The organism is Methylobacterium sp. E-005, assembly GCF_022829725.1.
Taxonomy (GTDB): Bacteria; Pseudomonadota; Alphaproteobacteria; order Rhizobiales; family Beijerinckiaceae; genus Methylobacterium.
In genome coordinates, this window is sequence record NZ_JAKSYG010000240.1 from 109,932 (window position 1) to 166,506 (window position 56,575).

The 56,575-nt window shown below is 69.3% G+C and carries 48 protein-coding genes, 1 pseudogene and 1 riboswitch (2 of these 50 only partly in view); of the genes and pseudogenes, 20 read left to right on the forward strand and 29 right to left on the reverse strand.

What is annotated here, in order from left to right:
* The 3 genes from MKK88_RS30110 to MKK88_RS30120 all read right to left on the reverse strand — a co-directional run.
* A protein-coding gene (locus tag MKK88_RS30110; RefSeq protein WP_279602618.1) for a methyl-accepting chemotaxis protein crosses the window boundary here: on the reverse strand, nucleotides 1-1,661 show its 5' portion. It extends 49 nt beyond the left edge of the window; 1,661 of the gene's 1,710 nt are visible here — the first part of the coding sequence; its start codon is at nucleotides 1,659-1,661; its stop codon lies beyond the left edge, outside the window.
* A 597-nt stretch (nucleotides 1,662-2,258) separates the two neighbouring features.
* Nucleotides 2,259-2,642, reverse strand: a complete 384-nt coding sequence (locus tag MKK88_RS30115; protein WP_244006707.1) for a HigA family addiction module antitoxin — start codon at nucleotides 2,640-2,642, stop codon at nucleotides 2,259-2,261.
* A gap of 473 nt (nucleotides 2,643-3,115) precedes the next feature.
* Entirely contained in the window at nucleotides 3,116-3,454 is a 339-nt protein-coding gene (locus MKK88_RS30120; RefSeq protein WP_244006714.1) for a HigA family addiction module antitoxin, read from the reverse strand.
* Nucleotides 3,455-3,987: 533 nt separating this feature from the next.
* A riboswitch (cobalamin riboswitch) is annotated at nucleotides 3,988-4,185 on the forward strand.
* Nucleotides 4,186-4,457: 272 nt separating this feature from the next.
* On the opposite strand from MKK88_RS30120, the gene MKK88_RS30125 reads away from it, so the two are divergent.
* Nucleotides 4,458-6,641 carry a TonB-dependent receptor gene (locus MKK88_RS30125; RefSeq protein ID WP_244006716.1) on the forward strand — a complete coding sequence of 728 codons (2,184 nt, stop codon included), beginning with the start codon at nucleotides 4,458-4,460 and terminating at the stop codon, nucleotides 6,639-6,641.
* Nucleotides 6,635-8,095, forward strand: a complete 1,461-nt coding sequence (locus tag MKK88_RS30130; RefSeq protein ID WP_244006718.1) for a PepSY domain-containing protein — start codon at nucleotides 6,635-6,637, stop codon at nucleotides 8,093-8,095. The genes MKK88_RS30125 and MKK88_RS30130 overlap by 7 nt, the downstream gene beginning before the upstream one ends.
* 639 nt (nucleotides 8,096-8,734) lie before the next feature.
* Here MKK88_RS30130 and MKK88_RS30135 read toward each other — a convergent pair.
* Nucleotides 8,735-10,399, reverse strand: coding sequence for a porin (locus MKK88_RS30135; RefSeq protein WP_244007001.1), 1,665 nt, complete (start codon nucleotides 10,397-10,399; stop codon nucleotides 8,735-8,737).
* A gap of 462 nt (nucleotides 10,400-10,861) precedes the next feature.
* Here MKK88_RS30135 and MKK88_RS30140 point away from each other — a divergent pair, with 462 nt between their 5' ends.
* Nucleotides 10,862-11,602 carry a hypothetical protein gene (locus MKK88_RS30140; protein ID WP_244006720.1) on the forward strand — a complete coding sequence of 247 codons (741 nt, stop codon included), beginning with the start codon at nucleotides 10,862-10,864 and terminating at the stop codon, nucleotides 11,600-11,602.
* Nucleotides 11,603-11,943: 341 nt separating this feature from the next.
* On the opposite strand, the gene MKK88_RS30145 is transcribed toward MKK88_RS30140, so the two are convergent.
* The 5 genes from MKK88_RS30145 to MKK88_RS30165 form a co-directional block, all read right to left on the reverse strand.
* On the reverse strand, nucleotides 11,944-14,088 hold the full coding sequence (locus MKK88_RS30145) for a TonB-dependent receptor (RefSeq protein WP_409566730.1): 2,145 nt from the start codon (nucleotides 14,086-14,088) through the stop codon (nucleotides 11,944-11,946).
* 135 nt (nucleotides 14,089-14,223) lie between these two features.
* Entirely contained in the window at nucleotides 14,224-14,421 is a 198-nt protein-coding gene (locus MKK88_RS30150) for a hypothetical protein (RefSeq protein ID WP_244006723.1), read from the reverse strand.
* Between the two features lie 43 nt (nucleotides 14,422-14,464).
* A complete protein-coding gene (locus tag MKK88_RS30155; protein WP_244006730.1) occupies nucleotides 14,465-15,097 on the reverse strand; it encodes a MarR family winged helix-turn-helix transcriptional regulator in 633 nt (210 codons plus the stop codon).
* Between the two features lie 82 nt (nucleotides 15,098-15,179).
* Nucleotides 15,180-15,569 (reverse strand): response regulator, encoded by a 390-nt coding sequence (locus tag MKK88_RS30160; protein ID WP_244006732.1) that lies wholly within the window; start codon nucleotides 15,567-15,569, stop codon nucleotides 15,180-15,182.
* Nucleotides 15,570-15,699: 130 nt separating this feature from the next.
* Entirely contained in the window at nucleotides 15,700-16,965 is a 1,266-nt protein-coding gene (locus tag MKK88_RS30165; RefSeq protein WP_244006737.1) for an adenosylmethionine--8-amino-7-oxononanoate transaminase, read from the reverse strand.
* An 87-nt stretch (nucleotides 16,966-17,052) separates the two neighbouring features.
* Here MKK88_RS30165 and MKK88_RS30170 point away from each other — a divergent pair, with 87 nt between their 5' ends.
* The 3 genes from MKK88_RS30170 (at nucleotide 17,053) to MKK88_RS30180 (ending at nucleotide 19,669) form a co-directional block, all read left to right on the forward strand.
* On the forward strand, nucleotides 17,053-18,171 hold the full coding sequence (locus MKK88_RS30170) for an aminotransferase class I/II-fold pyridoxal phosphate-dependent enzyme (RefSeq protein ID WP_244006739.1): 1,119 nt from the start codon (nucleotides 17,053-17,055) through the stop codon (nucleotides 18,169-18,171).
* Nucleotides 18,172-18,291: 120 nt separating this feature from the next.
* Entirely contained in the window at nucleotides 18,292-18,801 is a 510-nt protein-coding gene (locus MKK88_RS30175; protein WP_244006741.1) for an OsmC family protein, read from the forward strand.
* Between the two features lie 13 nt (nucleotides 18,802-18,814).
* Nucleotides 18,815-19,669, forward strand: a complete 855-nt coding sequence (locus tag MKK88_RS30180; RefSeq protein WP_244006748.1) for a class I SAM-dependent methyltransferase — start codon at nucleotides 18,815-18,817, stop codon at nucleotides 19,667-19,669.
* Between the two features lie 111 nt (nucleotides 19,670-19,780).
* On the opposite strand, the gene MKK88_RS30185 is transcribed toward MKK88_RS30180, so the two are convergent.
* A complete protein-coding gene (locus MKK88_RS30185) occupies nucleotides 19,781-21,379 on the reverse strand; it encodes a gamma-glutamyltransferase family protein (protein WP_244006750.1) in 1,599 nt (532 codons plus the stop codon).
* Nucleotides 21,380-21,500: 121 nt separating this feature from the next.
* On the opposite strand from MKK88_RS30185, the gene MKK88_RS30190 reads away from it, so the two are divergent.
* Together MKK88_RS30190 and MKK88_RS30195 are read left to right on the forward strand one after the other, a co-directional pair.
* Nucleotides 21,501-22,952 (forward strand): carbohydrate porin, encoded by a 1,452-nt coding sequence (locus MKK88_RS30190; RefSeq protein ID WP_409566731.1) that lies wholly within the window; start codon nucleotides 21,501-21,503, stop codon nucleotides 22,950-22,952.
* 57 nt (nucleotides 22,953-23,009) lie between these two features.
* Nucleotides 23,010-24,545 carry a cation:proton antiporter gene (locus MKK88_RS30195; RefSeq protein ID WP_244006752.1) on the forward strand — a complete coding sequence of 512 codons (1,536 nt, stop codon included), beginning with the start codon at nucleotides 23,010-23,012 and terminating at the stop codon, nucleotides 24,543-24,545.
* A 10-nt stretch (nucleotides 24,546-24,555) separates the two neighbouring features.
* Here the strand turns inward: MKK88_RS30195 and gshB are convergent, their stop codons facing one another.
* Nucleotides 24,556-25,512 carry a glutathione synthase gene (gene gshB / locus MKK88_RS30200; RefSeq protein ID WP_244006754.1) on the reverse strand — a complete coding sequence of 319 codons (957 nt, stop codon included), beginning with the start codon at nucleotides 25,510-25,512 and terminating at the stop codon, nucleotides 24,556-24,558.
* Between the two features lie 46 nt (nucleotides 25,513-25,558).
* Entirely contained in the window at nucleotides 25,559-25,846 is a 288-nt protein-coding gene (locus MKK88_RS30205; protein WP_244006756.1) for a hypothetical protein, read from the reverse strand.
* Between the two features lie 442 nt (nucleotides 25,847-26,288).
* On the opposite strand from MKK88_RS30205, the gene MKK88_RS30210 reads away from it, so the two are divergent.
* From MKK88_RS30210 to MKK88_RS30225, 4 genes are all read left to right on the forward strand, one after another.
* Nucleotides 26,289-26,495, forward strand: coding sequence for a hypothetical protein (locus tag MKK88_RS30210; RefSeq protein WP_244006763.1), 207 nt, complete (start codon nucleotides 26,289-26,291; stop codon nucleotides 26,493-26,495).
* Between the two features lie 13 nt (nucleotides 26,496-26,508).
* On the forward strand, nucleotides 26,509-27,348 hold the full coding sequence (locus MKK88_RS30215; protein ID WP_244006765.1) for a hypothetical protein: 840 nt from the start codon (nucleotides 26,509-26,511) through the stop codon (nucleotides 27,346-27,348).
* A 247-nt stretch (nucleotides 27,349-27,595) separates the two neighbouring features.
* On the forward strand, nucleotides 27,596-28,459 hold the full coding sequence (gene motA / locus MKK88_RS30220; protein ID WP_244006771.1) for a flagellar motor stator protein MotA: 864 nt from the start codon (nucleotides 27,596-27,598) through the stop codon (nucleotides 28,457-28,459).
* A 22-nt stretch (nucleotides 28,460-28,481) separates the two neighbouring features.
* Nucleotides 28,482-29,348: a flagellar motor protein MotB gene (locus tag MKK88_RS30225; RefSeq protein ID WP_244006777.1), complete on the forward strand. Its 867-nt coding sequence runs from the start codon at nucleotides 28,482-28,484 to the stop codon at nucleotides 29,346-29,348.
* 316 nt (nucleotides 29,349-29,664) lie between these two features.
* Here the strand turns inward: MKK88_RS30225 and MKK88_RS30230 are convergent, their stop codons facing one another.
* From MKK88_RS30230 to MKK88_RS30240, 3 genes are read right to left on the reverse strand one after another with little or no spacing between them, the layout of a single operon-like run.
* Nucleotides 29,665-30,294 carry a hypothetical protein gene (locus MKK88_RS30230; RefSeq protein ID WP_244006779.1) on the reverse strand — a complete coding sequence of 210 codons (630 nt, stop codon included), beginning with the start codon at nucleotides 30,292-30,294 and terminating at the stop codon, nucleotides 29,665-29,667.
* Complete coding sequence (locus tag MKK88_RS30235; protein ID WP_244006785.1) at nucleotides 30,282-30,965, reverse strand: DUF1214 domain-containing protein; 684 nt, start codon at nucleotides 30,963-30,965, stop codon at nucleotides 30,282-30,284. The genes MKK88_RS30230 and MKK88_RS30235 overlap by 13 nt, the downstream gene beginning before the upstream one ends.
* Before the next feature lie 4 nt (nucleotides 30,966-30,969).
* Nucleotides 30,970-33,267 (reverse strand): transglycosylase domain-containing protein, encoded by a 2,298-nt coding sequence (locus MKK88_RS30240; RefSeq protein WP_244006787.1) that lies wholly within the window; start codon nucleotides 33,265-33,267, stop codon nucleotides 30,970-30,972.
* A gap of 278 nt (nucleotides 33,268-33,545) precedes the next feature.
* Between MKK88_RS30240 and MKK88_RS30245 the strand changes: the two genes are divergently transcribed.
* A complete protein-coding gene (locus MKK88_RS30245; protein WP_244006789.1) occupies nucleotides 33,546-34,037 on the forward strand; it encodes a YcgN family cysteine cluster protein in 492 nt (163 codons plus the stop codon).
* 153 nt (nucleotides 34,038-34,190) lie between these two features.
* On the opposite strand, the gene MKK88_RS30250 is transcribed toward MKK88_RS30245, so the two are convergent.
* The 6 genes from MKK88_RS30250 to MKK88_RS30275 form a co-directional block, all read right to left on the reverse strand.
* On the reverse strand, nucleotides 34,191-34,889 hold the full coding sequence (locus tag MKK88_RS30250; protein WP_244006790.1) for an NrsF family protein: 699 nt from the start codon (nucleotides 34,887-34,889) through the stop codon (nucleotides 34,191-34,193).
* On the reverse strand, nucleotides 34,889-35,446 hold the full coding sequence (locus MKK88_RS30255) for an RNA polymerase sigma factor (RefSeq protein WP_409566734.1): 558 nt from the start codon (nucleotides 35,444-35,446) through the stop codon (nucleotides 34,889-34,891). The genes MKK88_RS30250 and MKK88_RS30255 overlap by 1 nt, the downstream gene beginning before the upstream one ends.
* Nucleotides 35,447-35,556: 110 nt before the next feature.
* Nucleotides 35,557-36,273: a DUF1223 domain-containing protein gene (locus MKK88_RS30260; RefSeq protein ID WP_244006794.1), complete on the reverse strand. Its 717-nt coding sequence runs from the start codon at nucleotides 36,271-36,273 to the stop codon at nucleotides 35,557-35,559.
* A 68-nt stretch (nucleotides 36,274-36,341) separates the two neighbouring features.
* Nucleotides 36,342-37,136, reverse strand: a complete 795-nt coding sequence (locus MKK88_RS30265; protein ID WP_244006797.1) for a creatininase family protein — start codon at nucleotides 37,134-37,136, stop codon at nucleotides 36,342-36,344.
* A 102-nt stretch (nucleotides 37,137-37,238) separates the two neighbouring features.
* The gene (locus MKK88_RS30270; RefSeq protein ID WP_244006799.1) at nucleotides 37,239-37,772 is read right to left on the reverse strand and encodes a protein phosphatase CheZ; all 534 of its coding nucleotides are present in this window, start codon (nucleotides 37,770-37,772) and stop codon (nucleotides 37,239-37,241) included.
* Nucleotides 37,773-37,883: 111 nt separating this feature from the next.
* Nucleotides 37,884-38,267 carry a response regulator gene (locus tag MKK88_RS30275; RefSeq protein ID WP_091719055.1) on the reverse strand — a complete coding sequence of 128 codons (384 nt, stop codon included), beginning with the start codon at nucleotides 38,265-38,267 and terminating at the stop codon, nucleotides 37,884-37,886.
* A gap of 287 nt (nucleotides 38,268-38,554) precedes the next feature.
* Between MKK88_RS30275 and MKK88_RS30280 the strand changes: the two genes are divergently transcribed.
* Together MKK88_RS30280 and MKK88_RS30285 are read left to right on the forward strand one after the other, a co-directional pair.
* The gene (locus MKK88_RS30280) at nucleotides 38,555-39,541 is read left to right on the forward strand and encodes a bifunctional riboflavin kinase/FAD synthetase (RefSeq protein ID WP_244006800.1); all 987 of its coding nucleotides are present in this window, start codon (nucleotides 38,555-38,557) and stop codon (nucleotides 39,539-39,541) included.
* Nucleotides 39,542-39,605: 64 nt separating this feature from the next.
* Nucleotides 39,606-39,824, forward strand: a complete 219-nt coding sequence (locus tag MKK88_RS30285) for a DUF2093 domain-containing protein (protein ID WP_244006806.1) — start codon at nucleotides 39,606-39,608, stop codon at nucleotides 39,822-39,824.
* A 3-nt stretch (nucleotides 39,825-39,827) separates the two neighbouring features.
* Here MKK88_RS30285 and lpxK read toward each other — a convergent pair whose 3' ends face one another.
* From lpxK to MKK88_RS30300, 3 genes are read right to left on the reverse strand one after another with little or no spacing between them, the layout of a single operon-like run.
* Complete coding sequence (lpxK, locus tag MKK88_RS30290; protein WP_244006816.1) at nucleotides 39,828-40,811, reverse strand: tetraacyldisaccharide 4'-kinase; 984 nt, start codon at nucleotides 40,809-40,811, stop codon at nucleotides 39,828-39,830.
* On the reverse strand, nucleotides 40,811-42,142 hold the full coding sequence (locus tag MKK88_RS30295) for a 3-deoxy-D-manno-octulosonic acid transferase (RefSeq protein WP_244006823.1): 1,332 nt from the start codon (nucleotides 42,140-42,142) through the stop codon (nucleotides 40,811-40,813). The genes lpxK and MKK88_RS30295 overlap by 1 nt, the downstream gene beginning before the upstream one ends.
* Nucleotides 42,139-42,924: a lysophospholipid acyltransferase family protein gene (locus MKK88_RS30300; protein ID WP_244006825.1), complete on the reverse strand. Its 786-nt coding sequence runs from the start codon at nucleotides 42,922-42,924 to the stop codon at nucleotides 42,139-42,141. The genes MKK88_RS30295 and MKK88_RS30300 overlap by 4 nt, the downstream gene beginning before the upstream one ends.
* Before the next feature lie 290 nt (nucleotides 42,925-43,214).
* On the opposite strand from MKK88_RS30300, the pseudogene MKK88_RS30305 reads away from it, so the two are divergent.
* Nucleotides 43,215-43,709, forward strand: a pseudogene (locus MKK88_RS30305) (VIT family protein); the annotation flags it as partial.
* 87 nt (nucleotides 43,710-43,796) lie between these two features.
* Nucleotides 43,797-44,705, forward strand: a complete 909-nt coding sequence (locus MKK88_RS30310) for a metallophosphoesterase family protein (protein ID WP_244006827.1) — start codon at nucleotides 43,797-43,799, stop codon at nucleotides 44,703-44,705.
* 5 nt (nucleotides 44,706-44,710) lie between these two features.
* Here MKK88_RS30310 and MKK88_RS30315 read toward each other — a convergent pair whose 3' ends face one another.
* Nucleotides 44,711-44,857 (reverse strand): hypothetical protein, encoded by a 147-nt coding sequence (locus tag MKK88_RS30315; protein WP_244006829.1) that lies wholly within the window; start codon nucleotides 44,855-44,857, stop codon nucleotides 44,711-44,713.
* A gap of 309 nt (nucleotides 44,858-45,166) precedes the next feature.
* Here MKK88_RS30315 and MKK88_RS30320 point away from each other — a divergent pair, with 309 nt between their 5' ends.
* Nucleotides 45,167-46,558 (forward strand): amidase family protein, encoded by a 1,392-nt coding sequence (locus MKK88_RS30320; protein WP_244006831.1) that lies wholly within the window; start codon nucleotides 45,167-45,169, stop codon nucleotides 46,556-46,558.
* Between the two features lie 142 nt (nucleotides 46,559-46,700).
* Here the strand turns inward: MKK88_RS30320 and MKK88_RS30325 are convergent, their stop codons facing one another.
* The 4 genes from MKK88_RS30325 to MKK88_RS30340 are packed head-to-tail and all read right to left on the reverse strand — an operon-like array spanning nucleotide 46,701 to nucleotide 53,477.
* Entirely contained in the window at nucleotides 46,701-47,834 is a 1,134-nt protein-coding gene (locus MKK88_RS30325) for a M20/M25/M40 family metallo-hydrolase (RefSeq protein WP_244006833.1), read from the reverse strand.
* Nucleotides 47,831-49,303 carry a M81 family metallopeptidase gene (locus MKK88_RS30330; protein WP_244006835.1) on the reverse strand — a complete coding sequence of 491 codons (1,473 nt, stop codon included), beginning with the start codon at nucleotides 49,301-49,303 and terminating at the stop codon, nucleotides 47,831-47,833. Before MKK88_RS30330 ends, MKK88_RS30325 begins: the two co-directional genes overlap by 4 nt.
* 32 nt (nucleotides 49,304-49,335) lie before the next feature.
* Nucleotides 49,336-51,936 carry a penicillin acylase family protein gene (locus MKK88_RS30335; RefSeq protein ID WP_244006837.1) on the reverse strand — a complete coding sequence of 867 codons (2,601 nt, stop codon included), beginning with the start codon at nucleotides 51,934-51,936 and terminating at the stop codon, nucleotides 49,336-49,338.
* Nucleotides 51,933-53,477, reverse strand: coding sequence for an acetolactate synthase large subunit (locus tag MKK88_RS30340; protein WP_244007005.1), 1,545 nt, complete (start codon nucleotides 53,475-53,477; stop codon nucleotides 51,933-51,935). Before MKK88_RS30340 ends, MKK88_RS30335 begins: the two co-directional genes overlap by 4 nt.
* A gap of 212 nt (nucleotides 53,478-53,689) precedes the next feature.
* Here MKK88_RS30340 and MKK88_RS30345 point away from each other — a divergent pair, with 212 nt between their 5' ends.
* Together MKK88_RS30345 and MKK88_RS30350 are read left to right on the forward strand one after the other, a co-directional pair.
* Nucleotides 53,690-55,303, forward strand: coding sequence for an ABC transporter substrate-binding protein (locus MKK88_RS30345; protein ID WP_244006839.1), 1,614 nt, complete (start codon nucleotides 53,690-53,692; stop codon nucleotides 55,301-55,303).
* Nucleotides 55,304-55,307: 4 nt separating this feature from the next.
* Nucleotides 55,308-56,575, forward strand: partial view of an amidase gene (locus tag MKK88_RS30350; protein WP_244006845.1) — the 5' portion only. 124 nt of this gene lie beyond the right edge of the window; 1,268 of the gene's 1,392 nt are visible here — the first part of the coding sequence; it begins with the start codon at nucleotides 55,308-55,310; the stop codon falls past the right edge of the window.

Genomic DNA, 56,575 nt, shown 5'->3' on the forward strand with positions numbered 1-56,575 from the left:
TGCTCGGCCTGGCCCGACAGCGCGTTGGCCGCGTCCAGAACCTGCGCGGCGGCGGAGCCGGCCTGCTGCGCCCGGCTGGCGACGCCGGTGATCGTCGCCGTGACCTCCCCGGTCCCGGTCGCCGCCTGGGTGATGTTGAGAGCGATCTCCCGTGTCGCCGTATTCTGCTCCTCGACCGCCGCCGCGATCGACGCTGCCGCGGCGCTCATGTCCTGGATCCGGGTCGTGATCCCCGTGATGGCCGCGACGACCTCGGACGTGAACCCCTGGATCGTCGCCACGTGACGCGCGATATCGTCGGTCGCCGCAGCGGTCTGGCCAGCGAGCGCCTTGACCTCGGACGCGACGACGGCGAAGCCGCGCCCGGCCTCCCCGGCCCGGGCCGCCTCGATCGTGGCGTTCAGGGCCAGGAGGTTGGTCTGCTTGGCCAGCGTCGCGATGATGCCGACGACGTCGCCGATCTGCGACGCCGCACCGCTGAGGGCCTGCACCAGCGTGGCGGTCTGTGCGGCTTCCCCGGCGACGCTGCCGGCCATCGCGGACGAGACCTCGGCCTGACGGCCGACATCGCGGACCGATGTCTCGAGGTCTCCGGCCGCCGCGGCCACCATCTTGACGTTGGCCGTAGCCTGCTCGGCCGCACTCGCCACGGCGGTCGACTGCCCCGCCGTCTCGCTGGCGATCCCCGTCATCGCTTCGGCCGTCTTGCGCAGCTGCGCGGACGCCGCCGAGAGCGCGGTCACGATCCCGCCGACCGCCGTCTCGAAGCGGTTAGCCAGCTCGACCATGGCCTGACGGCTCTGTTCCTCGGCCTGCCGACGGGCTTCGGTCGCCTCGCGTTCCAGGATCCTGGCCCGCTGCATGTTGTCCTGGAAGACCCGTACGGCCGCCGCCATGGCTCCGATCTCGTCGACGCGGCCGAGACCCGGGACAGTCACGTCGAGCTCGTTAGCCGACAGGCGCCGCATCACGCCAGTCATCGTCATGATCGGCGTCGCCACCCTGCGGACGACGAAGATACTGACCACCAGGGTCAGGATCGCCGCGACGCCGAGCGCGATGGTCACCGAGAGGGTCGACGTCCGGCCCACCGCGTCAGCCGCCGCGCTCCGCTCGGCCACCCGCGCCTGCCGGTGCGCGAGCACCGCACGCACCGCCGTCCGGAACGCGTCCGCGTCCTTGCCGAAAGCCCCGAACCCGACCGCGTCGGCGAGGGCGTGCTCACCGGCCCGATCGAGGGCCGAGACTTGGCTCTCGATCGCGAGGAAGTGCTGCCACGCCTCCCGAAGGCGGTGCGCGAGTGCCTGTTCCTCCGGGCCGGACACCGTCGGTGCGTAGCGGCTCCAGGCGGCTGAGAAGACTTCCTGCGCCTTCTGAAGCTGATCCGCGTAGGTTCGAGCCTCCGCTGCCCCGCGGGCGCTGTGGGCGAGAACACCCAAGGCGCGGAGTTCCTGGCTCACTTCGTTCATGAGGCCCAGATTCGCCGCCGCGTCGATTTCACCCACGACTGACTGCGCCGAGTTATTGATCAGTCGAACGCGCGTGATCGCAAAAAGTCCGATGACCATTGCGAGCAAGAATAAGATAACGAACGATCCAACGATGATTTTTCTCAAACTGAAGAACGATCTCCATCGTGAAGAACTAAAGTTCGACCCCATGAAAAAACCTGCATACGCTGATGACCTTGCCGATCTGCTTAACCAGTCGTCCTGCGTGCATCAACTAAAATTCCAGTCGATGACGAGATGATCATATTAAAATCCAAGTCGGATAGAGCGACGAACAGGATGCCGCATGAGACGCCAATTTTCCCAAATGACTATTGATGTCTAGCACTAGAAGAAACTTGAAGAATGTTGATTTGTCGATGTCGGCATCATCGGCCCATTTCAGGGCACCGTGTTCGGCGGCGCCGGCATTCGTGCCGGCGCGCCCGGCGGTGCGGAAGGCGCCGGCTTGGGATCGTCTCGCGTGAAGCCACGTCCGCCAGGGTGTGGTGTCGTCATCACCGCGCAGGAATCCGCCCGCCCTCACGGGCGGGCGCGGGCGGGCGGGCGCCGGGCCCTGACTGTCGTGGGATAATGGAACCGGGAATAGGATAATCTCGCGTCGCGAGCCTGCGGCGGCAAAGCGGAGGTCCGGCCGCAGGCAGTGGCACGCGGCCGACCACGACTTCGGGGCCAAGAACGGACCGGGTGTTCAGACGATGCGGCCAGCCTCCCGGACAATCTGCACCAATCGCCGGGGGGCTGGGGTCACGCCACGGCAGAGCTCCGCCTGACGATCGTCCGAAGGGACGTATCGGCCCCCGCATGCATAAATCCGGGATCGGCAGCCCTCGCCCTGGCGACAAGCTCGGTCCGGAGCGGTTGCAAGTGCTTGCGCGCTTCGGCGATGTCGAACTGGGTTTGCAGGCCCATCAGTGTTTCCATCTCGATGCCAAACACCGTCTCGATCCGGAACGCCAATTCGGCAGTCAGGGGAACCTTCTCGTTCAGAAAATCAAACAGGGCCTGACGCGGCACGTCCAGCAGGCTGGCAGCATCCATGACGGTCAGGTTACGGGGCTCGATGACATTGCGAAGAACGTAGCCACCCGGGTGGCCAGGATTTTGCAGTCGATAGGTCATAGCCAGCATACCTTTCTCGATAGATCTTCGCAGCCCGTCCGTCTTTGGGTCGGAAACGGAGATCAAAGCCCAGAAAGCTTCTGTCATTCCCTGTGAATGAAGCAGATGATGCTACTACGCTGAACTTTGCGCACGGTTCCACGAGTCGGGATCCGTCCATGAATGTCTGCCTGGCTGCGCAGCCTGATGATCGAACGTACTGCTCTTAGCGGATCAAACGAACCGCTTCAGTTTCAGTTCTACGAAACGCGTTTCTTCAAAACGCTTGTTATCGTCACGGCGCGATCATCTTACAGACCGCATCCCAGTGCGACACCCGCCTTTGCGGGGCTGCCCCTGGCGCAAGCCCCGCCCGCCATGGGACCGTCAGACGCGCGCCGGTTGCGACGAAACCCGGGTGCCGTTCCCTCTCCGATACGATCGGGAACGGCACCAAGGCGCCCACGACGGACATGGTGGCGTAGTGTCCCGTCCGGCGCCCCTCAGGCGGCGGACCGGCCCGCAACTCTCCTCGGCTGGGACCTCTGCTTGCTGACCAGTTGCATCTGGACCGCACGATCACGCTGGCGCAGGACAGCCAAATCGAAGCGCGTCTGCATTTCCATGAGCGCTTCTGCGTTGAACCCGAACGCTTTCTCGATCTGGAACGCGATCTCGACCGTCAAGCTGGCTCGCTCAGCCATGAAGTCAGACAAGCCCTGGCGGGTCACGCCCAATGCGGCGGCGGCCCCCATGATGGTCAGATTACGCGGCTCGAAAATCTTGCGCCGCACAAATCCGCCCGGGTGAAAGGGCTTCGCGAGTGAGTATCCGGTGTCCATTGTGCATTCCCCTCATACTTCTGCGTTATTTCTACGTCATCGTCATGTACTTATTTTCTAAAGACGCGGGCCGAGCGCACCTTGCATCAAACGCTTTACTTACTCTTGGAAAACAAACGCCCCACGACATTCGCGCTCGCGCGATCAGATCGCGCGATGAGTGATGTGATCGCCTATCCGATATTGGGATATAATCTTTTAAGATCCGATCTTTCCCGAAGATCTATTTCAAAAACACTGTATTCACCGACTCTGATCTCCAGAGGCGTGTGAAATAACAAAGGGACCATCGAGCGTCAAGCAATTAGGAGATGCCGCTGGCAGAAATTCTGCAGCCTTCCGCTGTATTCAATCAAACCGCAAAACCAAATCTCAAGGCCTAACCTTGAAAGACTTTGACGACAGAAGGAAATTCAATTGGGCGACAGCCACATTGCGGCGACGCTGATCCCGTATCCGCCCTTGAAACCGATTGGAACGGCGCTGTGACGCCCTCACGGTTATCCACAGGCTTGACGCGAAGGGGCGATGCAACCAAGCTCGACAGCGACGGTTCCCCTCGGGGATCAAAAGGGAACGCAGGGAGGGGTTCGCCCCGAAGCCGCGGCTGCCCCCGCAACTGTGAGCGGAGAGCCCTTCACCACCACGTCACTGGGTCGAGAGATTCGGGAAGACGGTGTCAGGGCGGCGACCCGCGAGCCAGGAGACCTGCCGTCAGCCGTGGTCACACGCGAAACGCGTCGGGCGGGGTGTCCTGACGGGTGTCGAGACGCCCGTGCGTGAGCGCGGTCGACGCGGCCTCGTTCGCGGTGACGTGCCACAGCAAGCGCGCCCGCGACGCCTGTCCCGATGTCCGTCCACGCCACCACCACTCTCGTTTCCGCGCGTCCGGAGCACCTGCGCGCAGGTAGCAGGGCGTCCAGGAGCAACGAGAGAGTGACATGTTATTACATTGCGTGTATGGCTTCGGGAGGCCGCGGGTCGCGCCAGGATCCCGTGCTCCATGTTCTGTCCGACGCGTCGCCCCCGCTTCAGCGGGCCAGTTCCGCTCTGCGGCATCCTCATCGCGCTCCTGGCAAGCCCGTCCGCCGCGCAGGAGACCATCGCCCTGGATCAGCTCTCGGTTGAGGGGGACGGCGGGGATGCGAACCGTGCCAGCCCGACCGGGCTCAACCTGCGCACCCGGGACCGGACGGCGAGCCGCCTGGGCCTGACGCCGCTGGAGACCCCGGCCAGCCTCGACATCGTGTCGGGTGAGACCGCGCGGCTGCGCGGCCAGGACACGATCGCCGAGGCCGTGACGCAGGACGCCACCGGCATCACCACGATCGCGGCGCCCGGCAACGGCAACGGCGCGTTCACGTCCCGGGGCTTCGCCGGCCCGAACTCGATCCAGCAGCTCTACGACGGCACGCGCTTCTATGTCGGCGCCAACACCGTGACCTTCCCGTTCGACACGTGGAACGTCGAGCGGATCGAGGTGCTGCGCGGGCCGTCCTCGGTGCTCTACGGCGACGGCGCGATCGGCGGCGTCATCAACGTGGTGCCCAAGAAGCCAGTCTTCGTGCCGATCAACGCCGCCCGCGCGGTGGTGGGCACCGACGGCGTGGCGCGGCTCGCCTTCGATTCCGGCGGCGGGCTCGGGCAGGCCGAGTTCGGCGATACCTTCGCGTACCGCCTCAACGTCAGCGGCAACCGCGCCGACGGCTGGATCCGGCCGGAGGGCGATTTCCGCAATCTCGCAGTCTCCGCTGCCCTGCTGTTCCGGCCGAGCGCAGACCTCGCATTCACGCTGAGCCACGACCTCGGCTACCAGGAGCCTGCGCGCTACTGGGGCACGCCCCTGGTCGAGGGACGGATCCCGGACCTCATCCGGTTCAACAACTACAATGTCCGAGATGCGAAGATCACCTGGGCCGACAACTGGACCCAGCTCAAGACCGAGTGGACGCCCTCGGCCGACATCACGGTCCGCAACACCGCCTATCGGCTCACCAGCCGGCGCCACTGGCTCGATGTCGAGCAATACTCCGTCAACCGCAGCACCGGGCTGGTGGACCGGGGCGACTATCTGGAGATCTATCACAGCCAGGAACAGGTCGGGGACCGGCTCGACGCGACTGTCCGGGGCAGCCTGTTCGGGCTGCCGAACCAGTTCGTGGCCGGCTTCGATGTGAACCACATCGACTTCCGGCACACCAACAACTTCTACTTCGACCAGACGACCAGCGTGCCGCTCGCTGGCTACGATCCGGGTTTCTTCCCGCAGAACGGCCGCGCACGCCCGGCCTACGCTACGCAAACGAGCCAAGCCTCGATCTTCGCCGAGGACCGGGTGATCCTCTCGGATGGCCTCTCGTTCCTCACGGGCGTGCGCCTCGACGTGCCGACCCTGAACCGGGAGGACCTGCAGACCGGCTCGCGTTTCGCGAAGACCTACCACGCGCTCGGATACCGGTTCGGCCTCGTCTACAACCCGACGCCGGACAGCGCGCTCTACGCCCAGTACAGTTTCGCCACCGATCCGGTGAACAGCCTGATCACGCTGTCGCAATCGCTGGCGGGCTTCAGGCTCGCTACCGGCGATCAGGTCGAGCTGGGCGCCAAGGGACTGGCCTTCGACGGCGCGCTGGAATGGACGATTACCGGCTACCAGATCGTCAAGGACAACCTGATCTCGGCGGTGCCGGGCCGGCCGACACTCAGCACGCAGGTTGGAAGCCAGTCGTCGTCGGGCTTCGAACTGGCGCTTGGCTGGCGCTTCGCCCCGGGCTGGCGGCTCGACGGCAATCTGGCCCTCCTGCACGCGCAATATGACCGGTTCGACCAGACCGTGAACGGCGCCACCGTCTCGTATGCCGGCAACCAGCCGATCGATGTGCCCGAGCGCGTCGCCAACCTCTGGCTGACCTGGGATGTCGCGCGCGACTGGACCGCGCGGGTGGGGCTCCAGAACGTGGGCCAAGTCTACAGCGACTTCGGCAACACGGCGCGGCGCCCGGCCTACAACCTCGTCAACCTCGTGCTCGATCGTCAGGTCACGGCGGATTCGCGCCTGTCCATGCGGGTCTACAACCTGTTCGACAGGGTCTACGCGATCAGCGGCAATACGGTGAACGGGATCGGCACCAACTGGCTGCTCGGGCGCCCGCGCTCGATCGAGGTCGCCTACACGGTGACGTGGTGAGCCTGCCGCGGCGCCTCGGCAAGGCGGGGCGACGCTGGCTCATCCTGTTCCACCGCTGGTCCGGCATCGCCGCGGGGCTGTTCTTCGCCCTGTGGATTTTGTCCGGGCTGGTGATGCTCTACGTGCCGTTCCCGACGCTCACCGAGGCCGAGCGTCTGGCGCGGCTCGCGCCGATCGCCTGGGACGACGTCGCCGTTGCGCCGGAGGATGCGCTTCGCACCGGCGGGCTCCGGGGCGTGCCGGCCGCCTTCGGGCTGGACATGCAGGGTGGCGAGCCCGTCTACCGGATCACCGGCCACGACGGCGCCCGGGCGACGGTCTCGGCACGGACCGGCGCGCGGCTTGGTCCGCTGACGCCCGCGGACGCGCTGCGTCTCGCGGGCGAAGGGGCCCCCGACGCACGGGTCGAGTCGGTCGCGCGGGACCAATGGACCGTCACGGCCCGCTATGATCCGCTGCGACCTTTCCTGAAGGTGGCCCTCGGCGACGTTTCCGGAACCGAACTCTACGTGTCGCAGGTCACCGGCGAGATCGCCCTCGACACGACCCGCTCCGAGCGGGCCTGGAACTGGGTCGGCGCGGTGGCGCACTGGATCTACCTCACCCCGCTGCGCGCCCGGCCGGAGCTCTGGCGGGCGGTACTCCTGTGGCTCTCCGGCTTGGCGGCCCTCGGCGCGCTCAGCGGGGGCACGATCGGAATCTGGCGCCTGCGCGTTCGGCGGCGCTACGCGGGCGGGACCGTGACGCCCTATCGTGGACTTACGCGCTGGCATCACCTGCTCGGCCTCGCGGGCGGCCTCGGGCTGAGCTCGTTCATCGTCAGCGGCTGGATCTCCATGAACCCGAACAGCTGGTTCACCTCCGTCAGCCCGCCCGCGGAGTTGCGCGCCGCCTATGCCGGAACCCCGCCCACCCTCGGGCTCGACCCGCAACGCCTGCGCGATTTCGCCGGACCGGAGACCCGCGCCCTACGCTTCGCCGCCATCGGTGGACGCTGGTGGATCGTCGCCGAGGCGCCGGGCGGCCCGCGGACGATCGGGACGGACGGCGCGACTGTCCTCGACGCGCGCCTCATCGCGGCGGCCGCGGCAGGCGGTTTCGCGGGCGGCCCCCTCCGATCGATCCGCCTGCTGACAGCCTACGATGCCTACTGGTATCCCCACGGGGCCGACCCACGGCCGCTTCCGGTGATGCGCCTGCGCTTCGGCGACGCGGCGGCCACATGGCTCCATATCGATCCCCGGGATGGCACACTCCTCCAGCGCCTGGACCGCTCGGGCCGGATCAATCGCTGGCTGTTCGATGCGGCGCACCGACTGGACCTGCCGGGGCTCACCGGCAACCGGTCTCTGCACGATGCGGCCCAGTGGATCCTGAACCTGCTGGCGGCCGGCATCGCGCTCACCGGTATCGCGGCAGGCTGGCGACGCCTGCGCCGGACCCTGTCCGCCTAAGGCGGGTTTCGCGTTTTGTCTCCAGCATCTGAGGCCGGCGAGGCGGCACTTGCGACCCGACCCGGACGTGGGGAACGCCGTCGGCGCTTCCCGAAGGTGGCCAACCGTTAGCCGTATGAGCCCCTAAACTCGGAGGCGGTCGCGGAAGCGCGGTGAGGATGAGACGGCCGTTCGGTTGCAAGCCCAGGCGGACAATCGAACAGGTCGCCAGCAGGTCCGACGAACGCAGCATTCGTCGCCCGGATAGCCTTCGGGTGCTACCGCTCACCCTTGGCGGCCACGGCGACCGCGCCGACGTGGTTCAGCACGCCCACAATGCCGGATAGCTCACCCTTGGCGCGGGGATCTCGTTTTCCGTCGAGCCGCTCTCAACGTTTGCGCGCATATTCTTCGCGGTTGGCCCCGTGCTGCCGATCATCCTGCCGACCGCCCATGGAGCAGCGAAGGATAGCGTAATCGCAAGCGCCGAGAGGGCCCCCCAGTTCGAGCGCGAGGTCTACGCCCGATCAGAGGCCAGATCACAGCCACCGGCACGGCAGATAGCAAAATGCCCGGCCGCAAGGCCGGGCAGTAGGGTCCCTTTGCACGGGGACATCAAGACCGGGAAGCTTTGGAGAACAAACCGGTCCCGATCTGGAATTAGAAATCGCGCTGGACGCGGAAGCGGATCTGCTGGACAGATTGCTCCGTCGCGGTGCGAACCGGACCGCCGGCGTTGATCGCGGCGACACGAGCCGCCGTATACGCCGTCGGATCCTTATCGATATCGATCACCCGACCATTCTTGACACCGATCTGGGTGTAAAAGCCTTCCAAACCAATGTCGAGGTCCTTGACCGGCGACCAGATGATGTTGGCGCCAGCGACGAACTGATACGTATCACGCAGCGCCTGGCTCAAATTGTAGAAGCGGGACCCTGGCGTACCCACCGCGTTTTGGCCGAACGCCTGGGTGCCGGCGGGGTTCAGAGCACCGAATATGAGCCCCTGACCGTTCCGCGCCGACGCGGAATAGTTCATCTCGCCGTAAGAGCCGAACAGGGCCGAACGCCACTCCGGGTTCCAGTAGTGCAAGTATGACCCGACCACCGTGAAGCTGTCGGACAACTGCAACTGACCCGTGACCGGGTTGACCGTCGCGTCGTTGAAGTACTGCTGGAATTTCGAGCCCTGCAAAGTGCCTGCAGTCTGAGCGTAGCAACCAGTGTACTGACAGTAGCCGGTATACATCTGAGCGCCCTTGGCATAGGCGCCCTGCAGATAGAGGGTGTCACCCGGCGCGATGAACGGCGCGTTGATTTTCAGGCCGCCCTGAATCGCGTAGCCATAGGGGCTGTTGGTATGGGCCGGCGCTGTGACGGCGTTGGCGATCGGCGTATTGTTGATGTTGCCGATATCGATCTGGTGCGAGGCGGCCGACAGCTGAGCAGAGCCCCAGGCTTGGTCGAGGCGCACGACGCCGACGAAGTCCGGCATCTCATTACGCTGGATCACATCGACGGTCTGGAAGGCTGCCGACGAGGCGAGCAACGTACCCGCAGCATTCCGGACGAAGATGGGGGCCGGGACAAACGTGACGCCGAAGTTCGAAATCGAGCCGTTGGCGGCGGAAACGGTTGTGGCGAGGGGCGAGAACACGTTGCTCCGACGGAACGTCGGGTCTTCGATCGATATCGTTGCCGACAGGCCATTTCCGACCGTCGCCGTGTAGGCGAGCAGGTTGGTGGAGAAAACGTCCGAGCCAGCGGTGGCACCGGCGAATTCGAAGTCGTGGGCGTAGAAATCGAAGAACGACGACGCGCGACCAGCAGTGAGACCGGCGAACTGGATGAATGCCTTATCGACGTTCACGAATTGCTGGGCACGACCAAACTCATCCTGTCCCAGCGCTGCGTAGGCGTTGCCGATACGCTGCTGGGTACCAGATGTCCCGCCGCCGTAGGATCCACCCGTCCGTGACCCTGCATCGAGGCGAACAAAGGCGCGCAGCGTTCCGTAGGCCGTCTGTGTCCGCGCATCCAAATTGATGCGCAGGCGGCTCCCATAACCAGCAGTATCACCAAGATTTCCGCCGGACTGCCGCGAATAAGTAGTCTCGTAGCCGCCCTCGAACCGGGCGCGACCGGAGATGCGTAGGCATGTGTCGGTTCCGGGGATGTAGAAGAAGCCGGCACCATATGCGCCGCAGACGCGGACGTATTCGATCGGTACCGCCTTCTTGACTGGCAAGTCAGCAGCGTGAGCAGTACTTGCCGCAAAAAATGTCGCAGCCGAACAGAGCAGAGCAGTTTTCAAAAAGCTCATCAGAAACCCCAAGACGTCGAGACCCACAGAATCGTCAGCATTTGGCCGTAGATGCCATTGCCCTTATTTTAATTGGGCCATCATCTCAGATATTTGGCCGCAGACCCTTGTGTTGGTGGGCCCGTTCGCACTGATCATGAGGAAATCGACGGAACTCGCAAGATGAAAACGCAAATTCTAAGCTCAGCCATATGGTTAGTTGCATTATCGCAACTTTTTTATGAGTTTTTTTCTTGTAGAAACACAAGAACTAGCTTTTGTTTCCGCAGGAAAAGACATTTCTATTGATCCGGTATAAAACTCTACTCTGCGATCACGGAATATTGATGCTACTAGAAATACATGGTGCGTTATATGAACAACCTAGGGGCCTCCCCAAATCCGAGCGATGAACAGTGAGGCTCACTGATTCGAGTGGCCCGCATCATCTTGTTTCTAGGCATGCCTTATTCGGAGATCCGAATGACAAATGAGCTAGAACTATATTACGGGCAAGCAAGGTCGGGTAATTTAGCGTGCATTCAAAGGAATGATCCAATATACGGCGATCATTTCATTTTTACGCGCGTCCTGGAAACCCACCCTGGACAAATAAGGACCCGCTACGGAACATTCTGGTCGATCAATGGCGAGCGAATTGACGACCGATGGCAGGGGCGGCTTAATCAGCTCGTTCTGCCGACAATAACCAGACTTGAGTCGGAAGAAAGAAACCTTCAATATATGCGTCAAACCAGGGCTGATCGCAAATTTGAGCTTGCGGCCGCTCGTGCGGTCCTAGAACGACGCATGGCGAAAATGCCCGAAGTTCCGCCGCCTCCCATCCCGACCCTGGAAGAGGCAGAGATCGAACTGCGCGATGCCACAACCTATTGGATGAGCATCGATCAGATCCTCGATTCACCGGGGAATTCAATTCGATTGCGAAGAGAGGCAAGTGAACGACTGGCGACCGCGCGAACCGCGTTCCAGTTGGCAAGTCGCGCTCACGGCCTCCACCGGAATCACGCGCTCCACTCGGAAGGCATGGGAAACAAAAACTACAATGAATACAAAGACGATGGGTCGACAAAAACCGGCCCATACGGACGGCGAGAATACAGGGTGTCTACAAACAAAACGATATCATTCTACACAAATAACGCAGAATCTACCAGCTATACCGTAATATTGCACGACATAAAATCAGAACGGAAATATTGAGTCTGTTGCCTTCCGATGATTGATCGAGGCACAAGGCTCAGCGGTACGATCCTGTTCAGGGCAACGCCCTGGCCCGGGCGGGCTGGATTCGCAGGACATCAGTGGCACCAGCCCCTGGGACGCATGCGCGGTGGTGCCAAGGTCGCGCCCCGGGGCGGTGAAGTCGTCCCGCATCGAGGCCACGCTGTCCACCAAACTCGGATCAGCGCGGCTGCGTCGGCAACGGGCCGCGGGCGGTCCCCACGGCTATGTCCGTCCCGATGCATCCGGCATCCGGATGCGGACCGGCCAAAACCCGCCCTCTTCGGGCAACACGCTACCAAGCGGCCTGACGGCGAATCCTAGAACCGCGCCGTCAGGAACACCCGCACGTTCCGCCCCGGCAGCAGGATCTCGTCCTTCTTGAACGACGTCGCGTTGCGGATGTCGTCGTTCAGGAGGTTGCGGCCCTGCACACCGAAGGTGATCGCGCTCGCCCCGTAGACGGCCGGATCGACGACCTTGGTGTAACTCAGCTCGGCGCGCAGATCGTCGTAGCCCGGGGTCGGTGTCTCGAACACGGCCGTGGCGTCGTGGCTGAAGGCGTGAAGCAGGTTCACCCGGGCGAACCAGCCATCGGCCCGCAGGTAGACACCGCCGCCGACCCGGTAGGGCGGGATGCGCGGCACGTTGCTGCCGTTATCGAACTGCGCGCGGACAAAATCGAACTGTGCTTCGACACCGGCAAAGCCGTTGCCCACCGGCACGAGGTCGTACTGGCCGATGATCTCGGCGCCGTAGAACGTGGCGTTCTGCTGCTGGTAGACAATTTGCCGGTTGTCGGTGCCCGTGCCGCACGAGGCGAAATCGTCGTCGCAGGTAAGCCCCGTGTAATTGCGATAGATGAAGCCGGTGTAGCGGGTGTAATAGCCGGTGGCGTCGAGGCGGAACGGTCCTTCGGCCCGGCGTATGCTGGCTTCCACCGTGCGGGCGCGCTCCTTCTTGAGGTCCGGGTTGCCGATCTCAAAGGTCGCGGTAGCATCGTGCGGCCCCTGCGAAAACAGCTCGTAGCCCGTGGGGCCGCGTTCGACATAGGAGCCGGTCAGGCTTGCCACGAAGCCGAGGGGCAGATCCTGCAGGGCGCCGACGCTGGCGCTCTTGGGGGCGAAACGCCGGGTCCGGGCGTATTGAAACGGTTCCTGACCATCGACCGGCACGTAATCACCGGGAAATTGAGCTGCCGTGCTCGACAGCCGGTCGACCTCGTAGCGCCCCGCCGCCTGGAGCCGCCTGCCCGGGCGCACCTGCAGCTCCTCGAACAGGTAGACCGCATTGGCGCGGGATTCGGTCTTGGGCAGGAAGGATTCGAGCTGCGTGTTGATCACGCGCCGGTCCGACTGAAAGCCCAACGCGCCAGTGAGGTTTCCGAATTCGGTGAAGACCGGGACGTGCTGGAGTTCCAGGCGACCTTCCGCCTCGCGGTTCTTGAAGATCGCCTGGACGCCCTCGAGTCCATCCTCGCCGAAGCCGACCTCGTTGTGGCGATAGACCGAGTAGCCGGCCCAGTAGCGGATCACCTCGAACGGGCCATCGAGCGGGCGGTACTCGCCCCGAGACAGGACGCGATCCTGGTTGGGGGTGAGGCGGGTGCGGTCCTGCTCGGCCACGCCGCCGGGGATCGCGTAGACCGCATCGTAGTGGCTGAACGAGATGCCGACGAAGCCACGGTCGCCGATCGCCGAGATGCCGACCGCGCCGCCTTGCGACGCGTTGTAGGAGTTGCGCTGGATCCCGCCGGGGATCGCGTAGCTGTCGTTGGCGGTCTTGAACCCGTCGGCATGGACCGCGACGCCGTCGCCGCCGGCATCCAAAGTGGCCGCGCCGAGCCGGCCGTTATCCACGCTGGAGAAGCCGCTGGTGACCTGACCCTGCACACCGTTCAGCGGGATGAAGGTCGGCACCCGATTGTTGTCGGCGGACACGACACCGCCGATCGCGCCGGAGCCGTAACGCAGGGTCGCGGGCCCTCGAATCACTTCGATGCGGTCGGCAACCAGCGGGTTCACCGGCACCGCATGGTCTTCGCCGAGGTCCGAAACGCCGCCGTTGACGATGCCGTTCTCCTGAATACGCACCCGGGCGTTGTCGAGGCCGCGGATGATCGGCCGGGAGGCCGCCCCCGGCGCGTAGCTCGTGCCAGAGATGCCCGGCCGGTCGAAGAGGGCGTCACCGAGGGTGCGCGGCTGATCGCGGGCGATCTGCTCCTGCGTGACCACCGTCACGGGTGAGAACGTGTTGGTCGCCACCGGGAGGACACCGATCGGAACCGCGGCATCCGCCGCGATCGCCGCGCGCGGCGGCTGGATCGGGCTCGGGCTCGTGACGCTGATCTCGTCCAGGGCGATCGCCTGTTGGGCCCGCGCCGGCATCACGGTCAATGCACCCGCACCGAGAACGTATGCCAGGAGGCTGCCGGCAAGCGGTTTTGGACGACGGAGCGCGGACATCGGGACCCACAGACTGTTATATCATTTCATCTTGCCGGTCCTGGAAGGGGAGGCAACCGCAGATCGTCCGCAGGCCGCGCGCCGTCGCGCAACGTTACATCATTGCAACATTGGGGCAGGACAATTGCGCTGCCGTTAGCGCTGGCGCCAGGATTCGTGGTCCGAAGCGGCAGCGGAAAAGGCGACCAAGCGCGCTTGGTTCAAGCATCGGCCCGCGAAAGCGTACCGACCGAGGGCGAGGTCGAGATGATCGAGGCGCCGTTCGACGCGCGAGCCCCCATGACGGCCGGTCGGGGCGAGACGCGCCCGGTCGAGCTTGTGCGGGCGGGCCATGGGTTTCCTGTCGCGGCGGGGACCGGAAGTCCGGCGCCGTGCGTCAGGCCGGCAGCCCCTCGGCCTCGTCGTCCACCTCGGCCTCGATCTCGGCATCGACGTCGGTCGACTCGCCGGCGGCGCCCGCCGCCTCGGCGAGGCCGCGGGCGGCCTTGCGCAGGAGTTTGCGAAGCCGGCGGCGGTCGGTCTTGTCGAGATGGTCGAGCAACTCCGCCTCGACCTCCTCCTGGATCCGCTCGATCGCCTCGGCCTTCGCGAGGCCCGCCGGGGTGAGCTGGACCCGGACCACGCGGCCGTCACCCGATTCGGCCCGGCGCTCGACGATGCCGAGGGCGGCGAGCCGGGTCACGGTCTTCGAAGCCGTGGGTGGCCGCACCCGGAGCAGGGCGGCGAGATCGCCCATCGTCATCGTGCCGGCGCTGGCGAGCGCCTGCACCACCTGCTCCTGCCCGGCGAACAGGCCGAGCTTGGCGAGACGATCGCCCGTGCGGGCGCGGTGCAGGCGCGCCGCCTGAACCAGCGCCCAGCCGACGCTGCGGACGCCGGGCGGCCGCATCTTCTTAGACGTCAGCTCCTGGGCCGCCGTCGCGCTGTCCTGACGATCACGTTTCTGCTTGTCGCCCACCGGAGCGCCCGCGTTTGTGCCGGCGGCCGCCGGGAGTTCCAGAGTCTGCACGATCCACTCCCATCACCGACCGCCCAGGACCCTGTGGCCGCGGCCAGTGACGGTGAGATGACGAGCGTGCGCCGGCCACCGCTCAGCAGTGCATCAGGCGTTGAAGACGATCGAGAATATCCTGGCCGGTACAGGGCCGTGCGATGAAGTCGGCGTGATCGGGCATGCGCGCGGGGTCCGGCGCCGCCCGACCGGAGACGATCAGGATCGGCAGCTGCGGGCGTGCCTCCGCGACCGAACTGGCGAGGTCGAATCCGTCCGTCTTGCCCGAGAGCTGCACGTCGGTGACGAGCCCGCAGATGTCCGGGCGCGCCTGGAGTATGCTGAGTGCCCGCTCGGCGGAGGCGCACTGGACGGTGTCGTAGCCGCCTTCCTCAAGCACGTCGCCGAGGTCCATGATCGTCAGGGCCTCATCCTCGACCAGGAGGATCACCGGCCGATCGCCACCCGAACCCGTCTGCTCACTCGCCACTGTGCACTCCCTCCGGCAGCGTGCGGCTGCGAGGGCCGCCGCACGCGTCTTCAGCCTGAGGTCCAACTGCAGAAACGGTTCCGGGTTGCAGCCCGATACCGCCGGGGCTGCGAGCGATCGGCTCCTGTGTTCAGTTCGCCGCAGTCGCCTGCCCGGTCACCACCGCGACGACCGCGTCGATCAGCCGATCGAGCTCCGCGGCTCCGATGGTCAGCGCGGGCGTCAGATACACGATGTCGCCGAACGGCCGCACCCAGACGCCCCGGTCGAGGAGCCGCGTCTTGAGGGCGGCGAGGTCGGGGGCCTTGGCGAACTGGACCGCCCCGATGGCGCCGAGCACCCGGATATCGGCGATGCCGGGCACGGACCGCAGGTTTTCGAGCCCGTCCGCGAGCCGCGACGCGATGGCCCGGGCCTGGTCGAGGCGCGGCTCGGTCTCGAACAGGTCGAGGCTGGCATTGGCGGCCGCGCAGGCCAGGGGATTGGCCATGAAGGTCGGGCCGTGCATCAGCGCGGCCGCGGGATCGTCGGACCAGAAGGCCTCGAACACCTCCGAGCGGGCGATGGTGGCGGCGAGTGCCAGGGTGCCGCCGGTCAGCGCCTTCGACAGGCACAGGATGTCGGGCACGATCCCGGCCTGCTCGCAGGCGAACAGGGTGCCGGTACGTCCGAAGCCGGTGAAGATCTCGTCGGCGATCAGCGGCAGGCCGTGGCGGCGGGCGAGGCGCGCCACGTTCGCCAGCACCTCGGGCGGGTGCATGCGCATGCCGCCTGCACCCTGGACAAGCGGCTCGACGATCACGGCCGCCAGGGTTTCCCGGTGGGCCGCGAGGGTGGCGTCGAGCGCCTCGGTCTCGGCGGCCGTCCGCGGCAAGTCACAGAAAACCTGGGTCGGCAGGTAGGCGCCGAAGCGGCGATGCATGCCCTCCTCGGGATCGCAGACCGACATCGCCCCCATCGTGTCGCCGTGATAGCCGCCGCGGAAGGCGAGCACCTTCGTGCGGCCCTTCACCCCGCGGTTGAGCCACATCTGCGCGGCCATCTTGAGGGCGACCTCGACGGCGACCGAGCCCGAATCGCTGAAGAAAACGTGGTCGAGATCGCCCGGCAGCAGGGCGGCGAGCCGGGCCGCCAGCCGCTCGGCCGGCTGATGGGTGAGGCCGCCGAACATCACGTGGGGCATCCGCGCCAGCTGGTCGGCGACGGCGGCGGCGATGTGGGGATGGTTGTAGCCGTGGACCGCCGTCCACCAGGAGGCGATGCCGTCCACGAGTTCGCGGCCGTCGGCGAGGACGATGCGGCTGCCCTGGGTCGCCACCGCTTCGAGGGGCGGGGGGGCGTTGCGCATCTGGGTGTAGGGCCGCCAGAGATGCGTGCGCGGGCGATCGGACGTCATGCCGAGGGGATGCTAAGGCTCGTGCGCCGGGTCAAGGGCAGGGCACCCCGCTTGACACCCGCCCGGCCCGCGGCCTCATCCCACCGGATGGACAGCCTCGACGCTTTCGCCCGCACCAAACTCGATGCCCTGGAATCCGGCAGCCTGCGCCGGCGCCTCGTGCCGACCGAGCGCGGGACCGGCGCGGCGGCGGCGCGGCGGGGCCGGGCGCTCGTCTCGTTCTCCTGCAACGACTATCTCGGCCTCTCGCACCACCCCCACGTGATCGCGGCCGCGCAGGCAGCGGCGGCGGCCTACGGCGCGGGCGCGGGCGGGTCCCGCCTCGTCACCGGCGACCATCCCTATCTCGGACAGCTCGAGGAACGGCTCGCGCGCCACAAGGGGGTGGAGGCCGCCCTCGTGTTCGGCAGCGGCTATCTCGCCAATCTCGGCATCACGCCGGCACTGGCCGGACGCGACGACCTGATCGTGCTGGACGAACTCTCCCATGCCTGCATGTGGGCCGGGGCGCGGCTGTCCGGGGCGCGGGTATTGACCTTCCGCCACAACGATCCCGCCGACCTCGCAGCGATCCTGGGGGCGAACCGCGCCCGGCACGGCCGGGCCCTGGTGCTGACCGAGCGGATCTTCAGCATGGACGGCGACCGGGCACCGCTGGCCGACATCCTGGCCGTCGCGCAGGACCACGATGCCTGGACGCTGGTGGACGACGCCCACGGGATCGGCGTGGTCGAGGACGGGCCCCGGGCGCCTTTGGAGATGGGCACCCTGTCGAAGGCGCTGGGCTCCTATGGCGGCTATCTGTGCGCCTCGCGCCCGGTGATCGACCTGATGGTGAGCCGCGCCCGCAGCTTCGTCTACACGACCGGCCTGCCGCCGGCCTCGGCCGCCGCCGCCCTGGAGGCCCTGACGATTTTGGAGGCGGAGCCGGAGCGGCGCGCCCGGCCCCTCGACCTCGCCCGGCGCTTCACCGCCCGGCTGGGCCTGCCCGAGGCCGAGAGCGCCGTCGTGCCGGTGCTGGTCGGGGAGGCGCAGCGCGCCCTCGAGATCTCGGCGGCCCTGGAGGCGCAGGGCTACCTCGTCGTGGCGATCCGCCCGCCGACCGTGCCGGCCGGGACCGCGCGGCTGCGGGTCGCCTTCTCGGCCGCCCACGACGCCGCGCAGGTCGACGGCCTCGCCGCGGCTCTGACGGCCCTGATCGGCTGACGCCGCACGCTTTCCGTCGACCGCGCCGGCCCCTATACCGCTGATCCGACGCGTTTCGCGCAGCCAAAACCCGGTCCGGCACAGCCGAGATCGGGACAGGATCATCGAGAGGACAACGCCATGGACGCCACCGCGCTGCGAGCCCTCCAGGCTCCGATCAAGGATAAGTACCGCGCGGCTCCGGATGCGGCGGTCGTCACCTTGAAGGCCAAAGGCACGCTCGACGACACCAAGATCGCCTGCAAGGTCGAGACCGGCCGGGCGATCGCCGAGGCCGGGCTCCATCCGGCGACCGGCGGGTCCGGGATGGAACTGTGCTCGGGCGACATGCTGCTGGAGGCCTTGGTCGCCTGCGCGGGCGTGACGCTGAAGGCGGTGGCGACCGCGCTCGAGATCCCGCTGCGGGCCGGCACGGTCAGCGCCGAGGGCGATCTCGATTTCCGGGGCACATTGGGCGTCGACAAGGAGGCGCCGGTGGGATTTCGCAACATCCGCCTGTTCTTCCAGCTCGATACCGATGCCTCGGACGAGAAGCTGGCGCAGCTTCTGAAGCTCACCGAGCGCTACTGCGTTGTGTTCCAGACGCTCAACCACAAGCCCGAGCTGTCGGTGGCGGCCACCACGGCCTGAGGGAGGATCGGACATGGCGGGCGGCATCACGCAGACCGAGTACTGGAACGGCGAGGTCGGCACGCGCTGGGCCCGCAACCAGGCGGTGCTCGACGCGGTGTTCGCGCCGCTGACCGAGGCGCTGTTCGCCCGTGCTGGGCTGAGGTCCGGGGCCTCGGTGCTCGATATCGGCTGCGGCTCCGGCGCGACGACCCTCGAGGCCGCACGCCGGGTCGGGGCCGCCGGCCGCGTCACGGGGGCGGATATCTCGGCGCCGCTCCTCGCGGTCGCCCGGGGTCGCGGCGGCGAAGCCCCCGGCGGCGCCCCGGTCACCTTCCTCGAGGCCGACGTGGAACAGGCCGACCTCGGCAGCTTCGACGCGGCCCTGTCCCGCTTCGGGGTGATGTTCTTCCCGGAATCGCCCCGCGCCTTCGGCAACATCCGCCGGATGCTGCGGCCGGGCGGACAGCTGACCTTCCTGTGCTGGCGCAGCTTGCCCGAGAATCTGTGGGTTCAGGTGCCGCGCGAGGCGGTGATACCGCTGCTGCCCGAGGTGCCGCCGCCCCCGGCGCCCGATACGCCGGGGCCGTTCCGCTTCGCCGATGCGGAGGCGCTCGGCGCTCTGCTGAGAAGCGCCGGCTTCGGGACCGTCGCCTGTGAGCCGGTGGACCGGGATGTCGTGCTCGGCCGGGGCGAAACCGACGCGGAGGCCGCCGGGGCGGCGGCCCATGTCGCGCTGAACCTCGGCCCGAGTTCCCATCTCGTCCGCCAGGCCGAACCCGATCTCCGGGCGCGGGCCGAGGCTGCGGTGACCGAGGCCCTGCGCCGGCACGCGTCGGGCGGCACGGTGGCCCTGCGCGCGGCGTGCTGGCTCGTTCAGGCTGGGTGACGGGCCGCGCTTCATCGGACCCGCGCCCCTTTCCCGGACAGGTGGAGCGACAGCGGAACCTGATCCGGGAGCCAGCACAGGACCCGCTGCGAAACGGCTCCTGTCCCTTCTTTAGAGACCCAGCGCACCACCATCCGAACGCGGATCGTGCGTGGCCTCGATCCGCCCATTGCGTGGGTGGCGCACCAGCATCCCGGCATGGCCCAACGAATCGATGTAGGGCCCGCCCAGCTCCTCGATCTCGTGGCCGAGCCGCCCCAAAGCCGCGATGCAGGCCGGATCGAACCGGTCCTCTACCTTCACGCTGAGCGAGGGCGCGCCCCAGGTCCGGCCGTAGAGGAGGCGCGGGGCGTCGACGGCGTCGGCGACCGACATCCCGTAATCGGCGTAGCGGCTGAAGATCTGCGCCTGGAATTGCGGCTGTCCGTCGCCGCCCATGCTGCCGTAGCTCATCACCCGTCCGTCGTCGAAGGCGGCGAGCGCCGGGATCAGGGTGTGGAACGGGCGTCGGCCCGGCTCCAGCGGGTTCACGGCGTTCGGGTCGAGGGAGAACGACATGCCCCGGTTCTGCCAGCAGATCCCGGTGGACGGCAGCACCGTGCCGGAGCCGTATTCCCAGTAGACCGACTGGATGTAGGAGACCGCGAGCCCGTCTCCGTCGATCGCCCCCATCCAGACCGTGTCACCGTGGCCCGGATCGGGCAGGGGCACTTGGGCGGCGCGGCGCATGTCCACCTGCGCGGCTTCGCGGGCGAGGCGCTCGGGGGTCAGGAAGGCGGCGGGGTCATGCCGCAGGCGGCTGAAGTCGGTGACGACCCGGTCGCGGATTGCGAAGGCCCGCTTCGTCGCCTCGATCAGCCCGTGGTAGTGGGCGGTGGTCTCGGGCTCGGCGACGTTCAGCCGGTCGAAGATGCCGAGGATCAGCAGCGCTGCGAGCCCCTGGGTCGGCGGCGGGAAGTTGTAGAGCGTCGCGTCGCGGCGGCGGATCGACAGGGGCGCCCGCTCGACCGCCGCGAAGGCTTCGAGATCCGCTCGCGTCACCGGCGCGCCGAGGCGTTCCAGATCGGCGGCGATCTCACGACCGATATCGCCCCGGTAGAAGTCGCCGAGACCCGCGTGGGCAAGCTGCTCCAGCGTGGCGGCGAGCCGGGGGAGGGCGCGGATCTCGCCCGCCGGGTAGGGTTTGCCGTCCTTCAGGAAGGTCGCGGAGAAGTTTGGCGCATCGTGGAGTGTGTCGAGCTCCTGGGGGACGTAGCGTGCCTCCGAGGGCGAGACTGGCACGCCCTCCCGTGCCTGCTTGATCGCGTCCGCCAGCAGCATCTCCAGGGGCAGGCGGCCGCCCAGCGCCCGCGCCAGCTCCAGGGCAAGGCGCCAGCCGCCGACCGCGCCGGCCACCGTCACCATGGCGTCGGGGCCCCGCGCGGGGATCGCGTCGAGTTCCTTCTCGCGGTAGCGCTGGATCGTGGCGAGGCGCCCGGCCGGGCCGCAGGCCTCGATCCCGCGCACGCGGCCCCCACGCTCGCGCACCAACCAGAACCCGTCGCCGCCGATGCCGTTCATGTGCGGGTAGACCACCGCGATGGAGGCGGCCATCGCCACCATCGCCTCGATCGCGTTGCCGCCCTGGGCCAGCACGGTCTGGCCGGCCCGCGCGGCCAGATGGTGGGGCGCGGCGACGGCGGCGGCGGTGAAGACGGGGGTCTCGGGCATCGCGGCTCCTGTGGTGTCCGGGCCGCAGGGTTAGGCGACCGTGCCGATCCTGCAAAGGGCGGGCGGATACAAGATTTCCTCCATGCTATGCTGCGCCGGTCCCGTCCCGCAGAAGCGGCCGATGTTCCGGAAGCTCACGCCCCGTCTCGCGTTCGGCCTCGGCTTGGCGGCCATGCCAGCCGCGGCGCAGCAGCATGCGCCGAGTGTTTTCGAGGGCGCAGGCGACGACCCGCGCATTTCGGTCTCGCAGCCGGAGACCACCAGCCAAGCGTCGGGGGGCTTCGTCCGCTCGGTCGAGCCCTATCTCGGCCCGCTGGGCGATCCCCTCGGGATCCGGACGGTGCTGAAGGAACGCGGCATCGCGTACAGCCTGACCTACATCGTCGACGTCCTCGGCAATCCGGTCGGCGGCCTGCGCCAGGGCGCGATCGTCGAGGACCGTTTGAACCTGCGGCTCAATCTCGACCTCGACCGGCTGGCGGGGTGGGCGGGGGCGACGGTCCACGCCAACGCCTACTTCATCCACGGCACCGGCCTGTCGCGCTACTATGTGGGCAACCTGCTGACCACGAGCGTCATCGAGGCGCTGCCCGCATCGCGGCTCTACGTGCTCTGGTTCGACCAGAGCCTGATGGACGGCCAGCTCGGCATCCGCATCGGCCAGCAGGCCGCCGATACCGAGTTCTTCGTCAGCCAGACCGCGACCCTGTTCGTGAACTCCACCTTCGGTTGGCCGGCGATCACCGGGCTCGACCTGCCGAGCGGCGGCCCGGCCTATCCGCTCGCGGCCCCGGCGATCCGGGCCAAGTACGTGCCCGGCAACGGCTTCTCCCTTCAGGTCGGGCTCTACGACGGCGACCCGGCCGGGGCGAACCGGCCGGGCCAGGATCCGGAGGCGCAGCGACTCGACCGGACCGGCACGAATTTCCGCCTCAACGATCCGGCCCTGTTCATCGCGGAGGCGACCTACGCCTACAACATCGCGCCGGGCTCCAGGGGCCTGCCGGGCGACATCACCCTCGGCGGCTGGCAGCATGTCGGCCGCTTCGACAGCCTGCGCTTCGACATCACCGGCGTGCCGCTGGCAGACCCGAACGCCACCGGGATCGGCCGGCCGGTGCGCGGCAATGCCGGGCTCTACGCCATCTACGATCAGACCCTGTACCGGGAGTCGGGCAAGGACGATGAGGGTCTCGGCTTCTTCGTGCGCGCCGCGTGGTCGCCGACCCGGTCCAGCCTGATCGACGCCTACGTGGATACCGGGCTCGCCTACAAGGGCCTGTTCGAGGGCCGTGACGACGACACGCTGGGCATCGGCTTCGCCTATGCCCGGATCAGCGACGAGGCTCAGCGGTCGGACCGGGACACGATCCTCTATACCGGCCTGCCGATGCCCCGGCGCCGGGCCGAGCGGGTGCTGGAGGCGACCTATCAGGCCGTGGTCGTGCCGGGCTTCACGGTGCAGCCAGACGCGCAGTACATCATCCGCCCGGGCGCGGGCGTCGCCGGTCCGGACGGCCGCCGACTGCGCAACGCGGCGGTGCTCGGGCTGCGCGCGACCGTGCAGTACTGACCCGCTCTGCGACGGCGGCACAGGGAACGGTCCCGGCGCCCCGCCTCTTTCCAAATCATGTTGATCTTCGAATGGGTTGTCGGCGTCCTGTTCGGCGCCGTGCTCCTGGCCGGTCTGGCGCGTCGCCTCGGAGCCCCGTATCCGGCCTTCCTGGCGCTCGGGGGCATCGGCCTCGCCTTCGTGCCCGGCGTCCCGAACCTGCGGCTCGATCCCGAGCTCGCCCTCGCGCTGTTCCTGGCCCCCGTCCTGCTCGATGCCGGCTTCGATGCCTCGGTGCGGGACATGAAGGTGAACTGGCGTCCGGTGCTGGGGCTCGCGGTCGGCGCCGTGGTGGTGACGACGCTGGCGGTGGCGATCGTCGCCCGCCTGATCGTGCCCGACATGCCGTTCTCGGCCTGCATCGTCCTCGGCGCGGTGGTGGCGCCCCCGGACGCGGTGGCGGCTTTGGCGGTGCTCAAGCACGCGCCGATGCCCCACCGGCTCGCCACGATTCTGCGCGGCGAGAGCCTACTCAACGACGCCGCCTCGCTGCTGATCTACCGGCTCGCGGTCGCCGCCGCGATGGCGGGCAGCTTCCATCCGGCCGAGGTGGCGCCGGCCTTCCTGCTCGGCGTCGTCGCGAGCCTTCTGGTCGGACCCGTCCTCGGCCTCCTCTTCGTCGCCTTGACCCGGCGGGTCACCGACCCGGCGAGCGCGATCGTGATGCAGTTCGTGGTCGCGTTCGGGATCTGGCTCGCGGCCGAGCGGCTGGAATTGTCGGGGGTGCTTACGATCGTCACCTTCGCGGTGACGGTCGCCCGCCGGGCGCCCGGGATCACGGCGCCGCGCGCTCGGGTAATCTCCTACGCGGTCTGGGACACGGCTGTGTTCGTGCTCAACGTCCTGGCCTTCGTGCTGATCGGGATCCAGATCGGCCCCATCCAGGAGCGGCTGTCCGGCGCGGATGCGTGGCAGGCGCTGATCCTCGCCGCGGCGACCTTCGCGACCGTCGTGCTGACCCGGCTCGCCTGGGTGATGCCGACCACGGGCCTGCGGGGCTTCGGCCTGCGGCAGGCGGGGGCCCAGGCCCGGCTCGGCCCCGGTCTCGCTCTCTCCTGGGCGGGGATGCGCGGCATCGTGACGGTGGCCGCCGCCCTGGCGCTGCCCGCCGATTTCCCGCGGCGGGACCTCGTGGTGGTCGCCGCCTTCTGCACGGTCCTCGGGACGCTCGTCGTTCAGGGTCTGACCCTGCGGCCGCTGCTGGCACACCTGAAGCTGGAGGACGACGATCCCGTGGGGCGCGAGACCGGACGCGCCCGGGCGACCGCCTACAAGGCCGCCCTCGACTCGCTCGCGGAAGCCGAGGACGAACCCGCCACCGACGCCCTGCGCGCCGAGTTCCGCGCGGCGCTCGCGGAGGCCGAGGAACACGAGGAGGGCCGCGCCCCGGAGAGCCTGCCGGCCGATGCCGCCCGGCGCCGGGCCGTCGAGGCGGCCCGCGATGCGGTCCTGGCCCTGCGCCACCGCGGCCGGATCGGCGACGACGCCTATTACCTGCTGGAGGAGGAGTTCGACTGGGCCGAGCTCAGCGCCACGCCGAAGGCGGAGACGTAAGAGCGCGTTATCACACGCCCTTGCGCGCCGCGATCCGCGCCTCGATCGCATCCCAGACCGCCACCGACAGGTCCGGCCCGCCGAGCCGCTGGATCGCGCGGATGCCGGTGGGGGAGGTGACGTTGATCTCGGTCAGGTGGCCGTCGATCACGTCGATCCCCACGAGGATCAGTCCCCGCCGCGCCAGTTCCGGCCCGATCGTCGCGCAGATCTCGCGCTCGCGCTCGGTCAGCTCCGAGGCGGAGGCGGCGCCGCCCCGGACCATGTTGGAGCGGATATCGTTGGCCGCCGGCACCCGGTTGACCGCGCCCATCGCCACGCCGTCCACCAGGATGATGCGCTTGTCCCCCTCGGTCACCCGGTCGAGATAGCGCTGGATCACCCAGGCCTCCCGGAAGGTGGTGGCGAACAGGTCGAACATCGAGCCGAAATTCGGATCCGTCTCGGTCACCTTGAACACGGCCGCGCCGCCGTGCCCGTGCAGCGGCTTCATCGCCACCGTGCCGTGCTCCAGCCGGAACGCCTCGATCTCCGCCTTGTCGCGGCTGATCAGGGTGGGTGGCATCAGTTCGGGGAAATCGAGGACGAACAGCTTCTCCGGGGCGTTGCGCACCTCGAAGGGGTCGTTCACCACGAGCGTCTCCGGGTGGATCCGCTCCAGCATGTGGGTGGCCGTGATGTAGGCCATGTCGAAGGGCGGGTCCTGGCGCATCAGCACCACGTCCGCCTCGGCGAGGTCGATCCGCTCCGGCGGCGTCAGGGTGAAATGTGCGCCCTCGACATCCTGAACGGTCAGCCGCTCGACCCGGGCCGTTACCCGCCGGCCCTGCATCGAGAGCCGGTCCGGCGTGTAGTACACGAGCGTGTGTCCCCGCCGCTGGGCTTCCAGCAGCAGGGCGAAGGTCGTGTCACCCGCGATCCGGATATTCTGGATCGGGTCCATCTGGACGGCGACAGTCAGGCCCATCCGAAACGTCCCTTGCCAGCGCCGCGCATCGTGATCGCCGCTCGGCTCACTCGTCGGACAGCGATTTGGTGCCCGTGCGCTTGTCGTAATCGCCGATCGCCGCGCGGCATTCGGGCGACAGGCGCTTGCGGTTGCGCGTCATGCATTTCTCCGCGTCCGAGCTGTTCGGATCGACGCCGGCGCAGAGGCGGAAGTAATCGTTGGCACAGCCGAGCTGCAGACCCTGGTCGTCGCGCTGGGCGTAGGCCGGGCCGGCGGCGAGGGCGAGCAGCGCCAGCGCAGACAGCCCACGGCGGCGGACGGCGCGCAGGGAACGTTCCGGAACCAGTCGCATTCAGCGGTGTCCTCAAATCTCGCTCGGGCGGAGAACCGATGCGGCGGTCCCCCCTCCACCCGCACCCGGCATATCGGTCGCGCCGGGCGCTAGGCAAGCGCTGGAGGTTCGACGGAGTGCCGCGCAGCACCGTCGCAGCACGGCTGCGCCAGACTGTGGCCGCAGTGCCGCAGCCGCCGCTCCCGCCGCCCGCGGAGGCCTTCGGACAAGAAGAGGCCCCACCCGGTTTCGGGCAGGGCCACAAGTCGAAGGGAGGAAACGCCCGCCATGGGCGGATGAGCCCACGCAATTCCCACGCCAACCTCTTGAAAGAGCGCGATACCGATCCATCGGCGAGAAAGAGTCCGTTAACCACCCCGTGATGCATTGCTTTCGTAGCCCTTGCCGACGCCCTCGCTGGGCCCGGGCCGGATGCTCGGATAGCCGACAGGAGCCGGAGACCATGACGCCTTTCAAACCGCAGGAGACCGTCGACCGCCCGCGCATCCGGGTCGGCGCGATGGGTCACTCCGCACCGGTCGCGGACGCGATGGTGATTCCCTTCCCCGAGCCCGAGGCGCGACGGGGCCGCCGGATCCCGCGCTCGGGGGAACCCCGGGGCGAGATCCTGCTGTTCCTCGGCGTGCGCTACGAGCGCCTCGCGTCCTGACGGCATCCGGGGGATGCCCGCACGGCGACGCGACCGACCCGAGAGCACCGCGACCCCGATCCGGTCGACCGGCCGCCCGGCCCGGCTCCTGTCGGCCTGTGCGGCGCTGGCTTTGCTCGCCGCCTGCACGCAGAGCGGCGATTTCGGACGGCCGCGGACGGGCGTCTGGAACGGCCTGATCGACACCACCGGCAGCTTCAGCACCCATGACCGCGGGCGGCTCCTGCTCGATTCGGGGCTGACCGACGACGAGCAGGCCCTGCGCGACCGCGCGTGGCGGTTCGTGCAGCCCGCCAGCACCTTCTCGGCCTTCCAAGATCTTCTGCTCGGCCTCGCCAGCGCCCATGCGATGCCGCCGACTTGGCGCTTCGAGGAGATCGGCGCCTATTACGACGCCCTGACCGCCGAACCCTCCCGCTCGCCGGTTTCCCGGTACCGGCAGCTCGGCGACGACGCCACGGCGGATGCCCGGCTGATCCCGTTCTTCACGGCGCTCGCCGCCCGGGTGATCGATGCGGACGCCGCGCGCCTGCGCAGCCTGCCCTTCGCCAAGACACTCGACGTGGCGGATGTGCGGGACGCCGCCCAGCGCGTCGCCGAGAATCGCTGCCTGATCGCCTGGGTGCGGATCGAGGCCGGCCTGCGGCTGGCCCGCTACCGCTTCGCCCTGGAACACCTGTTCGCGGCCGCGCCCGCGCCGGAATCCGTCTCGGCCGAGCGATCGATCATGATGTTGGCGGCCCGACGCAACCTGCTCGACCCGCTCCTGCCCGCGGATGCCGCCGCCCGATGCGGGCTGGAGGCCATGCCGCTGCCGGTCGCCCAGGCGGGGCCGCTGGTGGTGAAGGACTGAGCGGGCGGGCGCGACCATGTCGCTCGCCCTGGGAATGCGGGCGCCCGTGACCGTCGCCGCGAGGGTTCGTGCAGTTTGCGTCAGGCCGATATCGGCCCGTCCGCGTTCGCGCAGTTTCGCATCGAGGCCGACGTCGCCACCACGCTCTGGCACAACTCTAACGCGCCGTTAACCAAGATCAGTGATGTCCCAATCCATGAGTAGCTTCGCGCGGGTTGTCCCCGCCGCCGCACAAGGACGCTGAATCATGCGGCTGATCGTCGGCACATTGATCGTTTTCGCCTGCGTCTTCGGCAGCTACGCGGCGATGGGTGGCCATCTGCTGGTCCTTTGGCAGCCGTTCGAGTTTGTCATCATCCTCGGTGCAGCGATCGGCGCTTTCGTCATCGGAAACATCGGGCCGGTGCTGAAGGCCGTGCCCGGCATGCTGGGCACGCTCGTGAAAGGCCCCAAATACAACCAGCAATCCTATGTCGAGCTGCTGGGAATGCAGTATTCGCTGTTCAAACTCGCGAAGCAGAAGGGTGCGATGGCGCTCGAGCCGCACATCGAGGACCCGGCCGAGTCGTCGCTGTTCAACGCCTTCCCGACCTTCGCGGCGAACCATCACGCGGTCGAGTTCGTGTGCGACTACATGCGCATGGTGACGCTGGGCGCCAACAACGTCCACGAGATCGACGCGCTCATGGATGAGGAGTTGCAGACGCACCACCAGGAGCAAGAGCGCGTCGTGTCAGCCATGCAGTCGCTCGCCGACGGAACGCCGGCACTGGGCATCGTCGCCGCCGTGCTCGGCGTGATCAAGACGATGGGGGCGATCAAGGAGCCGCCGGAGGTGCTGGGACACCTGATCGGCGGCGCGCTCGTCGGCACCTTCTTCGGCGTCTTCATCGCCTATGGCTTCTTCGGGCCCATGGCGCAGTCGCTCAAGAGCCTCTTCGAGGCGGAATCCAAATACTACCTGTCACTCAAGGCGGGTCTCCTCGCCCATATCAGCGGCCAACCGCCGGTGATGGCGGTCGAGTTTGCCCGCAAGTCTCTGATGAGCGACGTCCGCCCGACCTTCAGCGAGGTGGAGGCGGCAACCGCCGCCCTGCCCGCCCAGGCCTGATCCGGTTTCCAGCAGGGACGCGATGACCCAGCCGATCATCATCATCAAGAAGGTCAAGAAGGCCGCTCATGGCCATCACGGCGGGGCCTGGAAGATCGCCTATGCGGACTTCGTGACCGCCATGATGGCGTTCTTCCTGCTGATGTGGCTGATCAGCATGACGACGCAGGAGCAGAAGATCGGTTTGGCGGAATACTTCTCGCCGGCGGCTCTGAGCCCGGCAACCAGTGGCGCCGGCGGAATTCTGTACGGCAGAGCCCTGGATACGTCGGGCAACAAGCCATCCACACCCCGCGAGGCAGAGAGGGGCTCGGCCGAGGAGGCGGACAAGGCGCGTTCGACCACGCCGGGCCGCGCCAGCGATCTCGATGCCAGCCGTCCGGCCGCCAGCGTCCAGGCCAACTACAGCGCCATCGCCAGCCTCCGGCAGGCGCTCCAGTCGATGCCCGACATTGCCGAGCTGTCGAAGAACATCGTGATCGAGCCCACCAAGGAGGGCGTGGACGTTTCCCTCGTGGATCAGGACGGCCGCTCCATGTTCCGCGAGGGATCCGTCGAACCCTACGAGCGCACCCGGCGCGTTCTGGAGGCGCTCGCGCCGACCCTGCGCCGGCTGCCCAATCGCCTGTCCATAACCGGCCACACATCCGTCGCGCGCCCGGGCTCGACGCGGGCCGGCGAACCCTGGAGCCTCACCGCCGGGCGTGCGCTCGCCGTGCGCGAGATTTTGGCGGGTTCCGGGGTTCCCAACGACAACTTCGTGTCCGTGGTCGGACGCGCCGACACCGAGCCGGTTTTCCCCGACAATCCCTACCTCGCGCCGAACCGACGGGTGACGGTCACACTGCTCAATGCGAGCCCGCCGGTGCCCCCGAACATTCTTCGCTGACGGCAAGGCGCCTGGCAGCCTGAAAACAGCCTCCGCCGAAGGCGATACCGGTGCGGTGGAGGGCGTTGTCCAACACGGGCTCGGGGCCTGCACCCTTGCGACGCCGCAGGACACGACACACGACCGGAACGCTTTAAAGCGGCACGCGAATCCACCCCTCATCGTGAGGTGCCCGAGCGCAGCGGCGTCGACGGAGCCTTCCGGATGGGCCTGCAATCCCGGGCCTCGTCCCTCGACGTCCGCCAACGCGGGCGCCTCAGGATGCGGCGGAGGGTCGAATGCAGCCGGGCGCGCCCGTGCACCGCTCGACGAGGCGCTACCGCCCTGTGCCCTTACCGGTCGAATCCTTCCCCGCCGGCGCATCATCCGCAGTCGTGTCGGTGGTGCAGGAGACCGCCTGGATCTCGGCATTGGCGGCGGGGCGCTGGCTCGGCAGGCCGGCGATCACCCGCACCACCACGAAACCGCGGGCGTCCGGCGCCACGATGCGAACATCGCGGCTCGGGTCGTTCTCGTCGTCGTCCGCCAACGCCTCGTCGTACTGGGCACGGGTGAGGATCACGAGGTCCAGCGCACCGCGGACCGCGGCCTGATCGGTCACCGCGTAGAAAGCGCCGCGCCGGGCATGGGCGGCGAGCGACAGGGTGAGCGAGCCGGTCCGCGCCGAGACGCGCATCGGCCCGTCGGTCAGATCGTAGGCGCAGACGCCGACCGCCACGGCGGGGTCCGGGATCGGCAGCCACGCCTCGGGCGGGGAGGGGTCGTCGCCCGTCGCCACCGTGTAGATCGGCTGCGGATGGTCCAGGCTCTCGCTCGTCCGGGCGCGTGAGACCGCATCCGTCTCCGACAGGCGGGGGATCGCCAGGACCGCCGCGATATGGACGATCCCGGCCAGCACGAGGCCGAGCAGCGTGGCGTAGACGAAGCGCAGGCTCACGACGCGCATCCGAGACGGGTGATGGCCGGGACCGAGGTCCGGTCGAGGGAGCCGACGCTGGCAGCCGCCGGCGTGTCGTAGAGGCGCAAAGCCAGCCGCACCGGACCGCTCGCCCGGGGGCTCGGGAGCCAGTTGCCGGGCTGGACGTCCGGCGCGAGCATCACGGTGAACCGCCCATCGGCCGAGCGCAGGATTTCGGTCGAGGTGAAGCCTTCACGCAGGATGGGGCGGCCGGCCTCCCGGGGCCCGCGGCCGGCGACCGTGATGGTCCAGGCCCGGGCGGGGGGCGTCCCGCCGCCGATCCGGTAGGTGCAGGCGGCATCGAGCGTCTGGCCGTCATCGTCCGAAGCTGCCGTCAGGAGCAGACCTTCGCCCACCGCGAGGGGGATCTCGCCCCGGCGGGCGTTGACCGCCCGGGTGTAGGGGTCGGCATTCGCGGCGCCCGCCCGGGGCCAAGCCGTCCAGGCACCAACCTGCACGCCGCCGAAGGGATAGCCGCCGCGCGTCGCCCAGTCGGCGCTGGCGAGACCGAGGGCCCCGCCGAGCGCCAGGGCGTAGACGGCAAGCCCCGCAACCGAGCTCTTGCGCCACAGGCGCCGGACGAACCGGATCGCACCGCGGCGGGGTGCCGTCTCAGACGCGGCCGCGTGGCCGCCCGACACCGGGATCGCGTCCCTCATGCGCTCACCGGACCTCGACGAAGCCGCCGGGCGCACGGCTGCCCTCGGCCATCGCCCGCGCCCTGTCGAGGGGGCTGGCCGCGGCGCGGTCGTCGGGCTTGCGGGCGCCCTTCTGCACCTCGCCGCTGCCACCCTTCGCCGCCGGCTCGGCGGCTGGCACGCGCTCGACCGTGCGGAACAGGCCGTTCAACCCGCTGATCACCTCGAAGGAGCGGCGCGAGAGCTTGCCGTAGGCGCTGGCATTGGGATCGATCGGGGCGGTGGGACCGCCGGAGGCCTGCTGCTGGGCGGCGCGGGGGCTCTCCTTCAACCCCGGCAGCGGCTTGATCTCGATGCCCTGATGGGCCGGCTCCATCACGTCGTGCCAGGTCTGGGCCGGGAGCGAGCCGCCCGTGAGCTTGTTGGTCGAGGTGTGGTCGTCGTTGCCGAACCAGACGGCGCCGACGTAATTGCCGGTGTAGCCGACGAACCATGCGTCCCGGTAGGCGTTCGTGGTGCCGGATTTGCCCGCGACCTTCACACCCTCGAGTTGCGCCCGCTTGCCGGTGCCCTCCTCGACCACCTTGTTGAGCATGAAGTTCATGTCGGCCACCACCTGGGGTGACAGCACACGCTCGGGCGCCTCGTCGGCGTGGCGGTAGATCACCTCGCCGGACGAGTTCTTCACCTCCATGGCGGCGTAGGGCTTGGCCCGGAAGCCGCCGTTGGCGAACACCGCGTAGCCCGCCGCCTGATCGATCACCGTCACCTCGTCCGAGCCGATCGGCATCGAGACCGTGTCGATCAGGTTCGTGGTGATGCCCATCTTATGGGCAAGGTCGATGATCTTGGTCCGGCCGGCCTTGGCGGCCTTGGCCTCGTGGGTGATGCCCATGCCCTTGCCCAGCGCGATCGAGATCTTGATCGGGATCGTGTTGATCGACTTCGCCACGGCGAGCCACATCGGCACCCGGCCGGCATAGGAGCGACCGTAATTCTGCGGGCACCAGTTGCCGATGCAGACCGGACTGTCGACCACCACGGTGTCGGGCTTGAACAGGCCGGAATTCAGCGCCGCCGAGTAGACGTAGGGCTTGAACGAGGAGCCGGGCTGGCGCAGCGCGTCGGTCGCGCGGTTGAACTGGCTCTCGCCGTAATCGGCACCGCCCACCATGGCGCGCAGCGCCCCGTCGGGATCGAGGATCACCATGGCGGCCTCGTCGACGTCCATGGCGTCGCCGGACTTGCGCAGGATGTCGGCCACCACCTCGTCGGCCCGCTTCTGGATCGCGAGGTCGAGGGGCGTCTTCACAATCAGCACGCGGTCGTTGCGGAGCTTGCCCGCATCGGCCATGCCCTTGATCTCGCCGAAGGCCCAGTCGAGGTAATAGTCGGCGGTGATGTCGCGGGTGCGGGTCACCGGCGTCGCCGGATTGCGCAGCGCCGTCTGGATCTGGCCCTCGGTGACGAAGCCCGCCTCCACCATGTTGTGCAGCACGTCCGCCGCCCGGGCGCGGGCTGCCGGCAGGTTGACGTGCGGGGCGTACTTGGTCGGCGCCTTGAACAGGCCGGCCAGCATGGCGGCCTCGGCGAGGCTGATGTCCTTGAGCGGCTTGCCGAAATAGTAATCCGCCGCCGCCACGGCGCCGAAGGTGCCGCCGCCCATATAGGCCCGGTCGAGATAGAGCTTCAGGATCTCGTTCTTGGTCAGGTGGCTCTCCAGCCAGAGCGCCAGGAACGCCTCGTTGATCTTTCTTTCGAGGGACCGCTCGTTCGTCAAAAAGAGATTCTTGGCGAGCTGCTGGGTGATGGACGAGCCGCCCTGCGTGCCGTTGCCGCCCTTCGAGTTGTTGACCAGCGCGCGCAGCGTGCCGATCGGGTCGATGCCCCAATGCTCGTAGAAGCGCCGGTCCTCGGTCGAGACCAGCGCCTTGATCATGATGTCGGGAAACTCGTCGAGCTTCAGCGAATCGTCGTGCTTGATGCCGCGCCGCCCGACCTCGGTGCCGTAGCGATCGAGGAAAGTGACGGCCAGATCCTGTTGCTTCAGCCAGTTCTCGCTGGTGAGCTGGAAAGCGGGCTGGGCCAGCGCCAGCATCAGCACGGCGCCGCCGGTGCCGATGGTGACGCCTTCGCTGGTGAGATCCAGGGCGACGCGCTTCCAGCCGCGCACGGCGAAGCGGCCCATGAAGCGCCGGAAGCGCTCGTAGGCCTCGCCGGTCGAGCGGCCGCTGTCGTAGAGGCCCGCATTGACCCAGGCGTCGAAGGCGAGGGCGGCCCGTTCCAGGCGAACCTTGATCTCGGTGAGCGTCGGCAGGCGCACGATGTCGAACCCGGCTTGTCGAGCGCCTCAGCGGCGGATGGTGGAGCGTCCGCACCGCAGACAGGGAACCTGCGGCCGAGCCACCGCACGGCATCCCCATCCATAGCAGGATCCGGAACCGCGGGCGAGGCTCTGCGCAGTCTCGCGAATCGCCGCGGACGAGCTTGGGCGTAACGCACAGGGACGCGATCCGGTCGCACGATCGCGGTTCCGGCCACGCTTGATCCACAGGCGCGGCTCGGGCAGAGAGACGCCTCCCCGATCGAGAGACCTCATCGATGCCCAAGCCCGAGGCGGTGCGCCGCGGGGCGGCCGAGCCGTTCTGGCGCACCAAGACGCTCGAAGCCATGACCCCCGCCGAGTGGGAGAGCCTGTGCGACGGCTGCGGCCGGTGCTGCCTCCTGAAGCTTGAGGACGAGGATACCGGTGAGGTCCACCACACCGATATCGGCTGCACGCTGCTCGACGGCCTCACCTGCCGGTGCCGCGACTACGTCCACCGCCAGAAGCGGGTGCCCGATTGCGTCCGGCTGACGCCCGAGGCGGTGCGGTCGATCGCCTGGCTACCCCAGACCTGCGCCTACCGCCTCGTGCGGGACGGCGAGCCGCTCTACCCCTGGCACCCGCTGGTCTCGGGCCGGGCCGCGAGCGTGCACGAGGCCGGCATCTCGGTGCGTGGCCGCCTCTCCGGTAACGAGGAGGAGTTTCTGGAAGAGGAATACCCGGACCGGATCGTGGACTGGCCGGCGCTCGATCCGCAGGCCGACTGAAGACGGCCATCCCCTCGAGCGGAGCGACAGGTCTCGGTTTCGAAAGGTCGAGACCTTTCGCGGGTCCAGGGCAGAGCCCTGGTCACCATCGCGAAACTCTGCCCCAAGACCCCGCCAAACGACTTCTGCCCTCTGAAGCTCGGATCACCTGGGTCAGACAGGCCCGGCCTCGCTGCACGCCGCGCGCGAGGACGGGGCGAGCAGCCGTCCCCCGGCCAACCCGTTCACCGCGATCACGATGGCGACCGCCGCCGCATGCATCAGCAGATCCGTCGCGGTGGCGTCATGCGGGTGGACCGGCATCAGCAAAGCCGCCGCCGCCGCCGAGACAGCGAGGCCGCCCAGGGCCGCTGTCAGCTTCGGCCGGAGCGGGCAGGCCCGGCGCAGCATCACGACGATCAGCGCCGAGAATGGCACGGACACGCAGATCAGAAAGCTGAAGCAGCCCGTGACCGTATGGGCGCCCGGGATGTCGGCCCCGGGGGCGAGCCAGTCGCGCAGGCAGCCGAGCCCGCTCGCGCCGATCCAGAGGGCAAGTGGCGGCAGCGGCAGCAGCGCCCACCGGCCCGAGCGTCCCGGCACACTCGTCGCGAAGGCCGCATAGGCCGCCGTGATCGCCGTGAGGACGGCACCGATCGCCGCCAGGGCGAGGTCGGGCACGTGCATGCGCAGCATGAAGCCCGCCATGCCGGCCTCCGCCACCAGAAGCAGGCCGGCCAGCAGCGCCGCGCCGAGCCACAGGGCTGTGCGGATCCCCGGCGCCGGCAGCGGCCGCACCGGCTCCAGCTCGCCAGCGAGCGCTTCGACGAGCCGGTCGTGACGGGAGGCTTCGCAGCCAGCGCGCTCGGCCATCACTCCGCCTCCCGCGTCAGGCTGGTCCGGAGCGCCTTCAGCGCCCGGTGCAGGTTCACCTTGAGGGCGCCTTTGCTGCGCCCGGTGAGCGCTGCGGCTTCGTCGAGGGACAATTCGCGCAAGCCCAGCTGCTCCACCGCCTGCCGCTGCCCCTCGGGCAGGGACGCCACCGCGCGGGCCAGCGCCGCGGCACGGTCCCGCGCCTCCAGGCTCTGGCTGGGAGCCGGGCCGGGATCGATCTCGGCCTCGTAGGCCAGGGGGTCGTTGACCTCCCGGGGGCGCCGGCCCGCCCGGCGCAGCCGGTCGATGGCCCGCCGCTGGGTGATGGCCCGCAGCCAGGGCATGAACGGCCGGGCGGGATCGTAGCTCGCCCGGGCCCGGTGAACGGTCATCAGCGTGTCCTGCACGACATCGTCCACCGCCTCGCCGCGCACGCCCTGCGCCCGGGCGATCGCCGAGACCACGGGCAGGCAGGCCTTCAGCAGCGCACGATAGGCGGCCGCGTCGCCGCGTTGCGCGGAGGCCATCAGGCCTGCGAGTTCCTCTTCGAGCGCCATCCGGGCTCCGCCGCCGTTCCGTTCCCCGGCTAGCGCCGCATCTTGCCCGGCCTCGGAGCCGAGCGCCAGCGACCAGCCGCAGGTGGCGAGCCCGGCCGGCACGGCGAGGATCATCGCAGCGCCTCCCGCCGCGCCCCATCCTGATCGAGGCGGGCGGCGCCGAGGATGCGCCCATCCGCCGCCTGCAGCAGGACGGCCGCCGTATCGCCCTCGGGTCGCGCCGCCGCGAAGGTCGCGGCGGCCCCCGACCAGCGACCGAGATCGTGGATCGCGCGGACGACGTTGGCCTGCTCCAGGGTCCGCCCAGCATTCTCGCCGCGCAGCACGCGGGTGGTATGGCTCGGATCGAACCCGACCAGCAGGACGCGCGCGGCGCCGGCCCCGGGGCCGACCCGGGTGACGAGTCGGTCACCGTCGCGGGCCAGCGCCACCGGGATGCCGGGTCCGGACGCCCGGGCCCGCGCAATGGCGCCGCGCAAGGCCGCCTCGTCGGATCCGACGAGGCCGACTGTCCCATCGATCACGGCCTGTGGCGTGTAGCCGGGGCCGCCGAACCGGGCCGCATAGGCATCCTGCCGCGCCGTCGCGGCCGGCAGGGCATAGGGATCGCGCCAGTTGAGATGGTTCCAGTAGGTGACGTGGAACGCGAGCGGGAGGACGTCGCCGCCCTCATGCGCGAGCCGACCGAGCAGCGCCTCAGCGGGCGGGCAGGAGGAGCAACTCTGCGAGGTGAAGAGCTCGACGACGACGGGGCGGTCCGCAGCCGCGGCCGGACCGACGGCGCCGAGGAACGCGAGGGCGAGGGTGATCGGAGCGACAGGGCGCATGGCGTGGATTCCTGTGCGCCGGCGGATCGATCCGGCGCACCGACTCTTTCGCCCCCCGGCAACCGCGGTTACGCCGGACCGGCCCCATCGAGCTCGAAGGCATCGACATCGCGCAGCAGCGCCACGAAGGCCCGCGCCCCATGCGCCAGGGCCGCGCGCCCGGCCTCGGCGGTGCCGAGCCGCGCGTCACCCATGGCGCCGGAGGGATGGAGATCCCCGGCCTTCCAGGCGAAGGCGGCGGGGCGGCCGGCGCGCAGGTGGGTGAAATCGCGGATCATCGTGAGCGTCCGCGGCGGGAAATTGGCGATTCGGTCGGTCCGCACGAGGTCCGGCCGCAGGGCCAGCATCAGCGCGGTCTCGACCCCGCCCGCATGGATGCCGTGGGCGATCTCATCGGCCGGGAACAGGCCGTCGGGATAGCCGAATCGGGCCCAGGCAGTCGTCACCGCCACCATGCCGTACCGGGCGCGCAACTCAGCCGCCACGAGGTCGATCAGCGCGCTGTTGCCGCCATGGCTCGTGACGATCACCAGCTTGCGGCAACCGGCCCGGCGGAGGGCGGCGCCGATGCCCGTCCAGGCCGCGAGCGCCGTCCCAGTGTCCAGCGTGAGCGTGCCTGGGAATTCATCGTGCTCATCCGACTTGCCGGTCGCCTGCACGGGCAGGATCAGCACGTCGAGGGCGTCCGGAACGCATGCCTGCACCGCGGCGAGGTAGCCGTCCGCGATGATCGTGTCGGTGGCGAGCGGCAGATGCGGGCCGTGCTGCTCGGTGGCGGCCACGGGCAGCACGGCGATGGCGCGCCGCATGTCGCGGTTTTTCAGCTCCTCCGTCGTGAAGTCGGACCAGAACCGCGCCGCCATACCCGCCGGGACCTCCCCCTGCCGCCAGACGGCACCGGGTTACCGGACCCCCTGTAACCGGCGCGGGGCCGGCGAGTCGACCGGCCGCCGACCCGATTCGCGTCAGCCGAAGAGCGCGTCGATGTCGTCCTGGGAGGGCATCGCTGCGTCGGCCTGCGGGCCGCTCAGCATCAGATCCTCCGCACGGGCGCGGCGGGCGCGCTCGACCGGGTCGGTCGTGGCGGCGTCGCGCGCCTTCACGGCACCGACGAACCGGGCGAGGCGCTGCTCGAACAGCCGGAGCGATTCGACCACCTTGGCGATTCGCTGTCCCGTGATGTCCTGGAACGCGCAGGCCTCGAAGATCGTGTTGATGCGCTCCTCGACCGCCTCGCGGTAGCCGGGCCCGTCGGGCAGGCCGAGCATGGCTTCGGCCGCTTCCATGATGGTGTTGGTGGCGCCCGCGGTCGCCGCCACCACGCTGCCGAGCTCCTCATGCGCCATGGGGATCCGGTCGCGACTCATCTCGTTCGCGCGGAGCGCCCCGATCTCCTCGCGGAGATGGGAGATGTATTCGGCGATCTCGCTCAACTCGGCGATGACGGCCTGGGGTTCCCGGAGTCGCACTTCGGACTGCCGAGGGACGGCTAACGACATGCTGTTCTCCTGAGATCGGCCTCCGTCCGGATCACCCGCGCCGCGCGCAGGAATCATCCGACGCATTGGCGGGGCAGCCGGACGACGCGGGGAACGTTTCATCGATCCCAATCAGCTGCCGCAGACGGCTTCGATCTTCGATTTCAGGGTGGCGGCGTTGAACGGCTTGACGATGTAGTTGTTCACGCCCGCCTTCTTGGCAGCGATGACGTTCTCGGTCTTCGATTCGGCCGTCACCATGATGAACGGCGTCGTCCGAAGATTTTCGTCGGCGCGCACGTGCCGGAGCAGCTCGTACCCCGTCATCGGCTCCATGTTCCAATCGGAAATCACCAGGCCGTACTTGCGGTCCTTGAGACGGGCCAGTGCTTCCGTACCATCAGAAGCGTCATCAACCTCCTCGAAGCCGAGCTGCTTCAGAAGATTACGAATAATGCGGACCATCGTCTGGTAATCATCGACAACGAGGATCGGCATGCTCAAGTCGAGAGCCATCGAACCACTACTCCGTAATTGCCCGGCGGGAAGCCGCGGCGGCTCCCGGAAAGATTAACGCTTCGCTAAGGCTGCAATTTAGCTGCGCCGTACGTGATTTTAAATAGGGCTTGCGCATTGCGAAGCCGTTAATCGCCGTCGCCAGCGCATGGCCCGGCCGAGTGTTGCGCCGCCGCCCCCCTCGCTTGACCCTCCGGGCACCTTTCGGCAGGGTCCGGTCGCGTCGGGCCCCGCGCGGGCATGGCCTGCGACCCCACCCGACCTTCCGAGCATCCGACCCCGACACAATGGCCTCAGGCGACGACACGGCGGCGCGCACCTTCACGATCTGCCGCCCCGACGCGCCGGTTCCGCCGGCCCTGACGGGGGCGGTGGCGGCGATCGGCAATTTCGACGGCGTCCATCTCGGCCACCGCGTCCTGATCGAGCGCGTACGCGCGGCCGCGCGGGACGGCGGCCGGCCCGCCGTGGTCCTGACCTTCGAGCCGCATCCGCGGGCCTATTTCACCCCCGACGCGCCGATGTTCCGCCTGACCGAACTCACCGCCAAAGAGATCGTGTTCGCCCGCCTGGGACTCGACGGGGTGATCGTGCGCCGCTTCGACGGGGCGCTCGCCGCGACGGGTGCGCGCGCCTTCGTCGTCGACTTCCTGAAGACCTCGCTCGGCCTATCCGGTGTGGTCGTCGGCCATGATTTTCATTTCGGCCGTGGCCGCGAGGGCACACCCGCGATCCTGGCCGATCTGTGCCGGGAGGCCGGCCTGAGCTGCCATATCGTGGCGCCGGTCGCCGTCGGCGACGAGGCGGAGCCGGTCTCATCGAGCGCGATCCGCGCTGCGCTCACCGCGGGGGACATCGCCCGGGCCAACGCCCTGCTGGGCTACCGCTGGTTCGTGCTGGGCCCGGTCCGCCACGGCGACAAGCGCGGCCGGCAGCTCGGCTTTCCCACCGCCAACCTGATGGTGCCCGATTGCGGCCTTGCGCACGGGATCTACGCGGTGCGGGTACGCCTCGCCGGAGGCGCGTTGCGCGACGGCGTCGCCAGCTACGGCCGCCGCCCGACCTTCGATGACGGGGCACCGCTGCTGGAGACCTACCTGTTCGATTTCTCCGGCGATCTCTATGGCCAGGAGATCGCCGTGGAGTTCGTCGGCTACATCCGCGGCGAGGAGCGGTTCGCCAGCGCCGATGCCCTGGTCGAACGCATGCATGTCGACGCAGCGGCGGCACGGTCCATGCTCGCACAGGATGAAACCCGGTCCATGCTGGACTGATGTTCCGGGGGGATCGCCGGCCGCGCCGATCGTGTAGAAGGGCGGCATCAGGCAGGAGGCGGACGTGCTGGGTCGTTACGAGCGCGCGAACAATGGCGAAGCGGTGGTCGAGTACGGCGACGGCACCATGCGGGTGGTCAAGCCGGGCAGCTTCGTGCGTTGCGCGGTGACCGGCGAGACGATTCCCCTCGACGCGTTGCGCTACTGGAGCGCGCTGCGCCAGGAGGCCTATTCCTCCCCCGAGGCGATCCTGAAGCGCCTGAAGGAGACCGGCCGGCCCTGATCGTCAGGGTGCGGAATCGAGCACCTGTCGCAATTGGCGGCGCAGGCCCTCTGGTCCGTCGAACGTGAGGCGCACACGCAGCACCCGCACCCGGTTCGAGACGGATGCGGGCAGGCGCACCGCATCCTTCTCGGTGGTGACGAGCTCGGCACCGAGCCGGTGCGCCGACTCGGCCAAGGCGGCCAGTTCGCCCTCCCGATACGCGTGATGGTCCGGGAAGGCGCGCCGCCCGACGATCACCGCCCCCGCTTCGGCCAGCGTGGCGAAGAATTTGGCCGGACGACCGATCCCCGCGAAGGCAAGGCAGCGCCGGCCCGCCCAATCGTCCGTTTCCCGAATGAGCCGCGCCCGGTGGACCGGCAGGCCGCGCGTCCCGGCCGCCCGGACGAGGGCGTCGCCCGGCGCGCCGTCGCCGATCACGATCAGGCCCCCGACATGCGGCCATTGCCGGGCGAGGGGCGCCCGCAGCGGACCCGCCGGAAAGGGCAAGCCGTTGCCGAGGCCGACCGGTGCATCCACCACGGCGAGGCTGAGATCCTTCGCGAGGGCGGGATTCTGCAGCCCGTCATCCATCACGATCACGTCGGCCCCGACCCGCCGGCACAGGGAAGCCCCGGCCGGCCGGTCCCGCGACACGATCGTGGGCGCCCGGCGGGCGAGCAGCAGCGGCTCGTCGCCGACCTCCGCGGCGGCATGCCGGCCGGGATCGACCCGCACCGGACCGGCCTCCCGTCCGCCATAGCCGCGGGACAGGAAGGCGGGCGTCTGCCCGAGTTCCGCGAGCAGCGCCGCGACCGCCAGCGCCGCGGGCGTCTTACCCGCCCCACCCAGGGTGAAGTTGCCCAGGCATAGGACCGGGCAGCCCGCCCGGCTTCCCGCCCGGTCCATGCGTCGGGACACGAGCGCCCCATAGGCTGCCCCGGCGGGCGCCAGGACGCGCGCGAGAGGGTGATCCGGCCCGGACGTCCAGAATCGCGGGGGCCGCATCAGGCCCGTGCGAGCGGGCGTACGCGACCGCCGCGGTCGAGGCGCTGCAACTTCATCTGCGCGACGAACGGGTCGAGAACCGCCAGCGTGCGGGCCACCGCCCCCTCGAACGGGCGCAGGGCGTTCTGCCCGGCCTGCGCCATGGCGGCCAGCCGGTCCCGATCCCCGAGCAATTCGCCGACGACCGCGGCCAGCTCGACGCCGTCCTGCACCGGGATCGCCCCTCCGGCGCGATCGAGGGCTTGGTAGATGGCGCTGAAATTCCCGACCTGCGGCCCGTGCAGCACCGCCGTGTCGAGGCGCACGGGCTCGATCGGGTTCTGGCCGCCCCGGGGGACCAGCGAGCCGCCGAGGAACCCCAGGGGGGCGAGTCGATAGAACAGGCCGAGCTCGCCGATCGTGTCGGCGACGTAGACGTCCACGGACGGGTGAGGGCGTCCGCCGGTCGAGCGCCGGGCGGTGCGCAGGCCCATATTCGCCGCGCACGCGACCACCTCTTCCGCCCGGGCCGGGTGCCGCGGGGCGATGAGGGTGAGGAGGTGCGGGAACCGCTCCTTCATCAGCGCATGCGCGTAGGCGATGACCGATTCCTCGCCCGGATGGGTGCTGGCCGCGATCCAGATCGGTCGTCCGGCCACCATCGCGCCCAGATAGGCGAGCTGCTGCGGATCGGCCGGCGGCACCGGCGCGTCAAATTTCAGGTTGCCGGAGATGCTCACCCGGGGCGCACCGAGCTTGGCGAAACGCGCCCCGTCCTCCTGCGTCTGGCAGAGGCAGATGGCGATGCGCGACAGCAGCGCCTTGGCGGTGCGCGGGCAGCGCTCCCAGCCGCGGAACGAACGCGCCGACATGCGACCATTGACCAGGATCAGCGGAATCTCGCGCTCGTCGAGCGCGAGGATCATGTTGGGCCAGATCTCGGATTCGGCGACGACCGCGAGGTTCGGCTGCCAATGGTCGAGGAACCGCGCCATCCAGCGCGGCGCGTCGAGGGGCATGTACTGGTGGACCGCGCCGACCGGCAGGCGGGCGCCGATCAGGTCGGCGGCCGCGCGGGTTCCGGTGGTCACCAGCACGGAGAAGCCGCGGGCGATCATGCCCTCCACGAGGCCGATCAGCGACAGCGCCTCGCCCACGCTGGCGCCGTGCATCCACACCAGGGGCCCGATCGGCCGGGCGCGCCCCGGCAGGCCGCGCCGCTCCGGGAGGCGCAGCGGATCCTCCTTGCCGCGCTGCGCCCGCCACGCAAGCAGCCCGGACAGCGCCGGGGCGCCGATCCGCAGGCCGGCCCGGTAGGCCTGCAACGGCAGGGTGACGGAGGGGCGCCTCACGCGGCGTCTCCCACCGGCGCGGCGACCGCGGCCGGCGCAGCCTCGCGATAGAGCGCCGCCCGATCGGCCCGCCCGACCAGGGCGTAGGCGCGGGCATGGACCCGGTTCATCTCGGTCTCGACGAAGCGCCGGAGCGTCTCGAAGGCTTCGCCCGCGCTGTCGCGCGGCACGTAGATCGGATCACCCAACACGATCGCGCCGCGCCCGAAGGGCAGGCCCAGACAGGCACGATCCCAGGATTTGAAGCGCAGATGCCGACTGGTCACCACGGCGGCCGGCACGATGGGCCGGCCCGAGAGGCGCGCCAGCGTCAGGATGCCGGCGTCGCACCGGCGCGAGACCTTCGGGACATCCGCGCTGAAGGCCACGGACTCGCCGTCCTTCAGGGCCCGCAGCATGGCCCGCAGCCCCTCGGCCCCACCCTTGGCGCGCATATCCGTGGCCCGGCTCCGGCCACGGGCCCCCGAGGCCCGGATCACCCGCGTGCCGAGGTGCTCCAGCGCGATGGTGTTGATGTTGCCGTCGACATTCCGCGAGATGATCGTGGCGACCCTGTCGTGGGGCCGGCGCATCAGGGGCATCATGATGTGCTGGCCGTGCCACATGCCGGCGATCAGCGGCGTGTGCGCGTCGAGCCAGGCATCGGCCTTGCCGGGCGGTGCATTGCCCGCCTGGATCACGAAGCGGTTGGTCCGCCGCACCAGACGCAGGTAGGCCGCAGCGAGACGGCCGAGCAGGCGCTGCACGGCGGGCTGACGAAGGAAACGCTTGCCGAGGCTCATGTCACGCCTGGGATGGCCGGAAGGCCACCCGATCAGTTCCGGATCGAAATCGACCGCGCATGCTCTAGCCCCCGCGCATGAGACGAAACAATCGGCCCGGACCACAACCTGCGCGCGCAAGCGCCGGCGACGCTGCTGCTCCGGGATGACGCGGATGCTCTCGCGGCGCGGCGAAAACACGGCGAGACCGCTTGTTTAGATCTATTCCAGACTATAGATTGGAATCGATCTAGAAAGGGAGAGCCCGAATGGCAGCCGTCCTCGAGAGCACCGCCGCGCTGGCCGCGGAGGCCCGTCGCGCCTTCGTCCTGCGCTACGTGCAACCCGGCCTCGCGGGTCTGATCGATGGTTCGGTTTCGACGCTTGCACCGATCTTCGCGGCGGCCTTCGCCATGGGACACAACAACGCGACCTTCCTGGTGGGCCTCGCGGCCTCGGTCGGCGCGGGGATCAGCATGGGCTTCACCGAGGCCCTGTCGGACGACGGCAGCGTCACCGGCCGCGGCGATCCCTGGATCGGCGGCCTCGTCTGTGGCGTGATGACGACGCTGGGGGGCCTCGGCCACACGCTGCCCTACGCGATTCCCGATACCCTGCCGGCGGGCTGGCCGAACCCCTTCTGGCTCGCCACGAGCCTTGCCGTGCTGGTCGTGGTGGTCGAGCTCGCCGTCATCGCGGCGATCCGCACCCGGTTCATGGCGACACCGTTCTGGCGGGCAGCCCTGCAGGTGATGCTCGGCGGCGCCCTGGTGCTGGCCGCCGGGATGGCGATTGGAAGCGCATGACACGCATGACGAGAAGCGCTTGACGGCGGGGGCCGCGCCCGCGATGCGGAAGCCGTTCCCGGCCCGTCCCGCGCGTGATTCCCGGCGTTGACCTTTCGCCTCGCCCATCTCAGCGATCCGCATGTCGGCCCCCTGGGCCGGGTGCGCCTGCATCAGCTCATCGGCAAGCGCGCCACCGGCTACGCCAACTGGCGGCGCGGCCGGTCGCGCAGCCACGACATGACGGTGCTGGAGGCCCTGGTTGCCGACCTGAAAGGGCAGGGGGCCGGGCACGTCGCCTGCACGGGCGACCTGTGCAACATCGGCCTGCCGAGCGAGTGGCAGACGGCGCGCACCTTTCTGGAGGCCCTGGGTTCACCCGATGCGGTGAGCTTCGTGCCGGGCAATCACGACGCCTATGTCCGCGGCTCCCTGGAGGGGCTGCTCGACGCCTGCGGCGCCTACACGAGCGACGATTCGGGCTCCGTCGGCCGGTTTCCCTATCTGCGGCGGCGCGGGCCCCTCGCCCTGGTCGGCCTGTCGAGCGCGATCCCGACAAAACCCTTCGTGGCCACGGGACGCCTCGGCGCGCCGCAGCTGGCCGCGGCCGAATCCCTGCTCCGGGCGCTCGCCACCGAGCCGGGCCGTCCGTTCCGGGTCGTGATGATCCATCACCCGCCGCAGCCGGGGGGCGCGGCGGCGGGCCGCGAGCTGATCGACGCGGCGGCGTTCACGGCGATGATCGGGCGCGCGGGCGCGGACCTGATCCTGCACGGCCACAATCACGTCACCAGCACCGCCCGGATCCCGGGGCCTGACGGGGGCGGCGTCCCTATTGTCGGCGTCCCATCGGCCTCGGCCCGGCCGGACGGGCACGGGGCGATCGCCACGCGTCGGGCCTCGTACATCCTGTACGAGGTGGCCCGGGTCGGGGACGGGTACGCGCTCGACGCCCGGCGGCGCGGTCTGGGCGCCGAGGGCACGATGTGCGACCTCGGCCCCGTCGACATGCATTGATCCGATCAGGCGGCGGTGCGCTGCTGCCGGGTCAGGCTGGCCTCATAGCGCTCGGCCTGGAGCCGGGTCAGGCCGCAGATCACGGCCAAAGTCCCACGATACACGGTGTATGTGCCATCATGCGTCGGCTTGACGCGAATCACCTCTGCCATGGGTCTCTTCCTGTGTGAGAGGTTACTTGCCGTGGACTGAGGAGATCATCCCTCCCTGGTGAATGGGCCAATCGAACGCGCGAACGAGGGGCAGGTTATCGATCGGAAACATTGTGGCAAGGGCCGGAGACGGACGAATGCTTAGGTATTTCTGTTGCGACGCGGCAAATCCTTGACTCTACTGATGATCCTCGGCTGCGCAAAAAAGTGGCGGATGGCTTGCATATTGAATGCGATGATCACACCCCGCCCCGAGCAGCGAATCGGGGTTTCGACCCCGCCCTATCGGGGCGCGCAAAAGGACATCCGATGCAGCTCTGGCGTCTGACGGCGACCGACCTCGCGGCCCTGATTCGAACCGGCCAAGTCTCGGCCCGGGAGGTGGCCCAGGCGGCCCTCGACCGGCTCGACACCGTCAACGGTCGAATCAACGCCGTGGTCGAGCATCGCCCGGAGGATGTGCTCACGCAGGCCGACGCGGTCGATGCCGCGCGCGGCCGCGGCGAGACCCTCGGGCCGCTGGCGGGCGTGCCGGTGACCGTGAAGGTGAATGCCGACCAGCGCGGCTTCGCGACCACCAACGGGCTGCTGCTTCAGCGCGATCTCGTGGCCCGGGACGACAATCCCGTGGTCGCCAATCTGCGCCGGGCCGGCGCGGTACTGCTCGGGCGCACCAACACGCCAGCCTTCTCGCTGCGCTGGTTCACCACCAACCAGATCCACGGCGACACGAAGAATCCGCGCGATCCGGCCCTGACGCCGGGCGGCTCGTCGGGCGGGGCCGGCGCCGCGGTGGCGGCCGGAATCGGGGCGATCGCCCACGGCACCGACATCGCCGGCTCGGTGCGCTACCCGGCCTATGCCTGCGGCGTCCACGGCCTGCGCCCGAGCCTCGGCCGTATCCCGGCCTGGAACGCATCCTCACCCGAGCGCGGGATCGGGCCGCAGCTCATGGCCGTCTCGGGGCCGCTCGCCCGCAGCATTGCGGATCTGCGCCTCGGCCTGGAAGCCATGGCGGCCCCCGATCCCCGCGATCCCTGGTGGGTGCCGGCGCCGCTCGTGGGTCCGGAAGTCCCGCGGCGGGTCGCCCTGTGCGTCCGGCCCGGGGGGCTTGCCGTCGTGCCGGAGGTGGAGGCCGCCCTGCGGGACGCGGCCCGCCGGCTTTCGGAGGCCGGCTGGACGGTGACGGAGATCGCCGACACGCCCCCGATCCGCGAGGCGAGCGAGCTGCAGCTCCAGCTCTGGCTGGGCGACGGCTACGCCGCCGTCCGCGAGGCGGCGGAGCGCGAGGGCGACCCGGCGGCGATCGGCCTGCTCGAGAGTTTCCGCGGGCGCGCCGAGGCGATGGCGCCGGACGCGATCGCCCGGGCGCTGACGCGTCGCCTCACGCTCGCCCGGGAGTGGTCGCTGTTCCTGGCCGAGAACCCGGTGCTGCTGGTGCCGGTCTCGGCCGAACTGCCGTTCCCGGACGGTCTCGACCGGACGGAGGCCGGCGTCGCCCGGGCCTTCGAGGCGAACCTCCTCCAGGTCGGGCTGGCGCCGCTCGGGATCCCGGGGCTGACGGTGACCACGGGCCTCGTCGGGCGCACGCCCGTGGGCGTGCAGCTCGTGGCGGCCCGCTATCGGGAGGACCTGTGCCTCGCGGCCGGCGCGGCGATCGAGGCCGCCGGGGTGCCGGAGATGCCGGTCGATCCGGCCTGAGAAACCGTTAGAGCCTGGGTTTCCAAAGGGCTTCAGCCCTTTGGCGGGTGCTCAGGCAAAGTCTTGAGAAATCTGGCCCTGAGATGTTCACCGGGGCGTTGCCCTGGGCCCGCGAAAGGGCTCGCCCTTTCGAAACCGCAACTCAGGCCGCCCCGAGGCTCGCCAGCAGCGCCGCGAACAGCCGCGCCCGCTGCGGCAGCGTCTCGATCAGCACATGCTCCTCCAGGGTGTGGTAGCCCTGGCCGAGGGGGCCGAGCCCGTCCAGCGTCGGAATGCCGTTGGCGCCCGTGAAATTGCCATCCGAGCCGCCGCCGGCGCTCCGGTGGGGCAGGGGGTGGCCGAGTTCCTCGCTCAGGCGGCGCGCCGTCTCGTAGAGGGCCAAGCCCCCGGCATCGGGCTCCCAGACCGGCCGGGTCACGCCCCGGGTCACGGAGAAGCGGACGCCGTCCTCCTCCCCCGACAGGGCCAGCATCCGCGCGACGCCGCGGTCGAGATCCGCCTGCCGCTTGGCCATGCTGAGGGCCTGACCGCGGCAGATCGTCGGCACGCAGTTCACCCATTGGCCGCCCGAGACGATGCCGGTGGAGAAGGTGCAATCGGCATCCGACAGGGCGTCGATGGCGAGGATCTTGCGCGCCATGGCGCGGATCGCCGAGCGGCCCTCGTGGGGCGAGGATCCGGCATGGCTCGGGCGGCCCGTCGCCTCCAGATCGAACCGCGCGATGGCGTAGCGGCCGGTGACCACGCCGTTCTCCGGCTGGCCGGGTTCCGGCACCAGCACGAAGGCGTGGCGGGCGGCCTCGGCCTCGATCAGGTCGCGGGTCGAGGGGCTGCCGACCTCCTCGTCGCCAGTGAACAGCACGGTGACCGGCAGCGGCGTCTCGATCCCGGCCGCCGCAAGCGCCCGGATCGCCGCCAGCGCGATCACGTTGCCGCCCTTCATGTCGAGGATGCCCGGCCCGTAGGCGCGGTCGCCCTCGATCCGCCAGGGCAGGGCGCCGAGCGTCCCCACCGGGTGGACGGTGTCGAGGTGGCCGAGGATGAGGATCCCCGGCTCGTCCCGGCGGGGATGCGCGAAGCGCGCGCGGACGCAATCGCTCAGGCCCATCCGCCCGGGGATCGTCTCGACCCGCGCGCCCAGGAGGGCGAGGTCCCGGGCGGCCACGCCCATCATCCGGTTGACCGCGGCCGCATCGTAGGTCGGGCTCTCGCACTCGACCCAGGGGCGGAGCGTCGCGAGGACCTCGCGGGCGTCGAGGTGCAGGTCCGGGATCATCGGGCGGCCTCTTCGGCGAAGGGATCAGCGACACGCGGCCAGTAGTGGCCCGGGCGCTTCGTGTAGGGGATCGCGCCGTAATCCGGCGGGACTGCGCCGGGGGCCGCCACGTAGCGGACCTCGCTCGCGATGGGCGCGAAGGCGGCGTAGAAATGCTGCATCGATTTCACCACGACGATCCGCTTGTCGTCGAGATTGAGCCCAAGCCCCGTGAAGGCGTCCGGTGCGAAGGCCTGCTGACGCCTGTGGGTCAGCACCACGTGGAGCCCGTCCGCCTCGACCCAGGCGGCGGGGCCGAGTTGCGCCCGGCCGCCGCTCAGTCCGGTCTGGTTGTGATCGTCAGACAGGCCGCGCACGGTGACGCGCAGGTCCACGGGATCGCCCGAGGTCACGCCGCACTTGCCGCCCATGCGGAGCGTGAAGGTCGCGCCGAGCCCGGCCTCGTGGCAGATCCCGACCGCGCCGGGGTCCCAGATCAGGCCGAGGGCGACGTCCCGGATGCCGCGCTCGGCGAGGCGGGCGAGGATCGCTGTGTTGTCCGAAGGTGCGCCCGCACCGGCATTGTCGGCGAAATCGGCGAGCACCATCGGGCGCGGGTCGTCGGAGGCCAGCGCCGCATCGATGGCGGCATCGATCGTGTCGCAGCGGCTCGCCGCCTCCTCGCGCATCGCCCAGACGGCGCCGGCGAGTTCGTCGGCGAGCGCCTGCGCCTTGCCGGCATCGCCGTCGGCCACGACGAGCATCTTGGCGCCGACATCGGCCACGTCGCCCCAGGGAAAGCCGTGCCCGAAGGAGACCGACAGGATTCCGTCCCGCCCCTCCAGCGATTCCATCCGGCGCACGAAGCCCGCGACGGGCTCGCGGCTGGTGCGCCACATGTTGACGATCCGGCAATCGGCATAGGCCATCACCGGCCGGATGTCCTTCGCGACGGTCCGCACCACGAGCGGATAGAGGTCGCGGGCGCGGTCGACGATGTCGGTGTGCGGGTATTCCTTGTAGATCACGATGACGTCGGCACTCGTCCGCATCGTTTCGGTCAGGTGGCAGTGCAGGTCGAGCTCGACGCCGATCACGGCGTCCGGCCCCACGAGTGCGCGGACCCGCTCCAGGGTGTCGCCCTCGCAATCGTCATAGCCCTCGGCCACCATGGCGCCGTGCATGAACAGCAGCACCGCATCGACCGGCAGGGCGGCCTTCAGATCCGCCAGCAGGGCGTCGCGCAGCTCCTCGTAGACGGCCCGCAGGGTGATCCCGCCGGGCTGCGCGAAGGTCGAGAGGCTCTCGACCACCGTGTGGCCGTCGGCCTCGGCGAGCTCGCGCCACGCCTTGAGGCCGATATTGCTGAGGCTCGGCGGGTTCCTTGTGCCGTCCCGGCGGGCGTAGTCGGCGTGGAAGGCCGCACGGCCCGTGGGCAGCGGCGCGAAGGTGTTGGTCTCGGTGGCGAGGCCGGCGATGAAGATCTTCAAGGTTTGAGTCCCACTCCGCCCCGGCCGCCCGGTCAGGCGGGACCCGGGGTCAATGCGATGATCGTCTCGGTGGCGGCGTCCACGGCTTCGCGGCCGTAGAGCATCGGCACATGGTCCTGGCGGCCCCAGACGGAGGCCAGGTCGGCGTAGTGGGGGCTGCCCGGGTCCCCGGACTGGCCCGGCACGTTGATGAAGACCGAGCGGTCCCAGTCCCCCACGTCCACGATCATGCGGAACGAGGCGCCGTGGGTGAGCCGGAACGTATCGGTCCTGTACTCCGCGTGCATGACCGATGCCGCGGACCCGCCCACGGGCAGGGAGCCGACATCCCAGGCCTGATCGGACCTCAGGCCGGAGAGGGGATGGGCGAACAGGGCGTGGTGCAGGCGGCCCCAGGACCAGCCGTTGTGGGGTTCGCAATGAGCCGTCGCATCCGCATCACCCCCTCCCCCCTCTGCGGGGGAGGGTGGCCCGCGAAGCGGGTCGGGAGAGGGGAGCGGCGGCGCAGGATGAGGCTGTTCCCGTCTTGAAGGTATCGTCCCTTCCTGAAACCGGGCTCCCCTCTCCCGACCCTCGCTGACGCGAGGGTCACCCTCCCCCGCAGAGGGGGGAGGGAGAGGGCCTTCTGTCTCCGGCGCGAGCCGTCCCATCGGGTCCGGCCCCATCCGCTCCAGGCAATCCCGGAACGCGGCTCCGAGGGCATCCACCAGGAGTGCGTCGCGCGTCGCCGGGTCGAGACCAGCCTCCAGCCGCTCGATCAGGCTCTGCGTGTCGCCGGGCGGCAGGAGGCGGCGGGTGTCGGCGTCGGGCACCAGCGCCTTGAGCAGGGCGGGCCGCAGGTGATGCACCCAGAACACCTCGATGAGGGCAGCGGCGGCGGAGACCGGATTGAGCGTCCCGTCGAACGACGCCAGCAGGGCCTGGGCCGAGGCCACATCGGGATCCGAGGCCGCCGGCATGGCCCGAATCAGATCGGCGAGCCGCAGGGCGGGCTCGGAAAAGACGTCGCCCTGAAGCGCGCGCGAGTCCTCCAGGCTGTGCCGGGTCTGCCCGCCCAACACCGTGCGAATGCGCCGGGCGCGCCAGGGTTCGGCCCACTCGAACCCAACCTTGTGCGCCTCCGCGGGAAAGTCCGGCGGCAGGTTCATCTCGTTGGCGGTGGCGAGCCAGCCCGCCTCCGGATCGAGGCTTCGGGGCAAGGCGCCGGGATCGTGGAAACCCGCCCAGTCGTAGCGGCCATCGCCCGGCGCCGGCAGCAGCCCGTCATGGGCCGGCCGAACCGGGGCCTTGCCGGCCATGAACCACGCGATCCGCCCCGTGGCGTCGGCATAGAGCTGGTTCACCGAGGGCGCCGACCAGTGGCGCAGGGCCGCGCCGAACGCCTCCGGGGTGGTGGCGTCGAGATAGGCGAGGCTGCCGAGATAGGCGGCAGCGCCCGGCTCCGACCAGACGGTCCGCAGCGCGAAGGCTCGGCCCCCCGCCTCGCGGATCACCGGACCGTGCTGGGTGAAGCCCAGCACCACGGTCTCGTCCGGCCCGCCGCGCACCGGGATTGTTTCCGCGATGCGCTCGATCGGCTCCCAGCCATCGCGATAGCGGTAGCGACCCGGATCGGTCGGGTCGGTCTCGCACACGAACAGATCCTCCTGATCCATCGGCGCGATGGTCAGGCTGAAGGCGGCGTGGCCGTTATGGCCGATCGAGATGCCGGGCAGGGCCGGCTCTCCGGCCCCGATCACGTCGAGTCCTGGCGCCGTGAGGTGGACGGCGTAGCGCAGGGACGGCTGCAGGTAGATCCGGTGCGGGTCGCTCGCCAGGATCGGGCGCCCGGTATCGGTGCGCGATGGGCCGACCACCCAGTTGTTCGAGCCCTCCACCGGCTCCTTCGGGGCGGCGCGTGGGCCGCGGGTGACGGCGCCGTGCGCGTCGACCTTGCTCCAGGCCCAGGCCTCTTCCCGGGTCGCCGCCAGACGTTCGGGAGAGAACCCGACCGTTGCGGTCGCCAGCCGAAAAACGTCGAGGAGATCGTCCGGCCAGTCGGCAGCGTCGAGCCCGTACGGCGCCACCGGATCGTGCGGTGGGCTGATCCGCTTGCGCAGATCGTCCGCGGCGAGCCCCGCCTCCCGGGATTCGGCGCGGGCCAGCACCCGGGCGCGGGCGACCTCGGAGAGGACGTTGCGCACCAGACCGTGGCTGCGGATGCACACCACGTCCTCCGGTTGCCAGCGGGCCGGGCGCGTCTCCGTCAGGGCGAATTCAGGCGGCAGCAGCTCGGGCTGCGCCTCAGTGAGCGCCACGTAGGCGTTGAGCCCGTCCACGAAGGCCGTGACGATGGCCTTCGTGTCCTGCGGACCGTAGGCCGCCCATTCCGCCGCCAAGTCACCGCGATAGAGGAACAGCCGGGCGGCGCGGTCCTGGGCGAGGTAGCCGGGCCCGAAATCCGCCGCCAGCAGGCCGAGGCCACGCTTGCGCCAGAGGTCGAGCTGCCAGAGGCGGTCCTGCGCCGCGTTGAAGCCCTGCGCCCGGAACGCGTCGAGCATGGTCCCGGCGCGGATATGCGCAAGCCCCCAGCGGTCGATCCGGATCTCGGCCGGACCCTCGAGCCCGGGGAGGGCGTATGTGGCCCCGCTCACAGGGCCACTTCGATCAGGTGCGGCCCCTTGTGGGCGAGCGCGTGCTGGAACGCCTCGATGAACTCCGTAAGCGTCTCGACGCGCCGCCCCTCCACGCCGAACCCCTTGGCGAGGCTCACCCAATCCAAAGCCGGGTCGTCGAGGCTCAGCATGCCGAGCGCCTTCGGGCCGGGATTGTGGGCGCCGACATTGGTCAATTCCGCCCGCAGGATCGCGTAGGAGCGGTTCGACCAGACCAGCGTCACCACGTCGAGGTGCTCGCGGGCCTGGGTCCAGAGCGCCTGGACGGTGTAGAGCCCGCTGCCATCGGCCTGGAGGTTGATGACCTTCCGATCCGGGCAGGCCACGGCGGCGCCGGTCGCCATCGGGATGCCGAGCCCGATCGAGCCGCCGCTGAGCTGGAGCCAGGTATGGGGTGCCGCGTCCCGGGTGAGGGCGAAGAAGTTGCGGCCCGTGGTGATCGACTCGTCGCAGATCACCGCGCCCTCCGGGATCAGGGCGCCGAGCACCTGCCCGATCGTATCCTGATCGAGGGGGCCGGCGGTCGGGAGCGTCGGCCGCGGTCCGGCGGCGATCGGCTCGGCGGGCGGGGCGCCGACGGCCTCGGCCAAGCGCTCCAGGGCGTCGATCTGGTCCTCCTCGGGGGTGGCCAGGGTGATCGTGGAGGAGCCCTCCGGCGCCAGCAGGCTCGGCTTGCCGGGATAGGCGAAGAAACCCACCGGCGGGGTCGCGCCGATCAGGATGATGTGGCGGAAATCCTTCAGAGCCGCGATGCCCTGGTCGATCGGGTAGGGCAGGCGCTCGATCGGCACGGTGCCGGCGCCGCGGTCGATCCGTGAATTCGACGTCATCGCCATCAGCTGCGCGCCGGTCTTGCGGGCGATCCGGTCGGCGAGGACCCGGCCTGCGTTCCGCACCGCCCGGTCGCCGAGGTGCAGGAGCACCGGTTCGCCGCTCTGCAGCGCCTTCACCGCCGCCGCGATCGCATCGTCGCCGGCCTTCGCGCGTTCGGGGATCGCCGGCACCGACGCGGGCCCCGTGCCGGGGTCCCAGGCGGTGTTGGCCGGCAGGATCAGGGTCGCGACCTGACCGGGCGCTGTGCGGGCGGCCGCGATCGCGGCGGCGCCGTCCGGTCCGATCTCGGCGGCGCTCATCCCGGTCCGCACCCAGGACGACATCGGCCGGGCCAGCCCCTCGATGTCCGAGGTCAGCGGCGCGTTGTACTCCCGATGGTAGGTCGCGTGCTCGCCGACGATGTTGACGACCGGCGTGCGCGCCTTCTTGGCGTTGTGCAGGTTGGCCAGCCCGTTGGCGAGGCCCGGCCCCAGGTGGAGCAGCGTCGAGGCCGGCTTGTCGGCCATGCGGGCGTAGCCGTCCGCCGCGCCGGTCGCCCCGCCCTCGAACAGGAACAGCACGCAGCGCATGCCCTCGACCCGGTCCAGGGCGGCCACGAAATGCATCTCGGAGGTTCCGGGATTGGTGAAGCAGACCTCGACCCCGCCCTCCACGAGGGTTCGGACCAGGCTCTCGGCCCCGTTCATGGCGTCCGGCATCCCATCGCTCACGGGCTTCGTCCCTCTCACTGGCGGCCTCGGCGGCGCCTTGGATTCTGTATTATCGTGACGCCGCCGCGGCCGAGCGCAAGGGGCTGCCGGTGACATTGTCCCTTCGCCGGACGCGGGCATGATGACCCCGTCTGGCGCGGGACTTGCCGGGGGCGAGCCGCACCTTCCACGCGTGAGGTCTGATGAAAATGCGCCGCCTGATTGCCGCCGCCCTGGCCGGCTCCGCTGCCTTGACCGGACCCGTCGTCCTGGCGGGGCCTGCCAGCGCCGAGAGCGTGCTGCGCATCGCCATGACGGCCTCCGACATTCCCACCACCACGGGGATGCCGAACAACGGCTTCGAGGGGATGCGCTTCCTCGGCTACCCGATCTTCGAGGGGCTGGTGCAGTGGGACCTGAAGAGCACCACCAAGCTCGCCGGCATCATCCCGGCGCTCGCCGAGCGCTGGGAGCAGGACCCGAACGACAAGACAATCTGGACCTTCCACCTGCGCCAGGGCGTCAAATTCCATGACGGCACCCCGTTCAACGCCGACGCGGTGATCTGGAACCTCGACCGCTACTTCAAGAACGACAGCCCGCAATTCGAGCCGCAGGGCGCCGGCATTTCCCGGGCCCGGGCGCCGCTGGTCGGCAGCTACAAGAAGATCGACGACGCCACCGTTCAGATCACCACCACGCAGGTGGCCTCGTACTTCCCCTACATGGTGGTCTACCTGCTGTTCACCTCGCCGGCCTCCTTCGAGAAAGCGGGTCACGACTGGAACAAGGTCGCCACGCTGCCGGCGGCGGGGACCGGGCCGTTCAAGATCACCCGTGTCGCCCCGCGGGAGGCGGTCGATCTCGCCAAGTTCGACGGCTACTGGGACAAGAACCGGATGGCCAAGGTCGACAAGGTCCGGCTGCTGCCGATCCCGGAGGCCAATGCCCGGGTGGCGGCCCTGCGGTCCGGTCAGGTCGACTGGATCGAGGTGCCGGCCCCCGACGCGATCCCGTCCCTGAAGCAGGCGGGCTTCACCATCACCACGGGCTCGTACCCGCATGTCTGGCCCTATCTCTACAATATGGGCGCAAAGGACAGCCCGCTGAAGGATGTCCGCGTCCGGCAGGCGCTGAATTACTGCGTCGACCGCGCCGGCATCGTGGAGTTGCTGAACGGTACGGCCGAGCCGGCCTCGGGATGGCTCAACGACAAGGACCCGAATTTCGGGTCGCCGAAGAACCGCTACACGTTCGACGCCGCCAAGGGGAAGGCGCTGCTGGCCGAGGCCGGCTACACCGACGCCAAGCCCCTGAAGCTCAAGGTAATGATCTCCTCCTCCGGCTCGGGCCAGATGCTGCCCATGCCGATGAACGAGTACCTGCAGGAGAACCTGAAGCAGTCCTGCAACGTCGAGCTGAGCTTCAACGTGGTCGAGTGGCAGGTGCTGCTCAATTCGAGCCGCGCGCTGCCGGATGCGCAGAGCCTGCAGGGCTCGATGGCGCTCAACGTCTCCTCGCCGTCCTCGGACGCCGCCGTGATGGCGCGCTACTTCGGAAGCGACCGCTTCCCGCCGGCCGGCTTCAACTTCCCCAACTGGAAGGACGATCAGTTCGACGCCGCCCTCAAGGCGCTCGCCGAGACCACCGACGCCAAGGTGATCGACGCGCAGACCAAGGTCGCGCACGAGCGCCTCGTCGATAATCCGCCGTGGCTGTTCGTCGTCCACGACCTCAACCCGCGGGGGATGTCGAAGAAGATCCACGGCTTCGTGTCGCCGCAATCCTGGTTCGTCGACCTCACCCTCGTCAGCGTGCAGTAATCCGATGTCCGATCTCGATCCCGTCCAGGCCTCCGCGGCCGAACTCGCCCGGGCGATCCGCGCGCGCAGCCTCTCGCCGGTCGACGCGGTCGACGCGCTGCTCGGGCGCATCACGCAGCTGGAGCCGAAGCTGCAGGCCTTCACGGAGGTGTTCTCCGGGGATGCCCGCCTCGCCGCCGAGGGGGCGGACCGGGCGATCCGCTCGGGCCACGCGGTGGGGCCGCTCCACGGCGTGCCGGTGGTGCTCAAGGACCTGATCGATCTGGAGGGCCGGATCACCATGGGCGGCTCGGCGGCCCATCGCACGAGGCGGGCCGAGCGGACCGCGACCATCGCCCGGCGCCTGATCGCGCAGGGTATGATCGTGCTGGGCAAGACCCATACGGTCGAGTTCGCCTATGGCGGCTGGGGCACCAACCAGCATCTCGGCACGCCCTGGAACCCCTGGGACGCGGAGGTTCCGCGCACGCCCGGCGGCTCGAGCAGCGGCACCGGCGTCGCGGTGGCGGCCCGGATGGCGCCCTGGGGGATCGGGACCGACACGGGCGGCTCCGTGCGCCTGCCCTCCGCCTTCTGCGGGCTGACGGGGCTCAAGGTGACGGTCGGGCGGGTCTCGACCTGGGGGATCGTGCCGCTCTCGACGACCCTCGATTCGCCCGGCCCGCTCGCCCGCACGGTGGAGGACGCCGCGCTGCTCTACGAGGCGATCTCCGGCCCCGATCCGCTGGATCCGACGACGCGAGGCGTGCAGCCGGACTCCCCCTGGTCCAGCCTCAACCGCGGGGTGCGCGGCCTGCGCCTCGGCCGCATGCCGGCGATCGAGCGGGAGGGCGTCGCCGCCGACATGCTGTCCGCCTACGACGCGTCCCTCGACCGGCTCGCTCGCGCAGGGGCCGAGATCGTGGACGTCGCCCTGCCATTCCGCTTCAGCGACTGCGTGGCGATGAGCGCGATCACCAACGCCGAGGCGTATTTTTTCAACGGCGCGCTGGCGGAGGACCCGTCGGCACAGCTCGGCGACGCCGTGCGGTCCCGGATCCTGGCCGGCGCCAAGGTCTCAGCCCAGGACTATCTCGGCACGCTCCATCGCCGCGCCGCGATGAAGCAGGCCTATGCCGAGGCTACAGCGGGGATCGACGCCCTGCTGACGCCAACGACGGAAACCGCCGCCGTGCCGCTCGCCACGGTCGACGAAGCGCATCTGCCCTCGCGCTTCACCCGGTTCGGCAACCTGCTCGATCTCTGCGCCCTGGCGCTGCCGAACGGCTTCAC

Bases quoted from the DNA above. Each gene is read 5' to 3' on its own strand.
- MKK88_RS30150 (WP_244006723.1), bottom strand. From the start codon at position 14,421: ATGGCCCGCCCGCACAAGCTCGACCGGGCGCGTCTCGCCCCGACCGGC.
- lpxK (WP_244006816.1), bottom strand. From the start codon at position 40,811: ATGCGGCCCCCGCGATTCTGGACGTCCGGGCCGGATCACCCTCTCGCG.
- MKK88_RS30165 (WP_244006737.1), bottom strand. From the start codon at position 16,965: ATGACGTCCGATCGCCCGCGCACGCATCTCTGGCGGCCCTACACCCAG.
- MKK88_RS30115 (WP_244006707.1), bottom strand. From the start codon at position 2,642: ATGCTGGCTATGACCTATCGACTGCAAAATCCTGGCCACCCGGGTGGC.
- MKK88_RS30205 (WP_244006756.1), bottom strand. From the start codon at position 25,846: ATGCGACTGGTTCCGGAACGTTCCCTGCGCGCCGTCCGCCGCCGTGGG.
- MKK88_RS30145 (WP_409566730.1), bottom strand. From the start codon at position 14,088: ATGTCCGCGCTCCGTCGTCCAAAACCGCTTGCCGGCAGCCTCCTGGCA.
- MKK88_RS30170 (WP_244006739.1), top strand. From the start codon at position 17,053: ATGGACAGCCTCGACGCTTTCGCCCGCACCAAACTCGATGCCCTGGAA.
- MKK88_RS30345 (WP_244006839.1), top strand. From the start codon at position 53,690: ATGCGCCGCCTGATTGCCGCCGCCCTGGCCGGCTCCGCTGCCTTGACC.
- MKK88_RS30255 (WP_409566734.1), bottom strand. From the start codon at position 35,446: ATGGCGCTCGAAGAGGAACTCGCAGGCCTGATGGCCTCCGCGCAACGC.
- gshB (WP_244006754.1), bottom strand. From the start codon at position 25,512: ATGGGCCTGACTGTCGCCGTCCAGATGGACCCGATCCAGAATATCCGG.
- MKK88_RS30120 (WP_244006714.1), bottom strand. From the start codon at position 3,454: ATGGACACCGGATACTCACTCGCGAAGCCCTTTCACCCGGGCGGATTT.
- MKK88_RS30215 (WP_244006765.1), top strand. From the start codon at position 26,509: ATGCCCGCACGGCGACGCGACCGACCCGAGAGCACCGCGACCCCGATC.
- MKK88_RS30235 (WP_244006785.1), bottom strand. From the start codon at position 30,965: ATGAGGGACGCGATCCCGGTGTCGGGCGGCCACGCGGCCGCGTCTGAG.
- MKK88_RS30195 (WP_244006752.1), top strand. From the start codon at position 23,010: ATGTTGATCTTCGAATGGGTTGTCGGCGTCCTGTTCGGCGCCGTGCTC.
- MKK88_RS30140 (WP_244006720.1), top strand. From the start codon at position 10,862: ATGACAAATGAGCTAGAACTATATTACGGGCAAGCAAGGTCGGGTAAT.
- MKK88_RS30125 (WP_244006716.1), top strand. From the start codon at position 4,458: ATGTTCTGTCCGACGCGTCGCCCCCGCTTCAGCGGGCCAGTTCCGCTC.
- MKK88_RS30325 (WP_244006833.1), bottom strand. From the start codon at position 47,834: ATGATCCCGGACCTGCACCTCGACGCCCGCGAGGTCCTCGCGACGCTC.
- MKK88_RS30190 (WP_409566731.1), top strand. From the start codon at position 21,501: ATGTTCCGGAAGCTCACGCCCCGTCTCGCGTTCGGCCTCGGCTTGGCG.
- MKK88_RS30265 (WP_244006797.1), bottom strand. From the start codon at position 37,136: ATGGCGGCGCGGTTCTGGTCCGACTTCACGACGGAGGAGCTGAAAAAC.
- MKK88_RS30250 (WP_244006790.1), bottom strand. From the start codon at position 34,889: ATGGCCGAGCGCGCTGGCTGCGAAGCCTCCCGTCACGACCGGCTCGTC.
- MKK88_RS30320 (WP_244006831.1), top strand. From the start codon at position 45,167: ATGCAGCTCTGGCGTCTGACGGCGACCGACCTCGCGGCCCTGATTCGA.
- MKK88_RS30180 (WP_244006748.1), top strand. From the start codon at position 18,815: ATGGCGGGCGGCATCACGCAGACCGAGTACTGGAACGGCGAGGTCGGC.
- MKK88_RS30210 (WP_244006763.1), top strand. From the start codon at position 26,289: ATGACGCCTTTCAAACCGCAGGAGACCGTCGACCGCCCGCGCATCCGG.
- MKK88_RS30275 (WP_091719055.1), bottom strand. From the start codon at position 38,267: ATGGCTCTCGACTTGAGCATGCCGATCCTCGTTGTCGATGATTACCAG.
- MKK88_RS30185 (WP_244006750.1), bottom strand. From the start codon at position 21,379: ATGCCCGAGACCCCCGTCTTCACCGCCGCCGCCGTCGCCGCGCCCCAC.
- motA (WP_244006771.1), top strand. From the start codon at position 27,596: ATGCGGCTGATCGTCGGCACATTGATCGTTTTCGCCTGCGTCTTCGGC.
- MKK88_RS30340 (WP_244007005.1), bottom strand. From the start codon at position 53,477: ATGAACGGGGCCGAGAGCCTGGTCCGAACCCTCGTGGAGGGCGGGGTC.
- MKK88_RS30270 (WP_244006799.1), bottom strand. From the start codon at position 37,772: ATGTCGTTAGCCGTCCCTCGGCAGTCCGAAGTGCGACTCCGGGAACCC.
- MKK88_RS30315 (WP_244006829.1), bottom strand. From the start codon at position 44,857: ATGGCAGAGGTGATTCGCGTCAAGCCGACGCATGATGGCACATACACC.
- MKK88_RS30135 (WP_244007001.1), bottom strand. From the start codon at position 10,399: ATGAGCTTTTTGAAAACTGCTCTGCTCTGTTCGGCTGCGACATTTTTT.
- MKK88_RS30245 (WP_244006789.1), top strand. From the start codon at position 33,546: ATGCCCAAGCCCGAGGCGGTGCGCCGCGGGGCGGCCGAGCCGTTCTGG.
- MKK88_RS30225 (WP_244006777.1), top strand. From the start codon at position 28,482: ATGACCCAGCCGATCATCATCATCAAGAAGGTCAAGAAGGCCGCTCAT.
- MKK88_RS30300 (WP_244006825.1), bottom strand. From the start codon at position 42,924: ATGAGCCTCGGCAAGCGTTTCCTTCGTCAGCCCGCCGTGCAGCGCCTG.
- MKK88_RS30175 (WP_244006741.1), top strand. From the start codon at position 18,292: ATGGACGCCACCGCGCTGCGAGCCCTCCAGGCTCCGATCAAGGATAAG.
- MKK88_RS30260 (WP_244006794.1), bottom strand. From the start codon at position 36,273: ATGCGCCCTGTCGCTCCGATCACCCTCGCCCTCGCGTTCCTCGGCGCC.
- MKK88_RS30280 (WP_244006800.1), top strand. From the start codon at position 38,555: ATGGCCTCAGGCGACGACACGGCGGCGCGCACCTTCACGATCTGCCGC.
- MKK88_RS30230 (WP_244006779.1), bottom strand. From the start codon at position 30,294: ATGCGCGTCGTGAGCCTGCGCTTCGTCTACGCCACGCTGCTCGGCCTC.